The organism is Winogradskyella sp. Asnod2-B02-A (genome assembly GCF_045063645.1).
Taxonomy (GTDB): domain Bacteria; phylum Bacteroidota; class Bacteroidia; order Flavobacteriales; family Flavobacteriaceae; genus Winogradskyella.
The window spans coordinates 2,364,536-2,422,206 of sequence record NZ_JBEFOG010000027.1; the positions used below are offsets into that span (position 1 = coordinate 2,364,536).

47 protein-coding genes (2 of these 47 running past the window's edge) are annotated in these 57,671 nt (G+C 32.6%); 23 read left to right on the forward strand and 24 right to left on the reverse strand.

Going from position 1 to position 57,671, the window contains the following annotated elements; all coding sequences use genetic code 11:
- The 6 genes from ccoG to ACJJVO_RS18150 form a co-directional block, all read right to left on the reverse strand.
- Positions 1–952, reverse strand: partial view of a cytochrome c oxidase accessory protein CcoG gene (gene ccoG, locus ACJJVO_RS18125; protein WP_405576689.1) — the 5' portion only. 473 nt of this gene lie to the left of the window's left edge; 952 of the gene's 1,425 nt are visible here — the first part of the coding sequence; it begins with the start codon at positions 950–952; its stop codon lies beyond the left edge, outside the window.
- A gap of 18 nt (positions 953–970) precedes the next feature.
- Positions 971–1,945, reverse strand: a complete 975-nt coding sequence (locus ACJJVO_RS18130; protein ID WP_405576691.1) for a cbb3-type cytochrome c oxidase N-terminal domain-containing protein — start codon at positions 1,943–1,945, stop codon at positions 971–973.
- Positions 1,942–2,127 (reverse strand): CcoQ/FixQ family Cbb3-type cytochrome c oxidase assembly chaperone, encoded by a 186-nt coding sequence (locus ACJJVO_RS18135; RefSeq protein ID WP_405576693.1) that lies wholly within the window; start codon positions 2,125–2,127, stop codon positions 1,942–1,944. Before ACJJVO_RS18135 ends, ACJJVO_RS18130 begins: the two co-directional genes overlap by 4 nt.
- A gap of 6 nt (positions 2,128–2,133) precedes the next feature.
- Entirely contained in the window at positions 2,134–4,341 is a 2,208-nt protein-coding gene (gene ccoN / locus ACJJVO_RS18140) for a cytochrome-c oxidase, cbb3-type subunit I (protein ID WP_405576695.1), read from the reverse strand.
- A gap of 10 nt (positions 4,342–4,351) precedes the next feature.
- Positions 4,352–4,537: a cbb3-type cytochrome oxidase assembly protein CcoS gene (gene ccoS / locus ACJJVO_RS18145; RefSeq protein ID WP_405576697.1), complete on the reverse strand. Its 186-nt coding sequence runs from the start codon at positions 4,535–4,537 to the stop codon at positions 4,352–4,354.
- Positions 4,538–4,704: 167 nt separating this feature from the next.
- Positions 4,705–7,080 carry a heavy metal translocating P-type ATPase gene (locus ACJJVO_RS18150; RefSeq protein ID WP_405576699.1) on the reverse strand — a complete coding sequence of 792 codons (2,376 nt, stop codon included), beginning with the start codon at positions 7,078–7,080 and terminating at the stop codon, positions 4,705–4,707.
- A 106-nt stretch (positions 7,081–7,186) separates the two neighbouring features.
- Between ACJJVO_RS18150 and ACJJVO_RS18155 the strand changes: the two genes are divergently transcribed.
- From ACJJVO_RS18155 to ACJJVO_RS18165, 3 genes are all read left to right on the forward strand, one after another.
- Positions 7,187–7,864 carry a Crp/Fnr family transcriptional regulator gene (locus ACJJVO_RS18155; RefSeq protein ID WP_405576983.1) on the forward strand — a complete coding sequence of 226 codons (678 nt, stop codon included), beginning with the start codon at positions 7,187–7,189 and terminating at the stop codon, positions 7,862–7,864.
- Between the two features lie 326 nt (positions 7,865–8,190).
- A complete protein-coding gene (locus ACJJVO_RS18160; protein WP_405576701.1) occupies positions 8,191–9,321 on the forward strand; it encodes a vWA domain-containing protein in 1,131 nt (376 codons plus the stop codon).
- A gap of 83 nt (positions 9,322–9,404) precedes the next feature.
- Positions 9,405–10,862 (forward strand): magnesium chelatase, encoded by a 1,458-nt coding sequence (locus ACJJVO_RS18165; RefSeq protein ID WP_405576703.1) that lies wholly within the window; start codon positions 9,405–9,407, stop codon positions 10,860–10,862.
- A gap of 1 nt (position 10,863) precedes the next feature.
- Here the strand turns inward: ACJJVO_RS18165 and ACJJVO_RS18170 are convergent, their stop codons facing one another.
- From ACJJVO_RS18170 to ACJJVO_RS18195, 6 genes are all read right to left on the reverse strand, one after another.
- Positions 10,864–11,436 (reverse strand): YdeI family protein, encoded by a 573-nt coding sequence (locus ACJJVO_RS18170; protein ID WP_405576705.1) that lies wholly within the window; start codon positions 11,434–11,436, stop codon positions 10,864–10,866.
- A gap of 3 nt (positions 11,437–11,439) precedes the next feature.
- Positions 11,440–13,071 (reverse strand): M1 family metallopeptidase, encoded by a 1,632-nt coding sequence (locus tag ACJJVO_RS18175; RefSeq protein WP_405576707.1) that lies wholly within the window; start codon positions 13,069–13,071, stop codon positions 11,440–11,442.
- 2 nt (positions 13,072–13,073) lie between these two features.
- Positions 13,074–13,418: a hypothetical protein gene (locus ACJJVO_RS18180; protein ID WP_405576709.1), complete on the reverse strand. Its 345-nt coding sequence runs from the start codon at positions 13,416–13,418 to the stop codon at positions 13,074–13,076.
- A gap of 12 nt (positions 13,419–13,430) precedes the next feature.
- Entirely contained in the window at positions 13,431–14,777 is a 1,347-nt protein-coding gene (locus ACJJVO_RS18185) for a M28 family peptidase (protein WP_405576711.1), read from the reverse strand.
- 5 nt (positions 14,778–14,782) lie between these two features.
- The gene (locus ACJJVO_RS18190) at positions 14,783–15,931 is read right to left on the reverse strand and encodes a DUF6265 family protein (protein WP_405576713.1); all 1,149 of its coding nucleotides are present in this window, start codon (positions 15,929–15,931) and stop codon (positions 14,783–14,785) included.
- A 340-nt stretch (positions 15,932–16,271) separates the two neighbouring features.
- The gene (locus tag ACJJVO_RS18195) at positions 16,272–17,870 is read right to left on the reverse strand and encodes a nuclear transport factor 2 family protein (RefSeq protein ID WP_405576715.1); all 1,599 of its coding nucleotides are present in this window, start codon (positions 17,868–17,870) and stop codon (positions 16,272–16,274) included.
- Between the two features lie 90 nt (positions 17,871–17,960).
- Between ACJJVO_RS18195 and ACJJVO_RS18200 the strand changes: the two genes are divergently transcribed.
- A complete protein-coding gene (locus ACJJVO_RS18200; RefSeq protein WP_405576717.1) occupies positions 17,961–18,347 on the forward strand; it encodes a BlaI/MecI/CopY family transcriptional regulator in 387 nt (128 codons plus the stop codon).
- Positions 18,340–19,779: an N-acetylmuramoyl-L-alanine amidase gene (locus ACJJVO_RS18205; RefSeq protein ID WP_405576719.1), complete on the forward strand. Its 1,440-nt coding sequence runs from the start codon at positions 18,340–18,342 to the stop codon at positions 19,777–19,779. Before ACJJVO_RS18200 ends, ACJJVO_RS18205 begins: the two co-directional genes overlap by 8 nt.
- 88 nt (positions 19,780–19,867) lie before the next feature.
- Here the strand turns inward: ACJJVO_RS18205 and ACJJVO_RS18210 are convergent, their stop codons facing one another.
- The 7 genes from ACJJVO_RS18210 to ACJJVO_RS18240 all read right to left on the reverse strand — a co-directional run bounded on the left by ACJJVO_RS18210 (position 19,868) and on the right by ACJJVO_RS18240 (position 28,616).
- Positions 19,868–21,676: an acyl-CoA dehydrogenase family protein gene (locus ACJJVO_RS18210; protein ID WP_405576720.1), complete on the reverse strand. Its 1,809-nt coding sequence runs from the start codon at positions 21,674–21,676 to the stop codon at positions 19,868–19,870.
- Positions 21,677–21,712: 36 nt separating this feature from the next.
- Complete coding sequence (locus tag ACJJVO_RS18215) at positions 21,713–22,069, reverse strand: four helix bundle protein (RefSeq protein ID WP_405576722.1); 357 nt, start codon at positions 22,067–22,069, stop codon at positions 21,713–21,715.
- Between the two features lie 42 nt (positions 22,070–22,111).
- A complete protein-coding gene (locus tag ACJJVO_RS18220; RefSeq protein WP_405576724.1) occupies positions 22,112–23,302 on the reverse strand; it encodes an acetyl-CoA C-acyltransferase in 1,191 nt (396 codons plus the stop codon).
- A 5-nt stretch (positions 23,303–23,307) separates the two neighbouring features.
- Positions 23,308–25,716, reverse strand: a complete 2,409-nt coding sequence (locus ACJJVO_RS18225) for a 3-hydroxyacyl-CoA dehydrogenase NAD-binding domain-containing protein (protein ID WP_405576725.1) — start codon at positions 25,714–25,716, stop codon at positions 23,308–23,310.
- 1 nt (position 25,717) lies between these two features.
- Positions 25,718–26,173, reverse strand: a complete 456-nt coding sequence (locus ACJJVO_RS18230; protein ID WP_115818333.1) for a MarR family winged helix-turn-helix transcriptional regulator — start codon at positions 26,171–26,173, stop codon at positions 25,718–25,720.
- A gap of 137 nt (positions 26,174–26,310) precedes the next feature.
- Complete coding sequence (locus tag ACJJVO_RS18235) at positions 26,311–26,703, reverse strand: hypothetical protein (protein ID WP_405576727.1); 393 nt, start codon at positions 26,701–26,703, stop codon at positions 26,311–26,313.
- A gap of 140 nt (positions 26,704–26,843) precedes the next feature.
- Positions 26,844–28,616, reverse strand: a complete 1,773-nt coding sequence (locus ACJJVO_RS18240; RefSeq protein WP_405576729.1) for an AMP-dependent synthetase/ligase — start codon at positions 28,614–28,616, stop codon at positions 26,844–26,846.
- A gap of 250 nt (positions 28,617–28,866) precedes the next feature.
- On the opposite strand from ACJJVO_RS18240, the gene ACJJVO_RS18245 reads away from it, so the two are divergent.
- Entirely contained in the window at positions 28,867–31,497 is a 2,631-nt protein-coding gene (locus ACJJVO_RS18245) for a chondroitinase-B domain-containing protein (RefSeq protein ID WP_405576731.1), read from the forward strand.
- 55 nt (positions 31,498–31,552) lie between these two features.
- Here the strand turns inward: ACJJVO_RS18245 and purL are convergent, their stop codons facing one another.
- From purL to ACJJVO_RS18270, 5 genes are all read right to left on the reverse strand, one after another.
- A complete protein-coding gene (gene purL / locus ACJJVO_RS18250) occupies positions 31,553–35,224 on the reverse strand; it encodes a phosphoribosylformylglycinamidine synthase (protein ID WP_405576733.1) in 3,672 nt (1,223 codons plus the stop codon).
- Between the two features lie 164 nt (positions 35,225–35,388).
- Entirely contained in the window at positions 35,389–36,477 is a 1,089-nt protein-coding gene (locus ACJJVO_RS18255; RefSeq protein WP_405576735.1) for an endonuclease, read from the reverse strand.
- A gap of 205 nt (positions 36,478–36,682) precedes the next feature.
- The gene (locus tag ACJJVO_RS18260) at positions 36,683–38,509 is read right to left on the reverse strand and encodes an endonuclease (RefSeq protein ID WP_405576737.1); all 1,827 of its coding nucleotides are present in this window, start codon (positions 38,507–38,509) and stop codon (positions 36,683–36,685) included.
- 235 nt (positions 38,510–38,744) lie between these two features.
- A complete protein-coding gene (locus ACJJVO_RS18265; RefSeq protein ID WP_405576739.1) occupies positions 38,745–40,523 on the reverse strand; it encodes an endonuclease in 1,779 nt (592 codons plus the stop codon).
- Positions 40,524–40,595: 72 nt separating this feature from the next.
- Entirely contained in the window at positions 40,596–41,807 is a 1,212-nt protein-coding gene (locus ACJJVO_RS18270; RefSeq protein ID WP_405576741.1) for an RsmB/NOP family class I SAM-dependent RNA methyltransferase, read from the reverse strand.
- A gap of 179 nt (positions 41,808–41,986) precedes the next feature.
- On the opposite strand from ACJJVO_RS18270, the gene ACJJVO_RS18275 reads away from it, so the two are divergent.
- The 17 genes from ACJJVO_RS18275 to ACJJVO_RS18355 all read left to right on the forward strand — a co-directional run.
- Complete coding sequence (locus ACJJVO_RS18275) at positions 41,987–42,565, forward strand: RNA polymerase sigma factor (protein WP_405576743.1); 579 nt, start codon at positions 41,987–41,989, stop codon at positions 42,563–42,565.
- Between the two features lie 39 nt (positions 42,566–42,604).
- On the forward strand, positions 42,605–42,919 hold the full coding sequence (locus ACJJVO_RS18280) for a hypothetical protein (protein WP_405576745.1): 315 nt from the start codon (positions 42,605–42,607) through the stop codon (positions 42,917–42,919).
- Between the two features lie 2 nt (positions 42,920–42,921).
- On the forward strand, positions 42,922–43,458 hold the full coding sequence (locus ACJJVO_RS18285; protein WP_405576747.1) for a proline-rich domain-containing protein: 537 nt from the start codon (positions 42,922–42,924) through the stop codon (positions 43,456–43,458).
- 123 nt (positions 43,459–43,581) lie between these two features.
- Complete coding sequence (locus tag ACJJVO_RS18290) at positions 43,582–43,908, forward strand: EF-hand domain-containing protein (RefSeq protein ID WP_405576749.1); 327 nt, start codon at positions 43,582–43,584, stop codon at positions 43,906–43,908.
- Positions 43,909–43,920: 12 nt separating this feature from the next.
- The gene (locus ACJJVO_RS18295) at positions 43,921–45,510 is read left to right on the forward strand and encodes a carbohydrate-binding domain-containing protein (RefSeq protein WP_405576751.1); all 1,590 of its coding nucleotides are present in this window, start codon (positions 43,921–43,923) and stop codon (positions 45,508–45,510) included.
- Positions 45,511–45,843: 333 nt separating this feature from the next.
- Positions 45,844–46,140 (forward strand): EF-hand domain-containing protein, encoded by a 297-nt coding sequence (locus ACJJVO_RS18300; protein ID WP_405576753.1) that lies wholly within the window; start codon positions 45,844–45,846, stop codon positions 46,138–46,140.
- Positions 46,141–46,236: 96 nt separating this feature from the next.
- Positions 46,237–46,989 carry a hypothetical protein gene (locus ACJJVO_RS18305; protein ID WP_405576755.1) on the forward strand — a complete coding sequence of 251 codons (753 nt, stop codon included), beginning with the start codon at positions 46,237–46,239 and terminating at the stop codon, positions 46,987–46,989.
- Between the two features lie 171 nt (positions 46,990–47,160).
- On the forward strand, positions 47,161–49,932 hold the full coding sequence (locus ACJJVO_RS18310; RefSeq protein ID WP_405576757.1) for a CotH kinase family protein: 2,772 nt from the start codon (positions 47,161–47,163) through the stop codon (positions 49,930–49,932).
- 131 nt (positions 49,933–50,063) lie between these two features.
- Positions 50,064–50,600: an EF-hand domain-containing protein gene (locus ACJJVO_RS18315; RefSeq protein WP_405576759.1), complete on the forward strand. Its 537-nt coding sequence runs from the start codon at positions 50,064–50,066 to the stop codon at positions 50,598–50,600.
- Between the two features lie 40 nt (positions 50,601–50,640).
- Entirely contained in the window at positions 50,641–51,840 is a 1,200-nt protein-coding gene (locus tag ACJJVO_RS18320) for a YHYH protein (RefSeq protein ID WP_405576760.1), read from the forward strand.
- A gap of 55 nt (positions 51,841–51,895) precedes the next feature.
- The gene (locus tag ACJJVO_RS18325) at positions 51,896–52,633 is read left to right on the forward strand and encodes an MbnP family protein (RefSeq protein WP_405576762.1); all 738 of its coding nucleotides are present in this window, start codon (positions 51,896–51,898) and stop codon (positions 52,631–52,633) included.
- Positions 52,626–53,651, forward strand: a complete 1,026-nt coding sequence (locus tag ACJJVO_RS18330) for a cytochrome-c peroxidase (RefSeq protein WP_405576764.1) — start codon at positions 52,626–52,628, stop codon at positions 53,649–53,651. Before ACJJVO_RS18325 ends, ACJJVO_RS18330 begins: the two co-directional genes overlap by 8 nt.
- Positions 53,652–53,673: 22 nt before the next feature.
- Positions 53,674–55,017 (forward strand): YHYH protein, encoded by a 1,344-nt coding sequence (locus tag ACJJVO_RS18335; RefSeq protein ID WP_405576766.1) that lies wholly within the window; start codon positions 53,674–53,676, stop codon positions 55,015–55,017.
- A gap of 167 nt (positions 55,018–55,184) precedes the next feature.
- Complete coding sequence (locus ACJJVO_RS18340) at positions 55,185–55,982, forward strand: YHYH protein (protein WP_405576768.1); 798 nt, start codon at positions 55,185–55,187, stop codon at positions 55,980–55,982.
- An 11-nt stretch (positions 55,983–55,993) separates the two neighbouring features.
- Positions 55,994–56,620, forward strand: a complete 627-nt coding sequence (locus ACJJVO_RS18345) for a toxin-antitoxin system YwqK family antitoxin (RefSeq protein ID WP_405576770.1) — start codon at positions 55,994–55,996, stop codon at positions 56,618–56,620.
- Positions 56,617–57,285 (forward strand): SCO family protein, encoded by a 669-nt coding sequence (locus ACJJVO_RS18350; protein WP_405576772.1) that lies wholly within the window; start codon positions 56,617–56,619, stop codon positions 57,283–57,285. The genes ACJJVO_RS18345 and ACJJVO_RS18350 overlap by 4 nt, the downstream gene beginning before the upstream one ends.
- 101 nt (positions 57,286–57,386) lie before the next feature.
- A protein-coding gene (locus tag ACJJVO_RS18355) for a WD40/YVTN/BNR-like repeat-containing protein (protein WP_405576774.1) crosses the window boundary here: on the forward strand, positions 57,387–57,671 show its start. 798 nt of this gene lie beyond the right edge of the window; the window shows 285 of its 1,083 coding nt (coding positions 1–285); it begins with the start codon at positions 57,387–57,389; its stop codon lies beyond the right edge, outside the window.

Sequence of the window (57,671 nt, forward strand, 5' to 3'; positions counted from 1 at the left end):
TTAAGCCTTTTGGAAGATTGATACTTTCCATTATGTGATCACATTCATCAATACATGCTGTACAGTTAACACATTCTAATTGTGTTCCGTTTCTAATGTCAATACCTGTAGGACAAACATTAACACATTGGTTACAATCTATACAATCTCCATTTCCTAAAGCTTCACGATCTTCATTTTTTCTGAATTTTTTTCGACCATTTTCTGCTTCTCCACGTTTATAGTCGTATGCAACAACGATAGATTTATTATCTAAAAGAACACCTTGTAAACGGCCATAAGGACATGCTATGATACATACTTGTTCTCTAAACCATGCAAATACAAAATAAAAGACAGCTGTAAATATGAGCAATGGAATAAGTGTGCCAGTATGTTCAAAAGGGCCTTCTGTAATATATTTAATGAGTTTATCACCTCCTATTAAATAGGCTAAAAAAACATTGGCAATTAAAAAAGATATGACTAAAAATATAAACCATTTAAGTACTCTTTTTCTAATTTTCTCTGCATCCCATTTCTGGCGTGCTAAACGCATTTGTTTGTTACGGTCACCATCTATCCAATATTCAATCCGTCTAAAGACCATTTCTAAAAAGATAGTCTGAGGACAAATCCAACCACAAAAAACACGTCCAAAACCTACTGTAAACAAGGTAATGAAAACAACACCTATCAGCATTGAAATTACAAAGAGATAGAAGTCTTGTGGCCAAAAAGGAAAGCCAAAAATATTGAAACGCCTTTCTAGTATATTGAATAATAGAAATTGATTACCATTGATTTTTATAAAAGGCGCAGCAAGTAAAAAGGCTAATAAAAAATAGCTTACTATTTTACGCTTCTCATATAAAGGTCCTGAAGGTTTTTTAGGAAATACCCATTTACGTTTACCTTCTTCATCGATGGTACCTATTGAATCTCTAAAAACCTCATTGTCTGGCGTTTCCATTTTTTTTGTAACTTCTAATTAATTATTAGATACTACATTTTCAATAACTTCAGTTACTTCTTCTGTAGTTGCATCGCTATTATCTTCTGTAGCTTCTGTGTTAGTATCAATAGCACCTTCTTCTACCCAAATATCACCTTCTGCAGCTTTTGGTTCTGCTGGTGTTGTGCCTTGAAAACTTAAAACATAACTAGCAACCTGAGCCATTTGTAAAGGCTTTAATTCAGATTTCCATGATACCATACCTTTTCCGTCACGTCCACCTTCAGAAATTGTTTTGAAAACGTTTTTAATGCCTCCACCTAAAATCCAGTGATTATCAGTAAGGTTTGGTCCAATTCCACCTCCACCATCAGCTTTGTGACAAGCAATACAGTTGGCTTCAAAAACCTTTTTACCAGCATTTAAATCTGCTGTTTCAGTTAGGAGCTCTACCGTATTAAAATCTACTAAGCCTTTTGCTGTTTTTTTGTATTCTTCAATGGCTGCATTAGCTTCTGCGTATTCAATTTCATATTCTACAAATTGATCATCTGCATTAAACACATGATAGCGTAGCATATAAATGACTGCAAAAACTATAGAGATATAAAAACTGTAAACCCACCATGGTGGTAAATTATTATCTAATTCTTTAATACCATCGTAATTATGATCTAGTATAATCTCACTTTCTTCTTCAATAGGTTTTTGTTTACCTACTAATTTTGAATAAAGCGCATTAATCTTTTTAAATTGAGGGGCTTTAGTTCTAGATGCTATATAGCGTTCTTTACCTTCTGCATCTAAACTTTGAAAGAGAATGTTATCCATTGAGCTAACAATACCTTCTATTCCAATAAGTACTAATAGTACAAGAACTAAGAATAGTAAAATAATAGGTTGCTCAATAAATGCAGGTTGATCACCTGAATCTACAAAGTATTCTATGAGTCCGGCAATCGCAAAAAAGATAACAGGTACTCTGATGTATGATGGAATTAAATGTCTCATATTTCGGTGTCGTTTTGGTTGTCTAATGGTATATTACTAACGGTTGTTATATATTCTTTTTTAGCTGTAATTACCCAATAGAATAACACAACGAAGAATATGAAAAAGATAAGAAGCGATATCATTGGATATATTTCAATACCAGCAATGCTTTCTAAATGGCCTTTTATAAATTTGAACATAATAAATTAGTTTTGAGCAGTTTCGTCTATAATATCTTTTACTTTAATATCGGTTCCAAGACGCTGTAAGTAAGCAATCATGGCAACGATTTCTCTGTTGCGCATTTCTATGAATTCTTCACCTGAAGCCGCTTTGTCTGCTTCGTATGATGCTACAAAATCTGGATCATTGTATAGACTTTTTTCAATTTTTGTCCCTTGCTCTAACATTGAAGCTTGAGCATTTGCTATATCTTCTTCAGTATATGGAACACCTAAAGTAACCATAACTTCCATTTTCTTTTCAATAGTAGATTTATCTAGTTTTGCACCTTCACCTACAATAAGCCATTTATAAGAAGGCATTATAGATCCGCTTGAGGTACTTTGAGGATCATACATGTGATTAAAGTGCCAGTTGTCTGAATATTTTCCTCCAACTCTGTGTAAATCTGGTCCTGTACGTTTACTTCCCCAAAGGAATGGGTGATCGTAAACAAATTCTCCAGCTTTAGAATACTCTCCGTAACGTTCTACTTCAGATCTAAATGGACGAACCATTTGAGAGTGACAACCCACACAACCTTCTCTGATGTAAAGGTCTCTTCCTTCTAATTCTAAAGGAGTGTATGGTTTAACACTACTAATAGTTGGTATGTTAGATTTTACAACGATTGTTGGAATTATTTGAACAATACCACCAATTAAAATAGCAATTGTAGCGTATATAGTTAAAAGCACAGGCTTACGCTCTAACCAAGTGTGCCATCCTTCACCTGCAACACGACTCTTAGATACGCGTTTTAATGCTGGTGCTTCTGCTAATTCATCAGTTACTTTATGTTCAGATTTTACAATCGTCATAATCACATTAAATACTAGAATAAGCATACCTGAAAGATAAAGTGTACCACCAATAGCACGCATCCAATACATAGGCATAATTTCGGTTACGGTTTCTAAGAAGTTACCGTAAACTAAAGTACCATCTGGATTAAATTGTTTCCACATACTTGCTTGTGCAAAACCTGCAACATATAGAGGTAAAGCATATAGCATAATACCTAAAGTACCTATCCAGAAATGAACATTTGCAAGACCAATAGAATGTAATTTAGTTTTAAATAATCGTGGAATCAACCAGTAGATCATACCAAAGGCTAAGAAACCATTCCATGCTAACGCACCAACGTGAACGTGAGCAATAATCCAATCGGTAAAGTGAGCAATAGCATTTACGTTTTTAAGCGATAGCATTGGACCTTCAAAAGTTGCCATACCATAACCAGTAATAGCTACAACCATGAATTTTAAAACAGGATCAGTACGTACTTTATCCCATGCTCCACGCAAGGTTAAAAGTCCGTTTATCATACCTCCCCAAGAAGGCATTAATAACATTATAGAGAATGCAACACCTAAATGCTGTGCCCATTCTGGTAATGCTGTATATAAAAGGTGGTGAGGTCCAGCCCAAATGTAAATAAAGATCAATGACCAAAAGTGCACAATAGAAAGCCTGTATGAGTAAACAGGTCTGTTAGCTGCTTTAGGTACAAAGTAGTACATTAAACCTAAAAATGGTGTAGTTAAGAAAAATGCAACCGCATTGTGTCCGTACCACCATTGCACTAAGGCATCTTGAACACCTGCGTAAACCGAATAACTTTTCATACCTGTAAAACTCACAGGGATTTCCAAACTATTAAAAATATGAAGTACAGCTACGGTAACAAACGTAGCTATATAAAACCAAATGGCTACATATAAATGGCGTTGACGACGTTTAAGCATGGTACCAATAAGGTTAATACCAAAAGTTACCCAAATTACAGCAATCGCAATATCAAAAGGCCACTCTAATTCTGCGTACTCTTTTGATGTTGAATACCCTAAAGGCAGTGTAATTGCGGCACCAACAATAATAGCTTGCCAACCCCAAAAATTAATATTACTTAATAGGTCGCTAAACATTCTAGCTTTTAAGAGACGCTGTGTAGAGTAGTAAACTCCTGCAAAAATCGCATTACCTACAAAGGCAAAGATGACTGCATTGGTGTGTAATGGTCTCAATCGACCAAAACTCAACCAAGAGATACCATCGGTCATGTTTGGGAATAAAAACATAAAGGCCAGAAGAAGACCTACAAGCATCCCAACCACACCAAATACTATTGTGGCATAGAGGAATTTTTTAACGATTTTATTATCGTAATAGAATTGTTGCATTTCCATATTAAAATTATTAGTCGGTTTTAGTTTGTTTTATTGTTTTGGTTTTTTCTTTTACTAATTCATCTTCAAAAAGCATGCGCACAGATGGCGTATAATCGTCATCGTATTGACCAGACCTTACAGCCATTATAAAAATGACAAAAAAAGTCACACCTACAGCTACGCTAACTGATAATAAAATATAAATAACACTCATACCTAGTGAAGTTACGGCCCAAAAATAATATTGAACCTATTATTAAAACATGATTTTTATCATGTTAATGATTTTTTTTAACTATTTGTTAACTTTTACGTTTTATTTTTTCTAATTGTAATTATACGGTGCTTATAATTAGTTGTTTATGTGTTTTGTCAATTTAACTAAATTATTTTTCTACCTAAAATATTAGTAGAAATAGTTGTAAAAATAACAATGCTAATAGAGCTTAAAGGCATCAAAATAGCAGCAACGACTGGTTCAAGCTGTCCGGTTACGGCAAAGTATAATCCAATAATATTATAAAAAAATGACAAAACAAAGCTCCATTTAATAATTTTAATCGCCGATTTAGAGGCTTTTATAAATGTAAATAATTGTTCAAATTTTGAAGCATCTAAAATAGCATCACATGCAGGCGAAAACACGTTAACATCTTCAGAAATAGCGATGCCTACATTACTTTGTGCTAATGCTCCTGCATCATTTAAACCATCTCCTATCATTAATACTTTTGCTCCTTCAGACTGGTGATATTTTATAAAATCGAGTTTATCTTCTGGTTTTTGATTAAAAATTAATTTGGTTTTTGCAGGTAATAATTTTTTTAAGTTTTCACGCTCCCCTTCATTATCACCAGATAAGATAACTAAATCGAATTGTTGTTTTAGTTGATTAAATAATTTTGAAACTCCTTTTCTATAACTATTATAGAATGTAAATTTTCCTTTATAAATATTATTACTGCTTACATGAACTGTGGTGTTTAAAACCGTTTTTTCATTAGAGTTGCCAACAAAACTTGCAGACCCAATTTTCATGTTTACAGCATTATGTTTTGCTTCTATACCTTTCCCTATATGTTCTTCAAAGGTATCGAGTGTAATAATGTTGTTTTCCTCTAAAATATGGTATAAAGTTCTGCTTAATGGGTGGTTAGATCCTCTGAGAGAATTTTTTAAAACGATGTTTTCAGAATCAGATAGTGATGCTCCGTCATACTCTGCATTACTATTTTTATTAGAGGTTATTGTTCCGGTTTTATCAAAAATAATGGTATTTATTTGTGCTAATTGTTCAATAACACTGGCGTTTTTAACGTAAAACTTTTGTTTCCCAAAGATTCTTAATAAGTTACCAAATGTAAAAGGAGCGGAAAGAGCAATAGCACAAGGACATGCAATAATTAAAACCGCAGTAAAAACATTCATTGCCTTGCTAGAATCTGCAAATAGCCAATACGTTGTTGCAAGAATTGAAATAGTTAAAATAGCAATGGTAAAACGTTTACTAATAGTATTGGTAATGTTGGTAAAACCTTCTTCTTTGTTTTTATTGAAAACATCGTTGCTCCATAATTGTGTAAGGTAACTTTGCTCAACGGATTTTAAAGCTTCCATTTCAATAACACCATTGGTTTGCTTACCACCAGCAAATAGTTTATCTCCAGATTGTTTTGAAATGGTTTGCGATTCGCCAGTAACAAAACTATAATCAATTTTTGCGTTGCCGTTAATGAGAATACCATCAATAGGAATTAATTCTTCATTCCTAATTAAAATACGATCGCCTTTTTCTATATCATATACTTGAATGGTTTCTTCAAAACCATCCTTATTAATTTTAGTTATTGCAATTGGAAAGTAAGATTTATAGTCGCGCTCAAAAGATAAGAATTCATATGTTTTTTGCTGAAAGAATTTTCCAATTAAGAGGAAGAATATTAAACCAGCAAGACTATCGAAAAAACCAGAACCTAAATCAAATATAATTTCAATGGTACTTCTTATAAATAGTACAGAAACACCTAAAGCAATTGGAACATCAATATTTAAAATCTTTGCTTTTAAACCTTTGTAAGCAGAAATAAAATAATCTTGAGCAGAGTAAAATACAATTGGTAACGACAAGGCAAACATTAACCAACGGAATAACGGTTTGTATTGTTCTAACCAATATTCGTTGACTTCAAAATATTCAGGAAAAGACAAAAACATAATATTACCAAACCCAAAAGCAGCGACTCCAAGTTTGTAGATTAAGGTTCTGTTAACTTGTTTTTTACCTGAGTTAAAATCGTCTAAACTAATATAAGGTTCGTAACCAATTGAGCTTAATAATAAGACAACGGATTTTAAATCTGTAGCCTCAGAATTGTAAGTAACTCTAACTGTTTTCTTGCCAAAATTAACTTGAGAATTTGAAATATTAGGATTGAGTTTGTTTAGGTTTTCTAAAATCCAAATACAAGAACTACAGTGAATATGAGGAATGTAAAGTGTAGCAATTTCAATAGAATCGCCTCTAAATTCCGTTAGTTTTTCAATAATATTTTCTTGAGTTAGAAAATCGTATTTACCTTCAATTTCCTTTGGGATTGCTCCAGGAGAATTTTGTAAATCATAATAACATGTAAGATCGTTTTCGTTAAAAATCTCGAAAACAGTTTTACAGCCATTACAGCAGAATGATTTGTCTTGAAATGTAATTGGATGATTCCCACAGTCATCACCACAATGAAAACAAGGTTTGTTTTCCATTATAAAATTTGCTCAATTATACCTATTGCAAAAGTCACAAAACTAGTGATTATAATCTATGATATTTGTCATGTTTTGATTAACTTTGAAATTATTAGATTTTGGAATGAGTAAATGTGAACAATGTATAATTAAGCAGTTTAATTCGTTAAGGTCATTAGGAAAAGATGATTTAATCCGAATTTCGGGATGTAAGACTTCAAAGTTTGTTAAAAAAGGAGAAATCCTTTTTAGAGAAGGCGAGAGCATTAATGGTGTTTATTGTGTAAAAGATGGTGTTTGCAAATTATCTAAATTAAGTGCTAATGGTAAAGACCAAATTGTAAAATTGGTAGTTAGAGGTGATTTAATTGGGCAACGTTCTTTGGTTACAGACGAAAAATCTAATCTTACTGCTATTGCTTTAAATGAAATGGAAGTTTGCTTTATACCAAAAAATGAGATTATTAATGATCTAGCCAATAATGCTAATTTTTCTTTAGACATGCTTCAAGAAATGGCAAAAGAGCTAAGAATAGCAGATAATATTATTGTAGATATGGCTCAAAAATCGGTAAAGCAACGTTTAGCCGATGTGTTAATTTACTTGTATGAAACTTTTAATACTGACGAGAATGGGTTTTTAGGCGTTGTCTTATCTAGAGAAGATTATGCTAGTTTAGTAGGTACAGCCACAGAGTCAGCCATTAGAATTTTATCTCAATTTAAAAAAGAAGGTCTAATTTCTACCACAGGGAAACATGTAAAGATCGAAGATTTAGATGGCTTAAGGCGTGTAGAATAATCTAAATCTTACATTTTTTTTTGGTTTACTTTGTTTGTTATAAATTTTAAACAATAACGTCATCCTAGTAAGAACTGCTCCAATAAAAATTTCAACTTCAAAAAAAATGATATTCCGTATATTGTAACGATTTGTTTTTTAGTATCTTAATATGTTTGTTTCTAATTTCTAATCAATTGTATTAGATTAATATTTAGGTTTTATTATAGTATTTTAAATTTGTAACTCTTCATAGTTTAAAACATTGCCCAATCTAAAAACTCATTTCTAAAAGAGATGTTAATGCTTATTGAAGCGCGTGTAAAAAGCATTATTTTTACATAGCTATGAAACAAAAACTAAATAAATCGGGCTTTGTATTTAAAACTTACGAAGCACCACATCAATCTCCCTTCGAAAAGCTTTTCGAGATTTTTAAAGAATTGATTACACATACTTCTGGTGATTTTGATGAAGCTATAGATTGGTTAAGGGAACTTGATAAAGAATACAAGTTAACCACTCCAGAGTACACCATTGATGATTTCATTGAAGATTTAAAGAATAAAGGTTATATACGAGAAGAACTAGATCCAAACGGAACAGGTGAAGGTGGTATGACAATTACTGCAAAAACGGAACGCGCTATTCGTCAGCAAGCTTTAGATCAAATTTTTGGAAAGATAAAACGGAGCGGTTCAGGTAATCATAAAAGTAAAGGTGTTGGTTTAGGAGATGAACATACGGGCGATTTAAGAGCCTATCAATTTGGTGATGGTTTAGATAAAGTCTCTATGACAGAGAGTCTGAAAAACGCTCAAATCAATAACGGTATAGGTGATTTTAGTTTAACTGAAGACGATTTAGTGGTTGAAGAAACACTTCACAAAAGCCAAATGAGTACAGTGCTTATGATTGATATAAGTCACAGTATGATTTTATATGGTGAAGACCGGATTACTCCTGCTAAAAAAGTAGCTATGGCATTAGCAGAGTTAATTACCACACGCTATCCAAAAGACACTTTAGAAATATTAGTCTTCGGAAACGATGCTTGGCCAATTAAAATCAAAGAATTACCCTATTTAAAAGTGGGTCCATATCACACAAATACGGTTGCCGGATTACAATTAGGGATGGATATGTTACGAAGAAAACGAAACACCAATAAACAAATTTTTATGATAACCGACGGTAAACCAAGTTGTTTGCGTATGCCAGACGGACAATATTATAAAAACAGTAATGGCTTAGATCCCTATATCACTAATAAGTGTTATGCCATGGCACAGCAGGCAAGACGATTACATATTCCTATTACAACTTTTATGATTGCTCAAGATCCTTATTTAATGCAATTCATTAGAGAATTTACGCAAGCCAATAGAGGTAAAGCATTCTACACAGGATTAAAAGGTTTGGGTGAAATGATTTTTGAAGATTACGAAAACAACAGAAAAAAAAGAATTAAAGGATAAAACCAGCTTTTAGCTCTTAGATATTAGCCTTTAGCTCAAATGAGCTCGCTAATAGCTAAATGCTAATAGCCAAAAGCTATAAAATGAAAGATATAAAAACACTAGGAGAATTAAAAAAAGCAGGCTATCAATCAAAATCTATTAAAGATGAATTGAGAGATAATCTCATTGGAAATATAAAGAATAAGAAAACCACGTTTGAAGGTATTCACGGTTATGAAAATACGGTAATTCCAGAATTAGAACGTGCTATTTTGTCTAGACACAATATTAATTTATTAGGATTAAGAGGACAAGCCAAAACACGTTTAGCAAGAATGATGGTGGATCTGTTGGATGAATATATTCCAGTCGTAGAAGGTTCAGAGATTAATGATGATCCTTTAGCACCAATTTCAAGATTTGCTGTAGAATTGATTGCAGAAAAAGGGGATGATACTCCGATAACTTGGTTGCATAGAAGTGATCGTTTTGCGGAGAAATTAGCCACACCAGATGTAACTGTTGCAGATATTATTGGTGATGTAGATCCGATAAAAGCAGCCAATTTAAAATTGAGTTATGCCGATGACCGTGTCATTCATTACGGGATGATTCCACGAGCTAACCGTTGCATTTTTGTAATTAACGAGTTGCCAGATCTACAAGCACGTATTCAAGTGGCTTTATTTAATATTTTACAAGAAGGTGATATACAAATTAGAGGCTTTAAGTTAAGATTACCGTTAGATATGCAGTTTGTTTTTACTGCAAATCCTGAGGATTATACCAATAGAGGAAGTATTGTAACTCCTTTAAAAGATAGAATTGGTTCTCAAATTTTAACGCATTATCCTGAAGATGTAGAAACGGCAAGAACAATTACAGCACAAGAGGCGAAGTTAGATTCTAGACAATCGGAATCTGTTTATGTTCCTGAATTAGCGAAAGACCTTTTAGAGCAAATCAGTTTTGAAGCCAGAGAAAGTGAATACGTAGATGTGAAAAGTGGAGTGAGTGCACGTATGAGTATTACGGCTTTTGAGAATTTACTAAGCACCGCAGAACGTAGAGCTTTAATTGCAGGTGATGATTCAACCGCAGTGCGCTTATCTGATTTTACAGGAGTTATTCCTGCAATTACAGGGAAAGTTGAATTAGTGTATGAAGGAGAACAAGAAGGTGCTGATTTTGTTGCCAATGCTTTAATGGAAGCAGCAGTGAAAACGTTATTTCCTAAATATTTCCCTAAAGTTGAGAAGTTAGAAAAACAAGGTGAAGAAACACCTTATGACGATTTAATTTCGTGGTTTTTTAATGGTAGTGGATTTGAATTGTTAGATGATTTTGATGATGCTACGTATAAAGCTAAATTAGATGAAGTAAAACCTTTAGATGCTTTAATTGCAGATTATCAGCCAGAAATAGATCCTAAAGACGTGTATTTTGAAAAGGAATTTATTCTTTGGGGTTTAACACAGTTTAAAAAATTAAGTAAGTACCGTTATTCTGAAGGCATGCAGTTTAAAGACCCTTATGGAAGTTATATCAGTGGTTTGTAATCTACCGAACATCACGACTTTTAATATTAGCATCGCAGAGTTGAATTATCTCTGCGATTCTTTTTTGTTGCGTAGTTTCTCTTTTTGCTTGATTTAACCAATACAAATAACTTTTTCTATAGCTAGGAGCAAAGTTGAGGTAGTTCTTAAAAGCATTTTTGTTGACATCAAAAGCGTGTTGAAGATTGTTAGGAATAACTCCGTTTTCTACATCATCTAATGTTGTCCAACTGCCATTATCTTTCGCTATTTTAATAGAAATATGACCGCTTTTGTGGATTAAGTTTTCTTTATGTAATTCAATAATATAATTTTTGTTAACTGCACTCCAAACACTTTTAGGTTTTCTTGGACAAAAATATTGTCGCCGTTTTCCATCTCCTAAACTTTTTACGGTAGAATCTATCCAACCAAAACAAAGCGCCACTTTTACGGCTTCTTCCCAACGCATAGAGTCTTTTTTATGATCTACTTTATAGAAAATTAAATGAACGCCTTTTACTGAATCATGATAGTTTAGTAACCATTCGCGCCATTCCGTATCTGTTTTAAAATATAATTCTGGTAATTCCAAAAGTTATAATTTTTTAGAATTCACGTAGAAATCTCTATCTATTTTAAAGTCTTCTGAATTGATTTTTTTAGATTGCCATACTGCTTTTGGAAACAGCCATTCAGATTTGCCGTTAATTTCAACTTGAATAGGCATATCAAAATCCTCAACAATCTCTGTCCAATGATACTTTAGTTCTCCTTTTTTTATTTCATATTCCAATGTCGGAATTTTAGTGGTTCTTAAATATTGATCAAAAAACGCCGTTAAATCAATTTCTGTTTGTTCACTTAAGTAATCTTCAATCTGTTTTGTAGTCACCGTTTGATGGTAAAACTCAGAATTTAAACCACGAAGAATCTGTCTCCATTTTTCATCGTCTTCAATTAACTGACGCAAGGTGTGTAGCATATTAGCACCTTTATAATACATATCACTTGAGCCTTCATTATTTACATTATAGACGCCAATTAACGGTTTGTCATTTTGGATGTTTTTACGTGTACCAATCACATAATCCGCAGAAGCTTCTTTGCCGTAATAATAGTCTAAAAATAAATTTTCTGAATATGATGTAAACCCTTCGTGAATCCACATGTCAGCAATATCTTTATTGGTAATGTTATTGGCAAACCATTCGTGACCAGCTTCGTGGATAATGATAAAATCGAATTTTAAACCCCAACCTGTTCCAGATAGATCGCTTCCTAAATAGCCTTGTTTGTATTGGTTGCCATAGGTTACAGAACTTTGGTGTTCCATGCCTAAATAAGGGACTTCAACGAGTTTAAAACTATCTTCGTAAAACGGATAAGGCCCAAACCAATGTTCAAAGGCTTTCATCATTTTGGGCGCATCCTTAAAATGTTTTTTGGCTATTTCTAGATTATCTTTAAGTACCCAATAATCCATATCTAAATCCCCTTTTTCGCCTTTAAAAACTTCAGAGAAATTGACATAATCTCCAATATTCACATTAACTCCATAATTATTAATTGGGTTGCTAACGAACCAATGCGAAGTGACGGTGTTATTATCATTTTTGACTAATTCTCGAAGTTTTCCGTTAGACACATTTGTTAAACCTTTAGGATTGGTAACACTAATCAGCATACTATCTACTTCGTCGTACATATGATCTTTGTTTGGCCACCAAACACTAGCACCTAAACCTTGACAAGAGGTTGCTATAAAATGCTTTCCATTTTTGTCTTTCTTCCAAGAAAATCCACCGTCCCAAGGAGCACGTTTAGCTTCTCTTGGATGTCCTTTATAATAGACTTCAATAGAATTGATATCTCCAATATTTTGATTTTCAGATAGCGTTATAAAATGTGCGTTCTCTTCATGTTTTACCTCTAGTTCTTTTCCTTCTTGAAGAACCTTTGTTATTTCCATAGGTTGTTGCAAATCAATTTGCATCACCTGATTGTTTTTTAGTACTTTATATTGAATGGTATTTTTACCTGAAATAAATTTGTCTTCAGGTTTTACTTCAATATCTAAATGATAATAGGTTAAATCCCACCATTCACGTTCCGGAGTAATGCTTCCTCTAAGTGTATCTTGTTTAGTGAATTCTCCCTTATCTTGAAGCAATTGGCCTTGTATGGTAGAAAATGTCAATACAAATAATACGAGTAACTTAGTTTTCAATTTTAATTTGTTTTTAATTTCAAGTATTTATAAAACATAAATCCTGCCAAGAATAAATTTAATCCAAGGTACAAGGAACCAAAAATGATAAGGTTGTTATAATTTTGATTAGCAACTTCAAATTCTGATAATTCAGAAATTAATGCTATAACCAGAAATAAATTCAAAGCAATAAAGACAACTGAAATAACTAATCCTAAGGTTTCTTTTTTGCTTATAACAAGATAAATAAGAATAGCTAATAAACCAATAGCGAACGGATTTAAAAGGTTAGAAGTTAAAATCCAATAATAGATAACCGAAACAATTAAAAATAATTCAGGTATTAAGGGTTTGAGTTTAGTCATATTTATTGGTGTTTATCTCATAATTTTATTAGGAAAAACAACAACACTTTCATGTCCATCTACGCTTACAGCTACCACTCCAAAAAAGAAATTATCAATAACAATACCTTCTAAAGTAAACTCGGTTACATCTTCTACATAACGGCTGTGATCCCAAGTTGGCGAAGTGGTATCTCTCCAATAGATTTTATAACCTTTAGCACCTTCAACTTTATTCCATTGTAATTTTGCAGATGCTTCAACAATACCTCCAATACCAACTTCGGTTGGAGATGGTGGAGCAGAAGCAAGGCTAGCCATTGTGATGGCATTGACTGCAGTTAATTTTTTGCAATACGGAAAGTTAACATGCTCAAAAGTATCTCCGTAATTAATTCCGCTTTCTGTTCTAATATCTTGATGTTGTTGAGTATAATTTTCGTGAGCTTCCATAATTCTGATACCAGCAATACCAGCATCATTAAAAGGTCTGTGATGACCACCACGACCAAAACGATCTAAACGATAAACCAGCATTGGATTCATTTCTGGCATATAGGTCTTCGTTGTATTATAAGTATAGCGTGCTAATTGTCGGGATATACCATCAACTTCACCTCCGTAAAATCGTCTAGCTCTAGCTTGACTTGCTAATGCTTCTGGATCTGTTTCTGAGGTGGTAATTGGTTCTGAGAAAATTCGGAAGGTTCTATTATCAATCACTCCGTCTACACCAGAGATATTGCCAATCATGTCATTATTTAGAACTCCAATAATATCCCAATTATTTTCTTTGGCATATTTGGCTAATCCTTTTCCGCCAAACAAGCCTTGTTCTTCACCTGAAAGTCCTACATAGATAATACTATTCTCAAATTTATATTGAGACAACACTCTAGCAGCTTCTAGGGCTCCTGCCATACCTGTGGCATTGTCATTAGCACCTGGTGCATCAGATGTGAAATCATTTGGATCTGAGACTCTCGAATCGATGTCTCCACTCATTATAATAAAACGGTTTGGATATTTGGTTCCCTTTTGAATAGCAACAACATTTACGACATTGACATCGTTTACAATACGTTGATTTTCACCTTTTTTAACAAGGTTAGTTTGATAGAAAACCTCTAAACAATCGTTGCAATTTTTTGAAATAGTTTCAAATTCTGACTTTATCCAACGTCGTGCAGCTCCAATGCCTCTTGTTTTAGAAATAGTATCACTAAGTGTATGTCTTGTTCCAAAATTAACAAGCGTTTGTACATCTTTACGTAAATTATCTTCAGAAATGTTCTCTATTATATCATAGATTTTTTGGTCGGTTTGAGCATAGATTACTGAGGAAAAAAGAATAATAAAAGGCAAAAATAGATATCTCATAATTTTTAAAAACTTAGTCTTAAAGTTCCGAAAATATTTGCATCTATCCAACCGCGATTTTTATCTACACCTTCTACAAAGACAGAACCAATAAAATTTTCTCTCGTTTTACTAGTATCATTATCGCAATAGGCTAAAGCGAATCCCATAACTTTACCAATTTCTAATTTTAATGGTGTATTCTCGGCATCGTCTTTATAAGTGTCATTGAATAACGAAATTTTAACTTCCCAAAGTGTTGTGTTCCCTTTTGTAATATGTTTCGATTCTATATGGGAATTGTACAATTTCCCTGTTTTTTCAGTAGACATATCAACCACATTGCCATCTAAAGCAATATGATAGGCAAACGCATTATGATTAAATTGGTGTTTTCCACCACTATTATCTTCATCTATAAAAACCTCCAAACAATCATCGTCCCACCATGCGACTAATGGATCTGGATTATTGTCAATAAGTATATCATCTTTAATTTCAGCTAAGAGATATAGACCATCCTCTGCCCAAGATAATTTATAACGACCAGAATAGTCTTCTTTAGTGTAAGGGTTTCCAAGCCATAATTCATTTAATGGTAGCCAAATAGTGTGAGACCAAATGTCATCATCAGCTTTTCCATCTATAATTGGTTTGGTTTTCGCTCGTTTAACGTGGATGAACTGATTTATTTGCTTGGGTTTTACAATTGTTTTTTTGTAGTTGAAAGTCACGGTTTCTGTTTTGCCTTTGTCTTTAATATCTACATAGACATTCATTTCAGTAGCACTAACTTTTTCAAAAGACATACCATCAAAAACAACTTTATTTTCCGTGATTTCTTTTAAAGGAAAGTCGATAGTTTCGTCTTTCGTTTCCCAACCTTTAAGGTCTGAACCGAAATGTTTTAATTGAAGTATTAGGGAATTTTCGACTTCACGGATTACTTCTATTTCGTAGAAAGTTACTTTTCCGTCGTTAATTAATTTAAATGTTGCCATCATGGATCCACCAGAAGGTTCGCTCCATATTTCTTCAGTGATGCCACCAAAGGCTTCACCATGCCAGGTGCCAGCAATCCATGCAATGTTTTCTAGTTTGGGCTCAAGAACTTTACTTGTTTGTGCTTTACTAGTTAAGGTAAAAGTAATTAGAAAGATCAGTAAGAGTTTCATCGAGTTTGTTTTAATATTATCAAGTAAATATAAAAATTACATGGTACAAACCGGTTATAAATAAAATAATAAGTCCAAGTGCCAATAGGCTCATAGCACGTTTAACAATTTTAAATTTTCAATCGGATATTTTTGAAATGATAAAAAAACATGGCCAATGTAGGTCTAAAACCATCGGAGACTCTCGTCTAGCGATTCAGCTTTTCCTTTTTGATTTTTAAATTCACTTTATTGTATTAAAACCCAAAATAGTCTATTGCGGTTAGTTTCAGAAAGTAAAGACGTATAGGTAGTATTTGGTTGTGTAACTATTTGTCTATAAAAGTATTAAGATGTTACATTATTGTATAAAAGTAACTCTAGAAATTAATCCGTTTTGAATTTCATAAATAGCAATAGCATAAATTGTTTTTCCATTAACTAGTACCTTTTCTTTATCAATCACTTTATTACCTATTACAATTCTATTAACGATTTCTGCATTAAGATCAGGAGTGCTCTTAAAAAAAGCAGCATATTGGTTTTTTAAAGCTTCATGTCCTTCTGTATTTAACGTGTAAGGAAATGTAAATAGCATAACATCATCAGCATAAGTTTTTACAAAGCCATTAATATCTCTGTTGTTATAAACTTCTAGTTGCTCGTCTACAATATATTCAGGGTTAGCATCTGTTTTAGAGTTGCTAATAAAGGTCATTATTTTAATATTATCAGCATCAGTTTCATAAATAGTAACCTGTCTACTAGTGGTATTATCTATAGTTACCAATTCTTCATCAATCACCATATTTTTATGTGTCATTCTATTGATAACCTTAACGTGTGATTTTTTATTTTTTTTGAAAAATAAGCGGTAATGCTCTCTTAACATATTACGGCCAGAATACATTTTTGCTCTAGGAAATCTATTAACAAGTATATTGGAGTCAAAAGTGTACACAAATTCATCTAATTGTCTATTGTTAAATGGTTCAATGTGTTTTTGAACAATTTTTATAGCATTTTCTTCCATTGCAATTCTGGTAGCATCAGAATTATCTACAATGGTTTCCTCAGCAATTTCAGTAGCAGTTGTATCAACAATAATATCTCCTGTTAAAAGTAGTTTTGTTCCAGAAGCATTAGTGGCTAAACGAGTGATTTTTGTAACTCCGAAAGTGGATAGATCTGCTATTTTTTTCCAATTATTATCTTTTTGAAGTCTTAATTTATAAAGTATATTGTCTTTTCCTAGAAGGAGTGTTTTACTATTTAACCAACAAATATCTTCAACACCCTTAAGTGTGTTGGCAATAATTTTGACTTTACCGGTCTTTGGATTTAAAGATTTAATTTGCCATTGGTTTTTATTTGTTTTTGAAATAAAACTTACTAAATCAGAATCTGGAATTTTGTGAAATGAACGCCCAACATTTGACGTTATTTTTTTGTTTGTACCTGTGGTTAGATTTGATACATATAAGTTAAGTTGGTCATTTTCTATCACTGCAGAAACAATGGTGTTCTCGTCAAACCAAGTATAATATGCTACGACTAAATCTTTAATAAGTTCAGAAGATTTGCCATTGCTTAAGCTATAAGCATATAAACGCTGTTTGCCATCTTTATCTAATCTTACTGCCGAAAACTCGTGCTTGTTAGGGATTTTTAAAGGTGAATATTCGCTTCCTTCAGAAAAATTAATCCAAATTTTACCGTTATATCTCGTATCGTACTTGGCAATATCTGTTTGTTCATTTCTAGTTGAAGGAAACACAACATAGCGATCATCTAAAAATGAAGGTTGACTATCGTAGCCTATGTTATTAGAAATGTTCATGCCGTTTTTAACTGAAATTGTTGTGCTTGTAGCTTCTATATCAAATAAAAATATTTCGGTATCAGTTTGTGAGATAGCGATTAATGGTAATAAAAGTAAGGATATGAATAAATAGCGCATTGTAAAATAGTTTGTTTAAAGATAGAAATTTTATGAGTCATTTGCATATTAATTTTTTATTACTACATTTGTAGTATTAAAACTATAATTGTGGATATAAAACAACTAAATAAATCTGAACTTCAAATTATGAAGTATCTATGGATGCTTGAAAAAGGATTTATGAAAGATATTGTAGAGAAATTTCCTGAGCCAAGACCAGCTTATACAACTATTTCTACGTTGTTAAAACGTATGACAGATAAAGATTATATTGGTTTTGAACGTTTAGGTAGAGACAAACAATATTTTCCTATTCTTAAAAAGAACGATTATTTTACGAAACAAGTTAATGGAATGATTCAGCATTTTTTTAATGATTCTAAAGCACAATTTGCGTCGTTTTTTACTAAAAATGCGGATTTATCTATGCAAGAGTTAGAAGAACTTCAGGTTTTATTAAAACAGAAAATGGATCAAAAGAAAGCCAATGATTAGTTATTTCGTTTATACCATTATTAGTTTAGGCTGTTCTTACGCGGTATATTTCTTATTACTTAGAAGACAAAAAACATTTCAGTTTAATCGGTTTTTTCTTTTAAGCGCTTTGGTGCTATGTTTTGTAGCTCCATTTTTAGAATTTGAACTATTTAAAGCCGTTCCAAGCATTACACAAATTCAGTTAGATAAATTTACTGAGACAAACGTTATAATAGATACTGTAGATAATGTCACAATAGGAGAGGAGGTAATTGTTAATCCTTATCGTGCCAATCCAGTTAAGATTATTTATGGCCTAATTTCTTTTTTATTCATCATTCGATTTTCAAGGAATCTACTTCAGATATACAAACTTACTAGATTGGAATATGAAACAATAGGCCATCTTAAACTAATAAAAATTCAGGACTCTAATATGGTGTCTAGTTTTTTCAATTATATGTTTATTCCTAAATATCACGCACTATCTATAGGTGATTACGAAAGTATTATTGCACATGAAACTGTACATAGTGAAGAATTACATACGATAGATATTATACTATTAGAATTATTGAGTTGTGTGTTTTGGTTTAATCCATTTATCTGGTTGTATAAGAAAGCAGTCTTACAAAATCACGAATTTATCGCTGATGAAAAGTCCGTCTTATCAGGCATTGATATTGAAAATTATTCTAATACCATTATCAATTTAGGACAAAAGGAAAACCGTGTTCCTCTAACTAGCGGATTTAATTTCATTCAAATCAAAAATCGAATTATTATGTTACATCAATCAAAATCGTCAGTATTCAATCGTACTTTAAAAATTACCTCAGTCATTTTTCTTTTTACAGGTATTTTTGCACTTAGTTCTTGTAAAGATATAGATGATACATTATCTAGTGAGCCATTAGTGGTTGTTATAGACGCAGGACATGGAGGAAAAGATTCAGGGCATTTAAGCGAACATGAAGTTGAAAAGACAATTATTCTTCAGATTACAAATTTATTAGCCTCCCTTAGCGATGACAAGGTTGAAATTGTATTAACTCGGAATAATGATGAGTTTTTGGAGTTAAGTGAGCGAGCAGATTTTATAAACAATATAAAACCAAACTTGTTTTTAAGTTTACATTGTAATGCGCATAGTGATGTGTCTATCCGCGGAACAGAAGCTTATTTCAATCCTAAACATCAAGATGCTGAAACTAGTTTTAAATATGCAGATGTTTTAATTGAGCACCAACTAGATAATTTTTCTAGTAGAGGTGTTAAAGAAGCATCAGGATTTTATCTTTTAAAGAATACAACAGTTCCTGGAGTATATCTAGAGTTAGGTTTTCTTACCAATGAAAGAGATAGGGTAGTGCTTACCGATAAAAGTGAACAATTAAAAATTGCAAAATCTATATACGAAGGGTTATTAGAAATTAGAAATAGTAACTAAACTAAAAAAGCCAATTCAATCCAACTATTACATTGGAAGAATTGGCTTTATAATTAGAATTATTTGAGTTAGTCTAATTATTGTAATATTAGAAGCAGTATTTGTTTTCTGCTTTTACTTTTTCTGCAATTTCTATACGTAAATCTACAATATCTGGATAGTTAGCATATTTTGTGAAACGTTTAAGTCCCATTAACATCATACGTTGTTCATCGCCTTCAGCAAAAGAAATAATACTTTCCTTTCCTTTTTCTTCTACGATATCTACAGCGTGATATAAATATAATTTAGCCATTGCGATTTGAGCAGATTGCTCTTTTTCGCTAGTACGTTTCACGTTTTTCTCTGTTCTTAAAATTGCAGATTCTGCCATGTAGATTTCAATTAAGATATCTGCTGCAGCAATTAATAATTGTTGGTGCTCTTCTAGTTGAGGTCCAAATTTTTGAACAGCTCCACCAGCAACCATTAAGAATGTTTTCTTAAGTTTTGCAATCATTTGCTTTTCTTCAGAAAATAATTCAGAATAATCAGGAGTTTCAAATGAAGGAATACCCATTAATTCTTCTTGTACTTTTGAAGCAGGACCTAATAAATCAACATGACCTTTCATTGCTTTTTTAACTAACATGCCTACAGCTAACATTCTGTTGATTTCGTTAGTACCTTCATAAATACGAGCAATACGTGCATCTCTCCAAGCAGCTTCCATTGGTGTTTCTTCAGAGAATCCCATACCACCAAAAATTTGGATACCTTCATCTGCAGCATTTTGTACATCTTCAGAGACTGCAACTTTTAAGATAGAACACTCAATAGCGTATTCTTCAACACCTTTAAGTTCTGCTTCTTGATGCGAATTACCTGCAGCTTCACGCATAGCGATTCTGTCTTCAATATTTTTAGCAGCTCTATAAGTTGCAGATTCACCAGCATAAGCACTTGCAGCCATTTCGGCTAACTTTACTTTAATAGCTCCAAAATCTGCAATAGGTGTTTTAAATTGTTTACGTTCTTTAGCATAATTTACAGCCGTAGTTAAAATACGACGCTGAGAATCTAAACAAGCAGCAGCTAATTTAATACGACCAACATTAAGAGCATTCATCGCAATTTTAAATCCTTCACCACGACCAGCTAACATGTTTTCTACTGGTACTACAGTATCGTTAAAAAATACTTGACGTGTAGAAGAGGCACGAATACCTAATTTATGTTCTTCTTCACCTAAAGTAATTCCATTTGGATTTTCCCCATCATACTCAACGATGAATCCTGTGATATTTTTATCATCTTCAATACGAGCAAAAACAATCATTAAACTACAGAAACCTGCATTTGAAATCCACATTTTTTGACCGTTAATTTTATAAGATTTTCCGTCATCTGAAAGTGTAGCTATTGTTTTACCAGAATTAGCATCAGATCCAGCACCTGGTTCTGTTAAACAGTAAGCGCCAAACCACTCACCTGAAGCTAATTTTGGTACGTATTTTTGTTTTTGCTCTTCTGTTCCGTACAAAGTAATTGGCATGGTACCAATACCTGTATGCGCACCAAAAGCGGTACTAAAAGAACCTGTTCCGCTTGAAATATAGTCACAGGTTAATACTGTAGATACAAATCCCATTCCCATTCCACCATAAGCTTCAGGAACAGCAACACTTAAAAAGCCCATATCACCAGCTTTGCGCATTACTTCTTCAGTTAAAGCATAGTCTTTAGCTTCAAATCTTGGTTTGTGTGCAATAATTTCACGATCGTTGAATTCCATTACGGATTCTTTCATCATGGTTTGCTCTTCTGAAAAATCTTCAGGAGTAAACACATCTTCACAATTTGTTTCTTTTACTAAGAATTGACCACCTCTTAAGATGTCTTTTTCTAAATCTGCCATTTTTTTATTAGATTTTAAGATTTCTAGAACCAAGAATCAAGACAGCTTAAGTCCGGATTTGAAGCTTGAAATCATTTTTTGTATTTGTTTTATTTTGTCTTCTAATTCTTTAAATTTTTCTTCTGAAATATAACTTTCATTAAAAGCGATATTCAGTTGTGTTTCCCATTCAAAAGCAGAATTTAAACTATGCTCTAAATAATTAGCAAATTGTTTATCTGAACTTTTACTTGTTCCTTCAGATATATTTGAAGGAATAGACACAGCACATCTATTCATTTGATTGATTATGCCATACGTTTCAAACTTTGGAAAACTTCTAGTGATTTTATAAGATTCTGAAACTAATGCCATGCTTTCATTCCAAATTTTTAGCTTATTGAAATTATGCATGGTTTCTAGTTTTCTTAATCTCGTTTCTAAGCGTCTTGATTCTTAATTAAGGAATTCAAATATTCCACAAGCACCTTGACCTGTACCAACACACATGGTTACTGCTCCGTATTTTCCTTTCATGTTTTGCTTACGCATTTCATCAAAAAGTTGTACAGATAGTTTTGCACCTGTACATCCTAATGGATGACCCAATGCAATGGCACCACCATTTACGTTAATAATATCTGGGTTAAGACCTAATTCTCTAATTACTGCTAAAGATTGAGAAGCAAAAGCCTCATTCAACTCAATTAAAGATAAATCGTCTTGTTTTAAACCTGCTTGTTTTAATGCTTTTGGAATTGCTTTTACTGGTCCAATACCCATAATACGAGGCTCAACACCTGCAGCTGCATAGTTTACCATTCTTGCAATTGGTTCTAAACCTAGTTCTTTTACCATGTCTTCACTCATTACCATTACAAAAGCAGCTCCATCACTCATTTGTGACGAGTTACCAGCTGTAACACTTCCACCAGCAGCAAATACGGCTCTTAATTTTGCTAAAGCTTCTTTGCTAGTTCCTGCACGAGGTCCTTCATCTTTCGTTACGGTATAAGATTTTGTAGCTTTCTTTCCGTTTGCATCAATGTAAGTTTGTTCTACTTCAATGGGTACAATTTGATCTTGAAAACGATTTTCAGCTTGTGCTCTTAAGGCTTTCATATGCGAATTATATGCAAACTCATCTTGGTCTTCACGAGATACTTTAAACTGTTTTGCAACAGCTTCTGCAGTATTTCCCATTCCCCAATAATAATCTTCATGACCAGATTTTACGATATCGTAGTTTAATTCTGGTTTAAAACCTGTCATTGGTACGCTACTCATACTTTCTGCTCCACCAGCAATAATACAATCTGCCATTCCGGCTTGTATTTTTGCCGTAGCCATCCCAATTGTTTCTACTCCAGAAGAGCAAAAACGGTTGACCGTTACACCAGGAACATCCACAATATCTAATCCCATTAATGAGATTAAACGTGCCATATTTAATCCTTGAGAACCTTCTGGCATTGCATTACCAACAATAACATCGTCAATACGCTTAGGGTCTAAACCTGGCAATTCCTTCATCATATATTTGATGGTTTCGGCTGCCAATTCATCTGTTCTTTTAAAACGGAACACGCCTTTTGGTGCTTTACCAACTGCGGTTCTATATGCTTTTACTATATATGCTGTTTTCATTTTTCTTAGTTTCTTAACGGTTTCCCTTTGGTTAACATGTGCTGAATACGTTCTAAAGTTTTACGTTCTGTACATAAACTTAAAAAAGCTTCACGCTCTAAATCCAATAAATATTGTTCTGTTACGCGTGTTGGTTCAGATAAATCTCCACCAGCCATTACGTAAGCTAATTTATTAGCGATTTTCATATCGTGTTCAGAAATGTAGTTAGAGTCTTCCATAGAGTCTGTTCCTACTAAAAACATACCTAATGCTTGCTTACCAAGAACTAAAACGTCATCTCTTTTTACGGGTTGTGTGTACCCTGAATTAGCCATTAACAAAGCATGTTGTTTTGCAACTGCTATTTGACGGTCTTTGTTTACAACCACAACATCTTTTCCTTTTTGTAATAAGTTTAAGTCGAAAGCTTCGTAAGCAGAAGTAGATACTTTTGCCATACCAATCGTTAAGAAATGTTCTTGTAAAACGTTTAATTGTACATCACCTTTATGGAAAAGATCTTGTGCTCTTAAAGCCATTTCTTTAGAACCACCACCACCAGGAATAACACCAACACCAAACTCTACAAGTCCCATGTATGTTTCTGTTGCTGCAACTACTTTATCTGCGTGTAATGATAATTCACAACCACCACCTAAAGCCATGCCGTGAGGCGCAGAGATAGTTGGGATAGAAGAATAACGCATACGCATCATTGAATCTTGGAAGTATTTAATAGCCATGTTAAGCTCATCATATTCTTGTTCTGCAGCCATCATAAAAATCATTCCGATGTTTGCACCAACAGAGAAGTTTGCTGCTTGGTTACCAACTACTAATCCGGCGAAATCTTTTTCGGCTAAATCAATAGCTTTATTCAATCCAGCTAAAACATCTCCACCAATAGTGTTCATTTTAGATTGGAATTCTAGGTTAAGGATGCCGTCACCTATATCTTCGATAACAACACCAGAGTTTTTAAACACTTCGTTTGTTTTTCTGATATTATCAAGGATGATGAAACTGTCTTGACCAGGTATTTTAGTTTGTTTTTTAGAAGCGATATCATAAAAATAAGAAGCGCCTTCTTTTACAGAATAGAAAGATGTGTTACCAGAAGCAATCATCTCATTAACCCAAGCAGCAGGTTCTAAACCTTCAGCTTTCATTAATTCTATACCTTTTTCTACACCAATAGCATCCCAAATTTGAAAAGGTCCGTGTTCCCAACCAAAACCAGCTTTCATAGCATCATCAATCTTGTAAAGCTCATCTGAAATTTCTGGAATACGATTAGATACGTAAGCAAATAATGCTGTGAAGCTTTTTCTGTAAAACTCACCAGCTTTATCTTTTCCTTTTACTAATACTTTAAAACGGTCTACAACTTTATCAATCGTTTTCGTTAATTCTAAAGTTGCAAATTTTGCGCGTTTAGCAGAACGGTATTCTAATGTGTTTAAGTCAAGAGAAAGAATTTCTTTTTTCCCTTCAGCTGAAACTGTTTTTTTATAAAAACCTTGTCCTGTTTTGCTTCCTAACCATTTGTTTTCCATCATAGTATTGATGAAATCTGGTAATTCAAATAACTCTAAACGTTCGTCGTTAGGACAGTTTTCTCTAATACCATTGGCTACGTGAACCAAAGTATCTAAACCTACAACATCAACTGTACGGAAGGTTGCCGATTTTGGACGACCAATAACTGGACCAGATAATTTGTCTACTTCCTCAATCGTTAAATCTAAATCTTTAACCGTATGAAATAAACTTTGTATGCTGAAAATACCAACTCTGTTTCCGATGAAAGCAGGTGTGTCTTTAGCAACAACAGATGTTTTTCCTAAGAATTTTTCTCCATATTCATTTAAAAACTCAAGAACAGACGCATCAGTTTTTGGTCCAGGAATAATTTCGAATAATTTTAAGTAACGTGCTGGATTAAAGAAGTGCGTTCCGCAGAAATGCTTCTGGAAATCTTCACTACGACCTTCACTCATAAATTTTATTGGAATACCAGATGTGTTAGAAGTAATTAACGTTCCTGGCTTACGGTATTTCTCTAAGTTTTCAAACACCATTTTTTTGATGTCTAATCTTTCCACTACAACTTCCATTATCCAATCGACATCTCCAACTTTAGCAATGTCATCCTCTAAATTACCTGTAGTGATTCGACTTGCAAAAGATTGACTGTAAATAGGAGAGGGTTTCGATTTTAAAGAGGCTGTTAAGGCGTCATTTACTAATCTATTCCTTACAACTTTGTCCTCTAAGGTTAAACCCTTAGCTTTTTCTTTGTCGTTTAGTTCTCTAGGAACAATATCTAATAGTAATACGTCTACACCAATATTGGCGAAGTGACACGCGATACCAGATCCCATAATTCCGGAACCAATAATCGCAACTTTTTTAATTCTACGTTTGCTCATATTATTTTAAAATGTGTTCTTTTTTATTATATATCTGTTTATTTGAAATCATATTATTAATAACTTCAGCTACTTTCTGAAAATTGGCTAACTCTTCTGCAGAAACATTTGCTTTAATAGTTTCATTAAAAGTCAATACTTTTTCTTTAGAATAGTTTCTTTTTTTTCTTCCAAATTCGGTTAAAAAGATTAAAACACCTCTACCATCCTCTGGATTAGGTTTGCGTTCTATTAACCCTTTTTCCTCCATAGTTTTTAAGGTTCTAGAAAGACTAGTTGCTTCCATTCCCATTTTTGGTCCTAAAGATGTTGAAGGGGTTCCTTTTTCTGGATCTATACTTAATAATGCAAATCCAGTAGCCATTGTAGTTCCAAATTGTGAAGCTTCTTCGTTATACATTTTGTTAACTGCTAACCATGTGGTTCTCAGTATATAATCTATTGTTTTATCTTTCATGCAATGTGATTGGTTACCAAAGATAGTAAAAAATACTATGCACGCATAATAAATTAAGAAAATATTATATTGATGATACTTCAATAATTGTATCGAATAATTTTTAGAAGTCTATTTTTAAGGCATTTATTTTGCGATTATCGTACTTTGTTGTTAATGAAGCCAATTATTCCTCCTGTAATTGCTGTAATACAAATTGACACAGCAATATCTAACGTAAATAGTTCGGTTGTAATAGATGTGTCCATTGCCATTTTTGTAAAACCAGAAGTTAATGCTATAAATAAACCAAAGAAACCACCTGCTTTTGCTCCTGTAGAAATGGTAGAAATTTGCGCCCAACGATTATAAAAATAAGACAAGAAAAATCCTAGAGCTAAGCAACCTAAAAATAAATAAATGAACGCTCGCTTACTTTCATTTGGTTGTGCGAAGTAATCTGCTAGGATAATTCCATAACTCAACGAGCTAAGTAGCCAATTGGTGATGCCTCCACAAATGCCAGCAACGATAAATGTCTTGGTTTTCATAATCTTAGGATTTAGCGGTTGATTTACTCTAAGATATGAAATTTAATGTAAAGTGTTTTATATCAACGATTAAGCGTTTTTAATTCTCGATTAATCCTAATATTTCAGATGATTTTACTCCAAGTTTTAACTTCAAAATATTACGAACGGTAGATTTTGTCGTAAAGATCTTGATAAATGTCTTTTATGATGGCGCGTTTCATTTTCATAGTAGGAGTAAGGTGTCCACCATCAATAGACCAAACATCTGGTGTGAGTTCAAAACGTTTAATTTGTTCCCATTTACCAAAATGTTTATTGTATTTATCAATTTCTTGTTGAATACGCTTAATTACAATATCTGAATTTGCAATTTCAGCATCTGTTTTACCAACATTGTGTTTTTTTAAATCTATCCAATCTCGAATAAAATCAAAATTTGGTTGAATTAAAGCTGCAGGCATTTTTTCACCTTCTCCAATCACCATAATTTGTTCTATGAAAAGAGACTGCTTCATATCGTTCTCTAAGAGTGGTGGAATCACATATTTTCCACCAGAGGTTTTAAACATTTCCTTTTTTCTACCTGTAATTTTTAAGAAGCCTTCTGCATCAATAATACCTTTATCTCCTGTATGAAAATAATCTCCAGACATTACGCTAGCCGTTTTTTCTGGGTCTTTATAATAGCCTAACATTACGTTTGGTCCCTTTATTAAGATTTCTCCATCGTCTGCAATTTTAACTTCAACATTATCAATAGGTTTACCAACTGTAGCGACTTTGTATCCATGATTTTTATACATTCCAACTGCCACAACTGGTGATGTTTCAGTTAAACCATATCCTTCCATAACTTGCATTTTGGCAGCTCCAAAAATTCTTGCTAATCTTGGTTGTAAAGCAGCACTACCAGAAACCATTGTGCCTAATTCTCCACCAAGCGCTTCACGCCACTTGGTAAATATTAGTTTATTGGCTATTTTTAATTGAAATTCGTACCAACCACCATTTGCACCATAAGGTTCCCAACGTTCAGCTAATCTTACTGCCCAAAAGAATAATCCTTTTTTGATACCAGATAATTCTTCTCCTTTAAACATTATTTTATCAAAAACTTTTTCAAGTAATCGAGGAACAACACTCATTAGGTTAGGTTTAATTTCTTTGGCATTGTCACCAATTTTATCAATGCCTTCAGCAAAGTAAATAGATGTGCCAGCATATTGATAAACGTAAATTAATAGACGTTCAAAAATGTGGCAAATAGGTAAAAAACTTAATATGCGTGTTTCACCTTCTTTTAATGGTACTCTAGGCGAACTGTCTAAAGCGTTACTGGTAATATTCCAATGCGATAGCATCACTCCTTTTGGTCTTCCTGTTGTTCCTGAAGTATAAATTATTGTTGCTAAATCTTCAGGTTTTACGGCATCTTTTCGTGCTTCAACTTCTGGTTGATTACTTTGGTCTTTACCAAGTTCTAATAATTCAGAATAATGCTTACAACCTTCAATATGATTAAAAGAATATACCTCTTTAATTTTTGTGTTAGCTTGTACTTTTCTAACTTTTTCTAAAACATCTTTATCAGAAACAAAGCAATATATAGATTCACTATGGTTTAAAACATACTCATAGTCTTCTGCAGAAATAGTTGGATATATAGGAATATTTTGAGCTCCAAGTTGGAGTATTCCAATATCCATTATATTCCATTCTGTTCTATTTGTAGTAGAAATAACTGCAATTTTATCATTTTTTTGAATACCAAGCCTTAATAAAGCTCTACTAATAGCATTCGATTTATCAATGTATTCTTGCGTGGAAGTTGCTTCCCATTTTCCATCGTATTTGGTAACCAATGCTTTAGCGTTTGGTTTATGTTCTAATTGGTAATATGGAAAGTCAAAAAGTCTAGTTACTTGTGTCATTTATGTAAAGCTATTATAACATTGCAAATTATGAAAATAAAAGGGATTTTCAAATATGGCAACTAAAAAGAAGTAACTTATTAAAAAAAGCCTTTGTTTTTTGCTAAATCTTCAATAAGCGCGTTAAAATAATTTAATTATTAAGTTTTTTTTTCTACTTTTAAATCATTCTAACTGGTTAACCAGATTGGTAATCCAATTTTTTTAATCATATACTAAATTAAATAAAAACTAAATAACTTTAATGCTTATGAAAACTTTTTACAATCTTAAGTCCCAATGTATTTTTACGTTTATAGTTTTAATGTTGTCTACGATTGGTTTGTATTCGCAAACCACATATAACGTAGCTAATCTTGATGATATAGACGCTCTCGAAGATTTGTTTGATACACTTGCTGCTGGTGATACTGTTATTTTAGCAGATGGAGTTTATTCTACAGATGAAAGAATTAAATTTTCGCCAACAACTGGTACTGCAGCCATGCCAATTACATTTAGAGCACAAACTCCAGGAGGTGTTAAATTTACAGGTGGTTTAAATATGAGTATTGGTGGAGATCATGTTATTATTGATGGTTTTCATTGGCAAGGAGGTTATGGATCTAGTAAAGTGGTTGAATTTAGAGATGGTGAAGACTATGCTAATTATAGTATAATGCAAAATTGTGCTATGGATGGTTTAGGAATTGATCCAGATGATATGGAAACAGGTACAAGCGTTAAACATAATTGGGTAATGCTTTATGGAACATACAATACCGTAATTAACTGTTCATTTATGAATAAAATTAGTTCTGGTAATATGGTTTTAGTAGAATTGGCTTACAATGCTTATCCTCCAGTAGACGATGGTGAGCCTGAGGTTAATACGAGTTGTGACATCGTAGGACATACAATTAGTAATAATTATTTTTATAATTATGAAAAAATTGATGCGTCGTTAACCAATGCTGGAGATAGTGAGACTATACGTATTGGTACAAGTTCTTATCAAAATGTGGATAGTAGTACTATGGTTAGTAACAACTATTTTGTAGAAGCTGATGGTGAAAATGAAATTATTACCAATAAAAGTAAAAACAATTCTTACATTAATAACACTTTTAGAAGATGTAGAGGTTCTTTGGTGTTAAGACACGGTTCTAACGCTACAGTTGATGGAAATTATTTTTTAGGTGAAGATGTTGATGGCACTGGAGGCATTAGGATTGTAGACAGTGAACATACCATAACTAATAATTATATTCAAGATTGTATTACAGTTATTGATCAGGCTAAGTGGAATAATGGAATAACGTTTTTAGGTGGAAGTGCTAATAATTCAGTGCCTTGTACTTCTGATAATAATTCTAGTGATTATCAAAAAGTTGAAAATATCAATCTTTCTAATAATACTATTATAAATACAAATGCTCCTTTATTTTATAATACGGATAAAGGATCAACAGATCCTACAGGAACAGTTGCTAATAACTTAATCTACTTTACAACAGGTAATGCTAATATATCAGATGTTATTTCTGGTGATACAGCATCATCGTATGCTGATCTTGGTACAACTTTAGCATATTCAGGAAACGTTTATACAGGAAGCGCTTTAGGAGAATCTAATGGAGGTTTCTCAGAAGAAACAGGAATTGCAGCAACTGCAGATGGAGAAATATTTACTTTTTCGGGTGCAGGAGCAACAGGTAAAGGAGCAGATATGGGAGTTTACGAACCTACAACAGATGATATGGTAGGCTACGGAATTGGTGCTTGTTTTTTAAATAATTTAGGAGGTAATATTACTGATGGAGATTGTACTATAGAAATACCTGAGTCTTTAACGATTGGTAGTTTACCAACACTTGCTCCTGATGCAAACAGTTATGATATTTCTATTTATGCAAATGTGAGTTGGACGGCAATGTCTAACGATAGTTGGATATCTATTGATGTTAGTTCTGGTAATGGTGATGCAACAGTTTCTATTACTGTAACTGAAAATACAGATACTACTAGTAGAACTGGTTCAGTAACTTTTACACAAGATTCTGGTGGTAGTGATATTGTAAGACAGTTAAATGTAACACAAGATGGAGCAGATTTAACAGATTTGTATGATCTTATTAATACAGGCGTTGAGGGTGAAGATCCTGTTTTTGTTCATTCTTTTTCAAAAGAAGAAGTAAACGGTGTTGACAAATTTAATTACGCAACAAATACTTTAGACAAAGATAATAGCTCTGTTTGGGCTGCCGACGATGGCGAGGTTTTATCTGGAGATTATAAAGGTGATGGTGAGTATATTATTTATGATTTGGCTAGTATTTATGCTCTTAATTTAATTCAATTTACTACTACTAATAAATCCGATGCGTTTGGTTTTCAAGTTTTGGTATCTACTACAGGAACTGATGAGTCAGATTTTTCTATTGTACTGCCAGTAACAGGTGATTTATTATTAACAGCTACTAATACTACAGATTTTAACTTATATGAAGTAGATGATAATGCACGTTATGTGAAATTATTAGGTTATGGAAGATTTAATAGTGCAGGTGATTCTAGAGCAAGTCCATGGAATGCAGTTGGAGAAATTGAGTTTTTTGGTTCTGAAGTTTTATCTGTAGATGACGCTGATTTACAAAATAATGTAACCATATATCCTAATCCTGTTCGAGATAATGTAAATGTAAAAGTTCATAATTCTACTAATATTCAGTCTTATAAATTGTATAATCTAGATGGCAGACTAATAATGGAATCGAAGTTAGACGTTGATCATTCTACATTTAATATTGATGTATCAAAAGTAGTGAGTGGTACTTATATCTTAAATTTATCTAGCGACAATGGTAGAACTGTCTCCAAAAGAATAATAGTTTCTAATTAAAACAGTAATAGTTGATTTTAAAAAAAAAGGCTTCTCAATTAGAGAAGCCTTTTTTTTAGTTGTTTTTATCAATCCATTGTTTAGCATTCACAAAAGCTTCAAGCCATGGTGATACGTCATCTTTTCGTCCTGCTGGGTAATTAGCCCAGTTCCATTGAAAAATAGAACGTTCAATATGTGGCATAGTTACTAAATGTCTTCCGGTTTTATCCGTTAGCATAGCCGTATTAAAATCTGAACCATTAGGATTAGCAGGATATTCTGCATAACCATACTTGGCAACAATATTGTATTGGTCTTCAGCATATGGTAAATTGAATTTTCCTTCTCCATGAGAAATCCAAACTCCTAATGTCGCACCTTCTAAAGAAGAAAGCATTACCGAATTATTCTTTTGAATCTTTACAGAGGTAAAGCCACTTTCATGTTTGTGAGAATCATTATAAGTCATTTTTCCGTGAACCTCGTGTTCTGGATTTACTAAATCGAGTTCCATCATTAATTGACAGCCATTGCAAATACCAACTGAAAGTGTGTCTTCTCGCTTAAAGAAATCGTTAATTACTTTATTCGCTTTGTCGTTATATTTAATAGCTCCAGCCCAACCTTTAGCAGAGCCTAAAACATCTGAGTTGCTAAAACCACCAACAGCTCCTAAAAATTGAATATCTTCAAGTGTTTCACGGCCAGAAATTAAATCCGTCATATGAACATCCTTTACATCAAAACCAGCTAAATACATTGCATTTGCCATTTCACGTTCAGAATTAGATCCTTTTTCTCTAAGTATGGCAGCCTTTGGCCTTGTGCTGTTTGTGCTAAGTGCATCTTTTAGTTTTCCCGTAAAATGACTAGGAAACGTAAAGTCTAATGCTTGATGTTTATAATTATCAAATCGGTTTTTAGCCAATCCATTTGCCGTTTGTTTTTGGTCGAGTAGGTAAGAGGTTTTAAACCACATGTCTCGTAATCTTGAGACTGTCATTGTAAAGACTTGATTGCCGTTTATAATGCCTAAAACATCACTTTCAGTCACTTTTCCTAATTTATGAAATTCAATATCTGCATTAGATAAAGTCGTTTCAATAATTTCATCACTTTCAGCTTGAATTACAATACCAGCATTTTCAGCAAAAAGCACTTTAAAAGCATCTTTTTCGTTTAAGCTAGTAATATCTAATTCAGCTCCTAAATTAGTATCTGCAAAACACAATTCTAATAAGGTTGTAATCAATCCACCAGAAGCCACATCATGACCTGCAACAATTTGATTGTCTTTTATTAAGTTTTGAATGGTATTAAAGACCGTTTTTAAGTAAGCTGCGCTTTTAATATTAGGAGTAGTATTTCCTATTTTATTATTGATTTGCGCGAATGAACTTCCACCTAATTCAAAAGAGTCCTGTGATATATTGATATAATAAATAGAGCCTTTTCCTTTCTGAAAAACTGGCTCTACAACTTTTGTAATGTCGTTACAATTTCCTGCAGCAGAAATAATCACGGTTCCTGGAGAAATTACATCACCATCAGGATATTTTTGTTTCATGGATAATGAATCCTTTCCTGTTGGTACGTTAATGCCTAGGTCAATTGAAAATTCTGAAATTGCTTTTACAGCCTCATACAAACGTGCATCTTCACCTTCATTTTTACAAGGCCACATCCAGTTTGCCGATAATGATATACTTTTAAGTCCATCTTTTAAAGGTGCCCACATAATGTTAGTCAACGCTTCAGCTATAGAATTACGACTTCCAGCTTCCGGATTAATTAATCCTGAAATAGGAGAGTGCCCAATCGATGTTGCAATTCCTTCTTTACCTTTAAAATCGAGTGCCATAACACCAACGTTATTTAATGGGATTTGCAAAGGGCCAACACATTGTTGTTTTGCTACTTTACCACCAACACAACGGTCTACTTTATTTGTTAACCAATCTTTAGAGGCTACTGCTTCTAATTGTAAAACTTGATCTAAATAATCGTAGAATTTGTTGGTGTCATAAGAAATACCACCATAATTTTTTTCAACGGTTATGTCGTTCATTATGGTTTTAGGAGAACTTCCAAACATATCCTCTAAGGCTAAATCCATTGGTTTTTCACCAGTCGTTTTAGACTCAAATGTAAATCGGTGTTTTCCTGTAACTTCACCAACATCGTAAATTGGTGAACGTTCTCTGTCTGCTATTTTATGAAGTATTTCTAAATGTTTATCTGCAATAACTAATCCCATACGTTCTTGAGATTCGTTACCAATAATTTCTTTTGCAGATAATGTTGGGTCACCAACGGGCAATTTGTCTAAATCTATTTTTCCACCTGTATCTTCAACAAGTTCAGATAAACAGTTAAGGTGTCCACCAGCTCCATGATCGTGAATAGAGACAATAAAATTCTCATCACTTTCAACCATTCCTCTAACAGCATTAGCCGCACGTTTTTGCATTTCTGGGTTAGAACGTTGTACCGCATTTAATTCAATGCCTGAAGCCAAAGCACCAGTATCAGCAGAAGAAACCGCAGCTCCTCCCATTCCAATTCTATAATTATCACCACCAAGAATAACAATCTTGTCTCCTTCTTGCGGAATGTCTTTTAATGCCTGATCTGCTTTTCCATATCCAATACCACCAGCTTGCATAATGACTTTATCGTAACCAATCTTACCATTGTTATCACTATGTTCAAAAGTTAAAACAGATCCACAAATTAGTGGTTGTCCAAATTTGTTTCCAAAATCAGAGGCTCCATTACTGGCTTTTATTAAAATGTCCATTGGTGTTTGGTACAACCATTTACGCTCAGGGAATGCTTTTTCCCAAGGACGCTCATCATTTAATCTTGAATATGAGGTCATGTAAACCGCTGTTCCGGCTAATGGTAAAGAACCTTTTCCACCAGCTAATCGATCTCTAATCTCACCACCAGAACCTGTTGCTGCACCATTAAATGGTTCAACTGTAGTTGGAAAATTATGCGTTTCAGCTTTTAATGAAATTACAGATTCGTAATCTTTAGTCGTATAATAATCTGGAATATCAGCACGTTTTGGTGCAAATTGCTCAACAATTGGGCCTTTTATAAAAGCCACATTATCTTTATAAGCCGAAACAATATCGTTTGGATGTTGCTTAGATGTTTCTTTGATAAGTTTGAATAAAGAGGTCTCTTTTTCTTCTCCATCAATCACAAATGTGCCGTTGAAAATTTTATGACGACAGTGCTCAGAGTTGACTTGTGAAAATCCAAATACTTCAGAATCTGTTAATGGTCTCCCTATTTTTTTTGAAACACTTTCTAAATAGTCAACTTCTTCGTCGCTAAGTGATAAACCTTCCTGTTGGTTATATTCAGAAATGTTTTCAATATTTAGAATGGCTTTTGGTTGAATATCAATTTTGAAAATATCTTGATTCAAATCTTGGTATTTCTCAGAAATCATAGGATCGAAATCTTTGAAATCCTTAATAACAGAAGTAAATTCTTCAATTCTTATGATATTAGAAATTCCCATGTTTTGAGTAATCTCCACAGCATTTGTACTCCAAGGAGTAATCATTGCCGCTCTAGGTCCAACAAAAAAAGCATCGAGAGATGCTTGTTCTATTTTTGGTTGGTCGCCAAATAACCATGTCAGTTTTGAAATGGTTTCTGTTGATAATTCTTTTGTGGCTTGAACAGCAAATACCTTACTGTTTTGGTTTCCGAAGAAATGAATCATTTATGTTTTGTGTTTGAGTTGTGTTTAGTAAAAAGCAAATTTACTTTTTTTATACGTTATTTAACTCATAATCTAGTATTGAAAATTGGGAGTTGTTCACGATGTTTTAAACATAAAAAAAAGCGACTCATGGAGCCGCTTAGTTTAATATGTGTAATTATAAATTATTGTTTAATCAATCTTCTGGTTTGAGTACCGTTTTCAGAATTTAACTTTACGATATAAACACCTTTAGTTAATTCAGAAATATTTAATTTAGATTGGTTTGACGTAATGTTTTGAACCGTGACTTTTTTACCTAAAATATTATAGACTTCTGCAATAATGGATTGATTAGATAAGATGGTAACTTCATTTCCATTTGCAGGATTAGGAAATAGTTTAATAGAATCTTGTTGAACATCTGTAATAGAAAGAGTTTCCCATCTGTTTTGAGCTTCAGGTCCTCCCCAAATTACAGTAGCTAAATAAGGGTTGTCTATAAAGGGGTTTCTGTTGCCTTGGGCATATTCGTTACTTGAATTTCCGTGATATGCATTTCTAACATCTTCCAATCCACCTTCAACAACAGGGTCTTCAGCGTTCCATTGTAAAAACAGATCAATCATATCATCAGTTGTAGAAGCACTACTACCAAAACCAACAACTGTTGGTAAACAGCGATCACCATAACGCAAGTACATGTACATAATAATTCTGGCACAGTCACCTTTCCATTCATCTCCAGGATACCAGCCACCATTAGTTTCTCCAGATTCACCGTTAGTAAATTCACCAGTGTTTTTATCTGCAAATCGTAAACTCCCACGCTGACCATTTCTTTGAACATCGCTAGGTCTTAACATTTGTGCATCAGAACCAGGACCAGAAGTGCCTAAATTTGGGTTACCTAAAGATTTAGGGTAAACATGTTCTCTGTTCCAGTCTCCAACACTACCACCGTTTTCAAATTTCCCTCTAGTTCTGTCAGTTGTTATGCTGCCATCAGTATCGTTATATCCATATATTAAAAGTACATTGTTAGAATTGTTTGGATCTAAATCAGTAATCCTAGAAGCGTCCCAAACATCGCTGTAACTCAAAAAGTTAGTGTGTTTATCTGTGGTAACGTCAATTAAATCATTTTTCAAGGTACTACCAGTAGAACTGAAATTGACAGTAGTGTAATAAGCACTTAATTCAGCTGGCGGAACTAACTGTGCAAACGCAATTGTAGTTGTAAATATTAATAATAGCGTGTAAAAGTGTTTCATTAATTCTTGATTTTTTTAATAGAGACAAATGAAGTCTGTAGAAAGTAGGTTTATATTTGGTCTAATGCAAAGGTATAATTTTTTATAGATTATAATTTTTTTTAACACCTTTAGAGAATGAGAAGCCTAATATTTTGAATCGCTACTATGGATAATAAAAAAAGCAGCTATTAAAGCTGCTTTTCAATATTTATAATTGGTGTGTTTACTGTTTTACTAATTTTTTAGTAATTGTGTGATCACCTTGTGTAACTTTCACTATATAAATTCCAGTTTTTAACGCTTGAAGATTTATGTTACTTGTTTTAGATATGTTGTTTTTAAGAACGCGTTTTCCTAGAATGTTAAAAATTTCAATAGTTGTATTAATGTTAGTTTTTAAATCTACGGTTAAACTATTTTTAACTGGATTTGGATGAATCTTAACACTAGAAATATCAAATTTTTCAACATTTAAAGCTGTATAACAAGTGTAAGATAAATTATCAAATACAACTCTGTTACCAGATCCACTATTGCCATTTATTACAATAGAAACACTGTTTTCTATATTAATGTTAGGTATTGTAATGGTTTGCTCATCGCCACTGTAAGCAATTGTACCCACTAAAGTTCCGTTAACGTTCACATTAAATGTTCCGTCAGAACCACTAAAGACACGTTTCGTTGTTACGGTAAGCGATCCAATTCCTCCGGAAGTTGTTGGTAATGTTAATATTCCATCTCTAACCGTAATTGCAGCAGATGTAGTTGTGTTAATTACTTGATCTGTTCTGGCATCAGTAGCAGTCCATGTTCCACCTTCGTCACCAGTCCAGCTAACACTAGAATACGAACCAATTGATGTGTCTAAATTATCAAATGATTCCGTTAAACAATCTGATCCACCAACGGTACCGTTGTTAGTAGTAGTTTCGCAATCTTGATTACTAAATCCTGATTCGTTATTAGCAGCATCTTTTGCTTTAACAGTAAAACAATAATTAGTTGCAGCAGTTAAACCTGTAGCAGTAGCAGTTGTATTACCAGAGTTAAAGACAAATGTTCCGTCAATATAAATATCATAAGATATCACACCAATATTATCGCTAGAAGCTGTCCATGATAAAGTAATACTATTGTCAGTTGGGTTAGAAGCTACTAAATTAGTTGGGTTTGATGGAGCTTCAGTATCTGGAGTAGGATTCCAAATCATATCTGCGTATTCAGGATGATCTACAAAAGGATTAGCATTGCCTTGAAAATTATACGCAGCATTATTTCTATCACGTTCTCTTTGGTCTACAGGATCTACATTATTATGCCAATCTAGTAAAACATCAATTGCCCAAGGAAAAAATACTTGATCTTCCGTACCGTTAAACATATCAAAACTTGTGTAACCATCAACAGTACTTTCGTAACGCGTAGCAAAATAAAGTAAGGCTCTTGCGATATCACCTTTAAATTCATCAATAGGTTCAAAAACAATACCTGAATAACCAGCCATTCCGCTTGTTCCGCGTTTAGATCCATTTTGAGATGTAAGATCTACAGATCCTACATTACCAAAAGGATATGAGCTTCTATAATTATTCACACGACAATCTGTTGGGATAACGTGGTGTATATCACTCTGCATTGGATATGAGCTTCCAAATGATGATTGAGGAATTAAATGCTCTCTATTATAGCAATCTCCTTCCGAGTTTTGATTACCTCCTTCGTCTACGTTGTGTGTAAAATTGTATGGGTCTGTGCCTGTAGGATTTTCAGAGTAGAAATCTAAAACTGTTCCATCGTTTTCATAAATATTACCAGAAGAAACAGGAACATCTGAATGTGTGTCTACATAACCATTAGAACCAGAAATTCCAGATCCATCATAAAGTTGATCGTAGGTTCTCGCTGTATGACCATTTGATGTAATGCTTTTTAATTGCGTTTTTAAGTCAAAACCAGATAAGCCATTGGCGCTATCATAGTAATTAGATGGGATTTGAGCAAACCCAATACTTGTAATGAATAAGAAAAATAGGTAAAAGTATTTCATGTATTATAGTATTTAGAGCGTATTTATTATTAACAAAGGTAGAATATTTTTTAATAATAATTTTTGAACAAAATTCTCATACAAAGAGTAAAATAAATTAGAAATTTAGCGTTAATAATAACTCTTTTTGTATGTTGATTATAAATATAAATTAATCTACAAGATGTTTGTTTTTAGAGGTTAAGCAAACAAAAGCAACTTGAAACAGCTGCTTTTTTTTCTAGTTTTGTTACGATTATCGTTTTATAAGTTTTTTTGTAATCGTTGCGTTATTTTGAGTCATTTTGATCATATATACTCCAGTATTTAAACCATGAAGATTAAGAGAAGTTGTCTTATCAATGATAGCATTAAAAACTCGTTTTCCCAAAATATTAAAAATTTCTATAGTAGTAGGTATTTGGTTTTTTAGAGTAATTATGAGTTGATTATTAACGGGATTTGGATATATTTTTATGTGATCAATATTAAAATCATCAATCCCTAAAGCAGAATAACAAGTGTAATTTAGGTCATCAATTTTTACACTGTTTGTGGCAGTACTATTACCATCAATAATAATAGATACGTTATTCTCTATATTAATATTAGGTATAGTAAAAGTTTGTTCTAAGTCACTGTAAGGAATTGTGCCTACCATATTTCCGTTTACTTTTAAATTAAATGTTCCGCTAGTTCCAGAAAGGATAAGTTTAGTTGTGATTGTTAAAGAACCAATACCGCCAAAAGTAGTAGGTAATGTTAATGCTCCGTTTCTAATAGTGATGGCTTTTGTATTTAATGTTTGGTCATTTCTAGCATCTGTAGCAATCCAATTTCCTCCGTCGCTTCCATTCCAACTTATGGTTTTATAAGTTGCTGAAGACACTCCTATATTTTCAAAATTTTCGATTAAGCAATTTGTATTACCTATACCAGTATTTGTTGTGGTATTACAAACTTGATCACTGAAATTTGATTGATTGTTAGCTGCATCTTTTGCTTTTATTGTAAAGCAGTAATTTGTAGCTGGTGTTAATCCATTTATTGTTGTAGTTGTGTTGGCTGTGGTAAAGGCATAAATCGAATCGATGTAAATATCATAACCAATAACTGCTATATTATCCGTAGATGGTAGCCATGTTAAATCTATAGAATTATCTGTTGGATTAGAAGCTGTTAAATTTATAGGATTTGTTGGAGCTTGGGTATCTATCCAAATCATATTTGCATATTCAGGATGATCAACAAAAGGATTAGCATTACCTTGATAGTTATATGCAGCGATATTTCTATCTATTTCTCTTTGGTCAACAGGATCAATATTATAATGCCAATCTAATAACATCGTTAAAGACCAATTAGATAAAGCTTGGTTTTCTGTACCATTGAACATTGGAAAACTAGTATATCCATCTACGGTATCTTCGTATCTGGTCACAAAATAGAGAATCGCTCTTGCTATATCTCCTTTAAATTCATCAATTGGTTCAAATACAATTCCAGTATATCCTGATGTTGCACTTATTCCACGTTTAGTACCGTTTAAAGAAGTCCAATTTGCGTTACCAACAACACCAAAAGGTAAGTCACCTCTTTTTTCATTTACAAACCCATCACTTGGTGTGATATGATGTATATCACTTTTCATTGGAAAAGCAGAACTAAATGCGGCTTGTGGAACTAAGCTTTCATGATTGTAACAAGATCCTTCGTCAACATAACTACCACATTGGTTAGGAGATCCATGATTATAAGTATAAGAGTCGATACCATTTGGGTTTTCTGAGTAATACAATAGAATGGTATCATCATTTTCGTAACCTGCTTCTATAATATTATCAGAGTGGGTTAATACGTAACCAGTAAACAGCGTATTGTAACCTTGATCAATATGACTATTCGTTATTATATTTTTTAGTTCTGTTTTTAAAGTGAAACCAGATAGTCCGTTTGCACTATCATAATAACTTGAAGGAATTTGAGAAAAACCAATGCTATAAAAGCATAGGAATACAATGTAAAGGTATTTCATAGTTAGTAGGTTAAAATATTATTAAGGAATAATACTTGAGGCAGAATGGTGTTTGGGGGAAACTGCTTTTTATTATTTTTTTTCTAATAGTGCCATGTAAAATCCGTCAAAATTAGATTTGTAAGATAGTATTTTTTTATCTTTCAATAAAGTGAAATCTTTTCCAGCTTCTGTTGTTAAGAATTTCTCAACTTGTTTTTGATTTTCTGAAGGCAAAACAGAACATGTTGCGTAGACCATTTTTCCACCAGATTTTACCATTTTAGAGTATTGATCTAAAACTTCTAATTGTGTCTTTTTTATGTTTTCTATAAACTCAGGTTGCAATTTCCATTTCGCATCTGGATTTCTACGTAAAACTCCTAAACCAGAACATGGTGCATCAATAAGTAAACGATCTGCCTTACCATGTAATTTTTTAATTGGTTTGGTAGAATCAATGACTTTCATCTCAATGTTATGCACTCCATTTCTACGTGCTCTTACTTTGAGTTTTTTCAATTTACTTTCGTAAATATCCATAGCAATAAGCTGACCTTTATTTTCCATTAAAGAAGCCAAATGCAATGTTTTTCCACCAGCACCAGCACAAACATCTACTACTTTCATTCCTGGTTTCACATCTAGATAGTCTGCCACTAGTTGAGAAGATGCATCTTGAACTTCAAACCAGCCATTTTTAAAGGCTTCAGTTTTAAATACATTAGCACGTTCTACTAATTTTAATGCCGACGGATGATTTGGTAAAAACTCAGTTTCAATATCTTCAGACTGTAACTTAAGTTGTAAATCTTTTTTATTAGTTTTTAAAGTATTTACTCTAAGAATAACTTCGGCTTGCTCATTTTGCATAGCAATTTCCTTAGTCCATTCTGCCTCACCTAATTCGGTAACACCTAATTCGTCAATCCAATTTGGAATAGACTCTCTATATTTTCTAATTTTAGATAATTCGTCAAAGCGTCCTTTAATTTTTCTAGTAGGAGTATCTGTGAAATATTTCCAATCAGGTAATTTTATACCTTTAAGAGTTGCCCAAACAGCAAACATTCTCCATAGATCATCTCTATGGTAAGGTGCTTTTACATTAGCAATTTCGGCATATAATCTTTGGTAACGTACAATAGTATAAACGGTTTCTGCAACAAATCCTCTATCTCTGCTTCCCCAACGTTTATCACGCTTTAGTAATTGTTGTATTACTTTATCTGCATATTCACCTTCGTTAAAAATAAGGTGTAATCCATCAATTACTGCAAAGCATAAATTTCTATGTAATCTCATAACTAATCTTTAATTTTCAATATGCAAAATGTGTTCTGCAAAAATAACGTGCAAAGGTAAGCTAAAAGATTAAAATTGTGAGACTTTATTCAAAAGTGTTATTTTTAAAAATAATTAGAATTAGCACAAGTTTTTATTTCTAAATGCATCTAAATTAAATTAAGCAATACAAATAATTTTTGACAGAAACTGAATTTATAAGAGAATTAAAATCAAAAAGCACTGTAGCTTACAGTAAGCTTGTTGATGATTTTCAGCAAAAAGTATTTGCTACATGTATTTCTTTTGTGCCTAATAAAGAGGATGCAGAGGATATTGCGCAAGAGGTTTTTGTTGAGGTTTACAATTCTATCCATAAATTTAAAGGTGATTCAAAATTATCCACTTGGATCTATAGAATTACAACTAATAAGTGTTTAGAATTTATTAGAAAGAAGAGTACTAAAAAGCGTTTTGCTTTTTTACAGTCTATAACAGGCAATGCAATTCCGATGGATAAGACGGATTATTTTACAGAAATGAATCATCCGGGAATTTTGTTAGAAAATAAAGAACTCAACGCTACTTTGTTTAAAGCAATTAATGGTTTGCCCAAAAGTCAGTCAGTTATTTTTACGCTTCATAAAATTGATGGTAAAAGTTACCAAGAGGTTGCTGAGATTACAAATAAAAGTCTGTCTTCTGTAGAGTCATTAATGTTTAGAGCCAAGAAGAATTTACAAAGTATTTTAGAAAATTATTATAAAAATGAACATTAGCACAAGTTTTTTTAATCTTATGCATCTAAATATATAATTATGAAAACAAATGTTGAAATGAATAAAAAAGTGAACGCTACTTTTGATTCGTTAGAGTCAATTAGCGAAGTTAAAGTGTCTCCGTTTTTTAAAGAGAAAGTAATGCATAAAATTCGTAATGCATCAGAAGATATTCAAGAAGCAACCTACTCATGGTTTACACCAAAATTACAATTAGCTACTTTAGTTTGTGTCGTAGTTTTAAATATTATAGCATTTAATAATTTAAAAGAAACGACTTATGATGAGAATGTGAGCAGTTTTGCTGAGTCTTATGGCTTAACTACAACTACAGAATCTACCTTATTAAAATAATCATGAAGAAAAATACAATATTATATATTTTAGTGGCTTTTCTAATTGTAGTTAATGGATTTTTTCTGTTTAATTACATGAGTAAGAGCAATGATAATGCAATAAAAGGACCTCAAGATAATAAAGATTTTATTGTAAAAGAATTAGGTTTTAATAAAACGCAATTAGCAGAGTTTAAACAAAGGAGTGAAGGGCATTTTAAAACTATGATGAGCTTGTCTGATGATATTAAAGAACTTAAGGATAATTTATTTGGTACTTTGTCTAATGAAGCGGTAAATGAAACAGCTATTGATTCTATTTCAGCATTAATTTGTGAAAAAGAAACAAAAAAGGAAAAGGAAATTTATTATCATTTTAGAATGATTCGGGAAATCGCTAACGACAAGCAAAAGGAAAAATTTGAAAGCATATTATTAGATGCATTACGTCAAGGTGATCAAGGAAACAGGCCACCACCTCCCAATGGTGAAGAAGGTCATAGACCACCACCTCGAGGTGGTTCAGAAGGACAAAGACCTCCTCCAAGATCAGAATAAGCAAAACGTAAAAAGACTTTCAAGAAATTGAAAGTCTTTTTTTTATGCTTTTTTTAACAATGTCATACACAAGTTTAATGGAAGTAGTGCATCTAAAAGTGTATAACATTAAAAAATAAAATTATGACACGAAATACATTAAAAATTGCAGTAACAATGTTAAGCATTGTTTTATTCGCCTCTTGTAAATCTACTTCAGATTCAGAAAGCAATGACGGTACATCAAAAAAAAGACAAGGAGGTCAACCTAGTGTAACACAATTATTATCAGAAATGGATTCCAACAAAGATGGTAAGCTTTCTAAAGATGAAGTTAAAGGGCCTTTAGCTAATGATTTTTCAAAAATAGATACAGATAAAGATGGATTTCTGTCTGAAGAAGAATTGAAAAATGCACCTAAGCCAGATAGACAAGGTGGTGGAGGTCAAGGAAGACCACAAAGAAATTAAAATAAAATAATTATGAAAAATAGATTTTTTAAAACAACAAGTTTATTTGCAATACTAATCTTGGTTTTTATTTCATGTAGCAGTGATGATGATAGCGACGAAATTATATCTAATTCAGAAGATATTGCAATAACAGACACAAACATATCTGGTACAGCCGAAGGTGATACCAATAATACAGGATACGATGAAGATGATTTAGTAGAGAACGCTACTTTTGAAAACACCATACAAATTGTATTTTCTAATACATCGGCAACAATTACAAACCCTGTTCCTAGTGATGTGGTAATTACACAAGACGGAGCAGATGTAATCATTAATTCCACTATTTCTGCAGTGGCTTATGAAGTTTCGGGAACAACAGCCGATGGTATGTTGAAAATCTATAGCGATAAAAAATTCAAATTAGCGTTAAATGATTTAAGTATCACAAATGCTGATGGTCCTGCTATAAATATCCAATCCTCAAAAACAAGTTTTGTGGTATTAGAAGGTACAAACAACTTGACCGACGCATCAACCTACAGCAATATTCCTGATGATGAAGATGCCAAAGCAGCATTTTTTAGTGAAGGGCAATTGGTTTTCAGTGGTTCAGGTGCTCTTAACGTTGCTGGATTCTACAAACACGGCATAGCAAGTGATGATTATGTGAGGGTTATTAGTGGAACAATTACGGTTACCCAAGCAGCATCCGATGGTATTCACACCAACGATTATATTATTGTAGATGGAGGTACACTCAACTTAACAGTAGATAGCGATGGTTTAGATTGTGAGGAAGGTTATATTATTATTAATGACGGAACATTTATAATAAATGCTGCTGATGATGGTATTGCTGCCTCTTACGATATTGATGATGAGGAAGAACCAGATGATACCATTACGCCTTATGTAACCATTAATGGAGGCGATTTTACTATAAATACATCTGAAGGTGAGGGTATTGAATCAAAAGGTGTAATGACCATTAATGATGGAAGCATAAATATCAATTCTTATGATGATGGCCTTAATTCTGGTGGAAATTTATATATCAACGGAGGAAATATCTATGTGTACACTACACTTAATGACGCTATTGATAGTAATTCTGGTATTACAATTACAGGTGGAACCACTATTGCTATAGCAGTTAGGGTTGATGAGCCAGATGGTAGTTTTGATTGCGATGACGATATATTTAAAATTACAGGAGGAACAATATTGGGATTAGGATTGAATACCTCATTTCCAACAGAAAGCGAGAGTACTCAAAATTCAGTGATTTTTGATGGAATAAATGCATACCAGATACTAAATATTCAATCAGAAGATGGTACTGAAGCCCTTACTTATGAAGTGCCAAATAGTGTAATAACCATAATTTATTCCAATGCTAAATTAGAAACAGGAGAAACATATAAAATCTATACAGGAGGAACCGTAAGCAATGGAACCGAAGTTAATGGATTATACACTTCCGGCACCTACAGCGGAGGAACAGATTCAGGTGATTCATTTACTATAAACAGCACAGTGACACAAATTGGGGGAGAAATGGGACCAACCGGAGAACCTGGTACTGGTGGTCCTGGTGGTCCTGGCGGAAATTAATTACTTGAAGATATTAAAAACAAAGTAAATAAATGAAAGAGAAAGCTGTTTTTGTAGGCCTAAAAAAGAGAATTATTTAAGAGGGCATACAATGGCAATAATAATATTAAAGATTTGAGTTAATTGTTTTTAGATTGTTAAAAAGCTTCGTGAGAAATTGCGAAGCTTTTTTTGGTGTATAAATTTATCAAAAGCGTATATACATACTAATAATGATTAGTTGAATTACAAGTTGTTTTCTAATGTTTCTTTTTATGCTTTTTTTAACAATAACGAACACAAGTTTAAAAAAAGAAAGACATCTAAAAGTATATAACATTAAAACTTAAGAAGATGAAAAGTAACACATTAAAGTCATTAATATTAGTATTCGGAATAGCATTATTTATGTCTTCAAGTGCATTTGCACAATCTAAAGATAGGCCAGAAAGAAAAGAGCCACCAACATATGCTCAACTTTTAAAAGAGATGGATGCTAACGAAGATGGTAAATTAGCAAAAGATGAATTAAAAGGACCTTTAAAAGATGATTTTACTAAAATCGATACTGACGAAGATGGTTTTATTTCAGAGGAAGAATTTAAAAACGCACCTAAACCAGAACGTAAAGAAAGAAGCAGAAATAAATAGATTGTTTAGATTGATTGGTTGTAAGGGCTTCGTGAGAAATTGCGAAGCTTTTATTTTATAAGTAAAAGCAAAAGCACTTAATAGGAAGAATTTGGTATGAGGCTATTTAGAAAAATAAGAAAAAACTTATTGATTTCAGGGAAATTGAGAAGTTACATCGTTTATGCAATAGGAGAAATCTTGTTGATTGTAATTGGTGTTTTAATTGCTTGGAAGATTAATAATTTAAATGAATTAAGAAAAAATAGGATTGTAGAATTAAAAATTTACCAATCTCTAAATGAAGAGTTAAATGCAAATATGATTCTGTTAGATGCCTCAATTGCTAGTTATTCTAAAAATAGAATAACCATTGAAAACACTATCGATATTATAATGGCAGAACAACAAGAGGATTTAGAAATAAATGAAAAGTTAGATCTTATTGATGTAGATTATAAACCAACAAAATTACATAATGGTGCTATAAATTCAGTTAATACCACTAACAAATTCGAGTTTATAGAAAGTGTCTTACTTAAAGATTTAATTGCAGCATATCCTAATGAACTAGACAATTTTGAAAATCAAGAAACAAAAATTGAAAATATAATCGTTAATAGACTTCAACCTGCAATAGAAAAGTATATTTCCTTAATTGATATTCTTACAAAACGGGAATTTAAAATTAATAGAATTGAAACTTTTTCTGTTGAATCTAATTATGATAAGTTGTTAAAAAGTAGAGAATATCAAAACTGTTTAGTAGATCGATTATTGCAAACAGAGATTCAATTAACAAATGCCATAAGTTTAAGAGATAAAACCCAGACTATTGCTCTTAATCTAAATAAGGAATTAAAAAATTAGCAATGATGTTGTTTTTATAAATAATACATTAATTAAATACTGATTCAGTTGTTTGACTATTAGTGTTTTACATGTGGTTTTGATTTTTTTGAAATTATTTAATATTTAGCGCAAGTTTTTTATTGTTTAAGCATCTAAAAGTGTATCACATCAATAAATTAAACTTAACAAATGAAAAAAACAATTACTATTCTATTGATATTCTTATTATCAATGAATGCATTTTCGCAAGATTTGTATGATATTAATTCTATTCAGACCATAGAAATCCAATTCGCTCAAAGCAATTGGGACGCACTATTAGATGCAGAGAAAGCTGGAGACAACAATTATACAGAAGCTACTTCAGTAACTATAAACGGAACCGTTTATAATCAAGTGGGAGTAAAATATAAGGGCAATAGTTCTTATAGTGCTAACCAAACAAAGAATCCGTTTCATATAGAATTAGATACGTACGTAGATCAAGATCACCAAGGGTATACAGATATTAAATTGGCCAACGTTATGTTTGATCCTTCTTTTGTAAGAGAGACTGTGGCTTACAATATTGTAAACCAATACATGGATGCACCACAAGCCAATTATGCCAATGTATATGTGAATGGCACATTAATAGGTTTGTACACAAACACGGAGTCTGTTTCTAAGAAATTTGTAAACAAGCATTTTAATTCTAATGATAATGCTTTCTTTAGTTGTAGTCCACCAGACGGAGCCAGTCCACAAACAACCACACTACCTAATTTACAGTATTTAGGTACAAGTTATACGAGTTATGACGATGCCTATGAAATTAAATCCGATGATGATGAAGATCCTTCTGTTGCTTTAGCACATTGGGATGATTTAATAGATTTAACCTACACTTTAAATTACGATATTACTAATATTGAATCTGTTTTAGATGTTGATATGGCAATATGGATGTTGGCATTTGATAATGTTTTGGTAAATTTAGATAGTTATATTGGTCAGTTTAAACAAAATTATTATTTATACAAAGACAACAATGGGCAGTTTAAGCCTGTAGTTTGGGATTTAAATATGTCTTTTGGTACTTTCGCAATGACAGGTGAAAGTAGTGGAGGAGGTGGCCCTGGAGGTGGCGGAAGTGGTTCTTTAAATTCAACCACTCAAAAAGCGCAATTAGACCATTTGTTACATGATACGAGTTCTGATTTTCCTTTAATTTCTAAATTATTGGCAGTGCCTAAATACAAAAGAATGTATTTAGCACATTTTAAAACCATCTTAACTGAGAATATTAGTAATTCAAACTATCTAACTTTAGCAAATGACTATCAGGCTATAATCTCTGCTGCTGTTGCTGCTGATACTAATAAGTTTTATACAAACGCTCAATTTTCTGGTAATATTAATACAGATTATAATGTAGGGCAATTAACGGCATCAGGTTTAACAAACTTAATGAGTGCTCGTAGTTCATATTTGTTATCGCAATCAGATTTTACTAATACACAGCCAACAATAAGTAATGTAACACCATCAGAAACAGATCCTCTAATTGGTGATACGGTTTCAATTACCGCTAATGTTACGGATACTAATGATGTGTATTTAGGGTATAGAACTGATGAAACAGTGCCATTTACAAAAGTTATTATGTACGATGATGGTGCACATAACGATGGAGCTGCTAATGATAATGTTTATGGAGTAGACGTTGTAATAGACACAGCTAATATGCAATATTATATCTATGCAGAAAATTCAAATATTGGAGCGTTTTCACCTACCAATGCTGAATATGAATTTTATTCAATAGAAGGGACATACACTACTATTACGGTTGGTGATTTAGTTATTAATGAAATTATGGCATCTAATGTCACAACAGCAACAGATCAAGATGGTGAATATGATGATTGGTTAGAGCTTTATAATAACAGTTCAGAGACATTGAGTTTGGATAATTTATATTTATCTGATGATCAAGATGATTTATTGGTATGGCAATTTCCTTCTGGTTTAACTATTGAGCCAGATAGTTATTTAATTGTTTGGTGTGATAAAGATGATGAGCAAGATGGTTTACATGCAGATGTAAAATTTTCTTCAGGTGGTGAAAGTGCAATTTTATCTTATGCTAACGGAACTGTAATAGAAAATATAACTTTTGGTGCTCAAACAGATGATATGGGTTATGCCAGAAATCCTAACGGAACTGGAGATTTTGTAATACAAGAGCCAACGTTCAACGCCAACAATGAGAATATTGATGATTATGATGTTTTAAATGTTGGGGATTTAGTAATAAATGAAATCTTAGCGTCTAATGATACAGGTGAAACTGATGAAGCAGGAGAATATGAAGATTGGATAGAATTGTATAATACAACCGATGAAACTATTAGCTTAGATAACTTGTATTTATCTGATGATGCAGAAGATCCTTTAATCTATCAATTTCCAACAGGGACAACTTTAGCTCCAGATAGTTATTTAATAGTTTGGTGTGATAAAGATACTGATCAAGGAGATTTTCACGCAGATTTTAAATTCTCTTCAGATGGTGAAACAGCAATTTTATCTTATCCTAATGGTACAGTTTTACAGAACATTACTTTTGGAGCACAAACAACAGATATGGCCTATGCTAGAAATCCAAATGGTACAGGTGACTTTGTGATTCAAGCACCAACTTTTGGATTTAATAATGAAGAAACACTTTCTGTAGATGAGGTGCTTTTTAATGATGGTTTAAATTATTACCCAAATCCAACGATAAATTACCTTGAGTTAGAGAATGCAAATTATAATATAGAAACTGTAGAAATTTATAATTTACAAGGGCAGCAGTTGTACACAGATAAGTTTTTAAATAAAAATTCTATTCACTTAGATTTTACTTCTTTTTCTAAAGGATTATATCTGGTTGTGGTAAATAAAACTGCAGTATTAAAAATTGCAAAAAATTAATAGAATAAAGCAATATTTTATTGATAGAGACCTAAAAAAGCTTTATGAATTTTTCATAAAGCTTTTTTTAATATCATTTACACAAGTTTTATTAGAGTTGCATATCTAAAATAATAACGAAAACAATTAAAATGAAAAATAGAAGAATAACATTTGTAATCACAGTATTTTCAATGCTACTATGTTTAACAACTTTTGCACAAGGACCTCCAGGAGGAGGACAAGGTGGTAGAGGTGGAAGACAAGGTGGTGGGCCACAAAAAGGAGAAAAACCAGATGCTTCAGAAATATTAAAATTGTTAGATGCTAACAATGATGATCTTATAGATAAAGATGAAGCTTCAAAAGATAAAAGAGGAAAAATTTCTGAAGACTTTGATACTATAGATGCTAACGAAGACGGGTTTATAGATTTAGAAGAATTAGAAGCGTCTTTAGATAGTAAAAAGCCAAAAAAAGTATCAGTAGATAAGCTTTTAAAAGAAGTAGATCAAGATGAAGATGGCTTGTTAAATGAGTTAGAAGTGGCTGCAAAAGACAAGCGAGATTTGATGGCTAATTTTTCTGAGATTGATGTAAATGGTGATAGTCAATTAGATGTTGAAGAATTAAAGGCTTTTTATTCAAAAGACGATAAGAAAAAGAAAAATAGAAAAGAGAAGAATTAATAGTTTAACTTTAATTGAAACATTTTAAATCAATTTACTTATGAAGTATTCTAAAATCTTAAAATCAACATTATTATTTATGTTTACCATAGTATTCTTGTGCTGCAAGCCAGGTACAAAATCTAACGATGAACATGCTGCTAATCCAGATGAAGGTCAAGCACCTAGTGTAAGTGATTTAATAAATCAGATGGATGCAAATAAAGATGGAAAATTATCAAAGTCAGAAGTGCAAGGCCCTTTATCAAATGATTTTTCTAAAATAGATACTAATAATAATGGTTTTCTCTCAAAAGATGAATTAGAAAGTGCACCGAGACCAGAGAGAAGAGAACCAAGAGAGACTAGCTCTAACAACAGTGTTCAGAAAGATTTCGAAGTCACTATAAATGTGGATCCTTCATTGTTTATAAAGGAAAGTTTATTAAAAGAAATTACAACAGAAGAACGGACGCTATCTAATGGCACAAAAGCTCTATGTTATGTTATAACAACAGCTTCTCAACCTCAAGAACACAAAATGGGACCTTGGTGTCCAACGCATATTAATGACGGCAAAGATAAAGGTGGCATTTGGTTTAAAGATGATAAAGTCTATGATGTCGACGGCCATTTTATTGCTAACCTTAAGGAATTTTATTCTGATGAAGAATGGGCGTTATTTAGAGAAGATGGTTCAGTTAAAGTTACAAGCACTCAAGAAGAATGTGAAGCTGCAGCAAGACCAGATGTTGATGAAAAATATCATAATTATTGTGTAGAATGTTTACCAGATTACTATAGAGAGAAAGTATCAACTTACATTATTCCTGTTAAACCTATGTATTTAGAAGATTCAGATGCATTAGGAAGAAACGGTATTGGTGTTGCGTTTAATGGTGTTAATTTTGATGCTCCAGCACCAACACACGCTATTCTTTCAGCACATACTTTAGCTCCTTTAGATGATGCTGGTGGTCATGTTAATCCACATGCAGGTTATCATTATCATGCCGTTACAGGTAAGACAAAAGAGATTGCGCAAAATGATATTCATGCACCAATGATTGGTTATGCTATGGATGGTTTTGGAATCTATGCGCACAAGGACCAAAACGGTAATGAATACAGTGATTTAGATGATTGTGGCGGACATTATGACGATGTTAGAGGATATCATTACCACGCAGGAGATGCTGGTAGCAATCAAGTTTTAGGATGTTTACATGGAGTAAGCGGATCAGTGTCTGTAAAAGGTTAACTAAATATTAAAACTTTTTAAGACCTATTGAGTCTAAAGACGAATTAAGCTAATAATGATAATAGTTAATATGAATAATAAGCAGCGTAAATTTAAGAGACAATATGTATTGTTGTTTTTATTTTTATGTGCAATGCTTTCAAGTTTTTCACAAGAACGTATTACAGATTTAAAAATTAGCATTGAGACTACTTTTAACGGAGAAGCACTTAAAAAAGAGCAGTGGTATGTTACAAAGACTAAGGATTCAATTCAGCTATCTAAGCTAAAATTCTATCTAACCGATTTTGTAATTCAAACTGAAAACAAAATAAAGGATTCTATAGCTAATAGCAATTTTCTTATTGATGCGTTCGACGGTGACACAACCGTAATAAAGCTTACTGATGTTAATTTTAATGAAGAAGATAAACTATTGATAAGTATTGGTGTTAACGAAAATTTGAATACGTCTGGAGCCAATTCAGGAGATTTAGATCCTTCTAAAGGCATGTTTTGGTCTTGGCAAAGTGGATACATAAATTTTAAAGTTGAAGGGATAAGTCCTAGTTGTAAGACACGAAAAAATAAATTTCAATTTCATATAGGCGGTTTTCAAACACCTTATGAAACTATAAGACCCTTGATTTTTAAGTTAGATACTGTGAAAAATGGGATACTAAAAATTAATTTGGATGTAGCTCAATTTTTCGATTCAATACAATTAAATTCAGAAAACCAGATTATGATTCCTGGTCAAGAAGCTAGTAATACAGCGGATAAGCTTCCTAAACTGTTTTCAACACATGAATAAATTCGCTAAATATATTTTAGGAGGTCTAGGTCTATTTTTGTGTTGTGGATTTATAGCTGTAAAACATAAAGATTTATTATTTAGTTATCCTGAATATTGGCCTAAACCACAGTATGATTTTTCAAAATTGACCATGTCGGAAGATCAGTTTCAATTAGGAAGACAACTGTTTTATGATCCCATTTTGTCTAGAGATAATACTATTTCTTGTGCGTCGTGCCATTTGCAAGCCACAGGTTTTACACATGTAGATCACGATTTAAGTCATGGAATAGAAGGGAGAATTGGTACACGAAACTCTATGACGATTATGAATTTAGCTTGGAATACCTCATTTATGTGGGATGGAGGAGTAAATCATATAGAGATACAAGCTTTGGCACCTATTTCTAGTGAAAATGAAATGGATGAATCACTAGAACATGTGGTTGAAAAACTCAATAATTCAGAAAAATATAAAACTCTTTTTTATAACGTTCATAAGGATAGCGTGGTTACAGGTCAGAGAACATTATTAGCATTAACACAATTTGTAGTGATGCTTACAACTTACAATTCAAAATACGACAAATACATAAGAGAAGAAGTAGAATTTACCGAACAAGAAAAAAGCGGGTTAAATGTATTTAGAACGCATTGTGCGTCTTGCCATACAGAACCACTTTTTACAAATAATAAATTTATAAATAATGGACTAGAGGTAGATACAACTTTAAATGATTTTGGACGTATGATAATTACTCAAAACCCTCAAGATTCTTTAAAGTTTAAAGTGCCAACATTGCGAAATATTCAGTTTACAAAACCTTATATGCACGATGGTCGTTTTGAAACTTTGCAGGAAGTTATTAACCATTATACATCAGACATTCAAGATAGTAATACCTTATCTGAAACACTAAAAAGCAATATAGAATTAACACATAAAGAAAAAGTAGATCTACTCGTATTTTTAAGAACACTTACAGATCAAGAGTTTTTATTTAATAAACGCTTTGCTTTTCCTTATAATCAATAACAAGAATTTGAACCTTTTAATTATGAAAAAACATATACTAAATTTTATTACTTTTTTTGCTTTTGTAAGCGCATCGTTAGCACAAACAAATCCGAGTATTACACAATGGATTCAAAATAATGATGGGACTACGGGTCGTCATTATGTTGCTGGAAATTCAACACCAATTGATGATTCAATTTTGGCTAATGTACAATCGGTAGATTATTCAGCGGATTGGGTTTATGTAACAGCAACAGGTGTTCCTTCGTATATTACTGGGCCATTTCAAGATGGAAACCCATCATTAGCAACGGATCAAAATGCGATCTATAAAATTTCATTAAATCCAGTACAAAACACAGGAACATCAACAAGTACCTCAGGTGGAAATATTGGTATTTTTATTAATGGAGTCTCATTATTCGATTGGAGAGATGGTGTTGCTTGGAATAACAATACAAATGCACTTTGTGGAGGACCAGGAAATCCAACTTGCCCTGGAGGTCCAAATGCAACCCAAGATTGGAATAGAGACGCAATACCAGCAGAGATGGATGGTTTTGATTGTGCAAAAGCGCATCCTGCAAATGGTAATTATCATCATCACCAAAACCCAAGTGCTTTTAATTTAGATTTGTTGGTCGTATCTGATGTTTGTGATACGTATCCTGCAGATGGTTTATATGTTATCAATACAAGTGAACATTCACCTTTAATCGGTTTTGCTTATGATGGTTTTCCTATTTATGGAGCTTATGCTTATGCCAATACTAATGGTACAGGAGGTATTGTAAGAATGCAATCTAGTTATGAACTAACAGGAGCAACAACAAGAGCAAATGGTCCTGATGTTAGTACAACCTATTTCGAAGGTTATTTTAGAGAAGATTATCAATATGTTGCTCATACAGAAGCATACTATTTAGACGAACACAATGGTCGCTTTGCAATTACTCCAGAATATCCATCAGGCACTTATGCTTATTATGCCACTGTGGATTCAAATCATAATTCTGCTTATCCTTACGTTGTAGGTCCTACTTATTATGGAACTGTAACGGGTTCTAATGTTAGTTCAATAAATGAAGCAACCACAAATTATGATGCTACTTTAAGCGTCAGTGATGTTGATGAAAATAACTTTAGTTTAAAGGTTTATCCTAATCCTGCCCAAGACTTTATAGCAATTCAGTCTAATTTGTTAAGCCAAAATTTAAAATTAAAATTGGTGAATGAATTAGGACAGGTGGTTATGCAAAGTGAAATATTACAAGGAAGTACATTAAGCATTATGGAAACGCATACGCTATATAATGGTATTTACTTTTTAAAAGTATCTGGTAACGATTCTGCTAAGAGTTATAAAATTATAATTAATAAATAGTTGGACTTAAATATTTTTTAATCTAGAATTTTTAGTGATTTAATAATGAAAGCTTTGTGGATATTCCATGAGGCTTTTTTGTTAAATAAATATTAAAAAGAAAAGCCTGCGCAAGTTTATTTCTGTTAACTCATCTAAATATTAAATAACCTTAAAACACTAACTCTATGAGAATCGATTTTAAACCTTTTACCTACATTACAATTTTTGCTTTTGCACTATTTGCTTGTAGTAGTGATGATTCGTTAAGCGATGATAGCAATGATAGTGGTGTTAATGATGATGACGATATAGCAGTAACAGAATTACATGCTGCTTTTTCTGCGTTTAATTCAGATGCGGTTACCGTTATTTTATCTGATGATGGAACTGAAGTTTATATTGAAACCACAGGATTTCCCGACCATAGCTCAATTTATTGGGAAACAGATAATGCGCTTTATATGGATGAGGCAGGTGTTACTAAAACAACTCAAGATACATATATTGGTGGAGGACAAGGTGAAGCAGCAAGTTTCACAGTTGATGCCACACCAAACTTAACAGGCAGTACTGTTAGCACAGAATTAAACACTATTGGTATAGCAGTTAGTGGAGCATCTATATTTAATGACCAAGAAGGTGCGGGAGATTTAGATCAAGCAGCAGGAAGCTTAGATTGGGCAGGCGCTCATAAAGGTCCTGGTGTGTATCACTATCACTTAGAACCTACACCAATTACTAGCGATGATGACAATTTAGTAGGCATATTACTCGATGGTGTATTTATCTATGGAAGACAGTGTAATTCAACAGGAACGAACCCTACAGATTTAGATGCTTCAGGAGGTCACACATCTACAACACAATATACAAATGGAGTAGAAGAGTATCATTATCATATTATTAATGAAGAATATCCTGCAGGTAATTATGCCTATGATCCAGCGTATATTCTTTTTGCCGGACCGTTTCAAGGCTACTAAAAGATAAAACTATGAGACCAATTTATTTTTTAATACTTATTGTACTTTCAATAACTAGTTGTAAGGAAATTTCATCTAATAAAAGTGAAATTGCTGTTACAGTTGAAGAGCAACCTATCCTTATAGATAATGTAGAAGTATTAAAAAGTGAATTGGTTCTTAATGGAAATAAAGGTAAATGGTATTACAAAGATAAACCTTACAATGGTTATTCTTTAAAGTATCACCCAAATGGTGTTTTAGAAGAAAAATGGGGATTTATAAATGGTAAAAGAGAAGGTATTGCTAGGCGTTGGACAAAAAATGAAACCCTTCAATTAGAGTCTTATTATAAAAATAATCGGTTAGTAGGTGTTTATAAAACATGGTGGGAAAATGGCATTTTATCTGGTGAAACTAATTACGAAAACGGAGTTAAGCAAGGTGTAGAAAGAAAGTGGTATTCCGATGGGCAATTATTTAAATTAAGACATTTTGTTGATGGAAAAGAACATGGTTTTCAAAAAGCTTGGTTAGCTAATGGTAAATTATATGTTAATTATGAAGCAAAGAATGGACGTATTTTTGGTATGAGAAGAGCAAATTCATGTGTGAGATTAGAAGATGAAGTCGTGATTAGAAAAAAAATAATTTTATGAGATACCTCTGTATTATAATATTAGTTGTTTTTACAAGCTGTAAGGAGGACGTGAAAAAAGAAACTATTAAAGTTGTAGAAAACAGCCGAGTAGATTATTTGCCGTATTACAACGATGACTCATTTACTCCACATTGGTTAACACCACATACAGAAGAAGAAAAAGCGTTTCATAAAATACCAGATTTTTCATTAACAAATCAACTCGGAGAAGCAGTTACTCAAAATACGTTTGAAAATAAAATATATGTAACGGATTTCTTTTTTACAACCTGTCCAGGCATTTGTCCTAAAATGACTGGTAATATGTCTAAAGTTCAAGAAGAATTTAAAAACGACAAGGATGTCTTATTGTTATCACATTCGGTAATGCCAAGCACAGATTCGGTTGCTGTTTTAAAGGCTTATGCAACTAAAAATGATGTCATAGATAATAAATGGCATTTAGTAACAGGAGAAAGAAGTGAAATTTATAATCTTGGTAGAGACCATTATTTTGTAGAGAGTGATTTAGGGGAAGTAAAAAGTATTGATGACTTTTTACATACCGAAAACTTTCTACTAATTGATAAAAACAAACACATAAGAGGCATCTATAACGGATTAAACAGAGCTTCAATAGCACAATTAATTGTAGATATTAAAGCATTAAAAAAAGAAAGCTAGAGTGATGATCTAGTTTTTATTTGATTGATTGATTATTGATGATTTGAAAAGCTTTGCGGTTATATCGTAAAGCTTTTCTATTTTTAGGGAAAATATTATATATGAGATTATTTGTTGTTGTACTTTGTTTTATAATGTTTAATTCTTGTAAAGAAGAATATAAAAGATCAATAAACGTAACTAAAGTTAATATTGAACCTATTTTTGTCGATTCTACATTAAGTGTTAGAGCTATAGACTTTAATGATGAATATTTGTATTATGGGAGTTCCGATCATATTGGAAAGCGAGGATTAAATAAGGAGTTTAAAATTAATCTCAGCGAGTTAAATGTTAATAGCAATAAAAATCACTTTAAACACATACTTAACTACGAAGAAAAGCCA

What these genes read in the sequence shown, in the direction of transcription:
- ACJJVO_RS18160 (WP_405576701.1), top strand. Translation starts at nt 8,191, where the DNA reads ATGAAACAAAAACTAAATAAATCGGGCTTTGTATTTAAAACTTACGAA.
- ACJJVO_RS18180 (WP_405576709.1), bottom strand. Translation starts at nt 13,418, where the DNA reads ATGACTAAACTCAAACCCTTAATACCTGAATTATTTTTAATTGTTTCG.
- ACJJVO_RS18225 (WP_405576725.1), bottom strand. Translation starts at nt 25,716, where the DNA reads ATGAGCAAACGTAGAATTAAAAAAGTTGCGATTATTGGTTCCGGAATT.
- ACJJVO_RS18230 (WP_115818333.1), bottom strand. Translation starts at nt 26,173, where the DNA reads ATGAAAGATAAAACAATAGATTATATACTGAGAACCACATGGTTAGCA.
- ACJJVO_RS18295 (WP_405576751.1), top strand. Translation starts at nt 43,921, where the DNA reads ATGAAAAATAGATTTTTTAAAACAACAAGTTTATTTGCAATACTAATC.
- ACJJVO_RS18345 (WP_405576770.1), top strand. Translation starts at nt 55,994, where the DNA reads ATGAGACCAATTTATTTTTTAATACTTATTGTACTTTCAATAACTAGT.
- ACJJVO_RS18190 (WP_405576713.1), bottom strand. Translation starts at nt 15,931, where the DNA reads ATGAAACTCTTACTGATCTTTCTAATTACTTTTACCTTAACTAGTAAA.
- ACJJVO_RS18210 (WP_405576720.1), bottom strand. Translation starts at nt 21,676, where the DNA reads ATGGCAGATTTAGAAAAAGACATCTTAAGAGGTGGTCAATTCTTAGTA.
- ACJJVO_RS18260 (WP_405576737.1), bottom strand. Translation starts at nt 38,509, where the DNA reads ATGAAATACTTTTACCTATTTTTCTTATTCATTACAAGTATTGGGTTT.
- ACJJVO_RS18265 (WP_405576739.1), bottom strand. Translation starts at nt 40,523, where the DNA reads ATGAAATACCTTTACATTGTATTCCTATGCTTTTATAGCATTGGTTTT.
- ACJJVO_RS18285 (WP_405576747.1), top strand. Translation starts at nt 42,922, where the DNA reads ATGAAGAAAAATACAATATTATATATTTTAGTGGCTTTTCTAATTGTA.
- ACJJVO_RS18330 (WP_405576764.1), top strand. Translation starts at nt 52,626, where the DNA reads ATGAATAAATTCGCTAAATATATTTTAGGAGGTCTAGGTCTATTTTTG.
- ACJJVO_RS18135 (WP_405576693.1), bottom strand. Translation starts at nt 2,127, where the DNA reads ATGTTCAAATTTATAAAAGGCCATTTAGAAAGCATTGCTGGTATTGAA.
- ACJJVO_RS18130 (WP_405576691.1), bottom strand. Translation starts at nt 1,945, where the DNA reads ATGAGACATTTAATTCCATCATACATCAGAGTACCTGTTATCTTTTTT.
- ACJJVO_RS18240 (WP_405576729.1), bottom strand. Translation starts at nt 28,616, where the DNA reads ATGACACAAGTAACTAGACTTTTTGACTTTCCATATTACCAATTAGAA.
- ACJJVO_RS18215 (WP_405576722.1), bottom strand. Translation starts at nt 22,069, where the DNA reads ATGCATAATTTCAATAAGCTAAAAATTTGGAATGAAAGCATGGCATTA.
- ccoN (WP_405576695.1), bottom strand. Translation starts at nt 4,341, where the DNA reads ATGGAAATGCAACAATTCTATTACGATAATAAAATCGTTAAAAAATTC.
- ACJJVO_RS18325 (WP_405576762.1), top strand. Translation starts at nt 51,896, where the DNA reads ATGATAATAGTTAATATGAATAATAAGCAGCGTAAATTTAAGAGACAA.
- ACJJVO_RS18350 (WP_405576772.1), top strand. Translation starts at nt 56,617, where the DNA reads ATGAGATACCTCTGTATTATAATATTAGTTGTTTTTACAAGCTGTAAG.
- ACJJVO_RS18300 (WP_405576753.1), top strand. Translation starts at nt 45,844, where the DNA reads ATGAAAAGTAACACATTAAAGTCATTAATATTAGTATTCGGAATAGCA.
- ACJJVO_RS18185 (WP_405576711.1), bottom strand. Translation starts at nt 14,777, where the DNA reads ATGAGATATCTATTTTTGCCTTTTATTATTCTTTTTTCCTCAGTAATC.
- ACJJVO_RS18165 (WP_405576703.1), top strand. Translation starts at nt 9,405, where the DNA reads ATGAAAGATATAAAAACACTAGGAGAATTAAAAAAAGCAGGCTATCAA.
- purL (WP_405576733.1), bottom strand. Translation starts at nt 35,224, where the DNA reads ATGATTCATTTCTTCGGAAACCAAAACAGTAAGGTATTTGCTGTTCAA.
- ACJJVO_RS18155 (WP_405576983.1), top strand. Translation starts at nt 7,187, where the DNA reads ATGAGTAAATGTGAACAATGTATAATTAAGCAGTTTAATTCGTTAAGG.
- ACJJVO_RS18235 (WP_405576727.1), bottom strand. Translation starts at nt 26,703, where the DNA reads ATGAAAACCAAGACATTTATCGTTGCTGGCATTTGTGGAGGCATCACC.
- ccoS (WP_405576697.1), bottom strand. Translation starts at nt 4,537, where the DNA reads ATGAGTGTTATTTATATTTTATTATCAGTTAGCGTAGCTGTAGGTGTG.
- ACJJVO_RS18270 (WP_405576741.1), bottom strand. Translation starts at nt 41,807, where the DNA reads ATGAGATTACATAGAAATTTATGCTTTGCAGTAATTGATGGATTACAC.
- ACJJVO_RS18310 (WP_405576757.1), top strand. Translation starts at nt 47,161, where the DNA reads ATGAAAAAAACAATTACTATTCTATTGATATTCTTATTATCAATGAAT.
- ACJJVO_RS18335 (WP_405576766.1), top strand. Translation starts at nt 53,674, where the DNA reads ATGAAAAAACATATACTAAATTTTATTACTTTTTTTGCTTTTGTAAGC.
- ACJJVO_RS18320 (WP_405576760.1), top strand. Translation starts at nt 50,641, where the DNA reads ATGAAGTATTCTAAAATCTTAAAATCAACATTATTATTTATGTTTACC.
- ACJJVO_RS18315 (WP_405576759.1), top strand. Translation starts at nt 50,064, where the DNA reads ATGAAAAATAGAAGAATAACATTTGTAATCACAGTATTTTCAATGCTA.
- ACJJVO_RS18255 (WP_405576735.1), bottom strand. Translation starts at nt 36,477, where the DNA reads ATGAAACACTTTTACACGCTATTATTAATATTTACAACTACAATTGCG.
- ACJJVO_RS18220 (WP_405576724.1), bottom strand. Translation starts at nt 23,302, where the DNA reads ATGAAAACAGCATATATAGTAAAAGCATATAGAACCGCAGTTGGTAAA.
- ACJJVO_RS18205 (WP_405576719.1), top strand. Translation starts at nt 18,340, where the DNA reads ATGATTAGTTATTTCGTTTATACCATTATTAGTTTAGGCTGTTCTTAC.
- ACJJVO_RS18340 (WP_405576768.1), top strand. Translation starts at nt 55,185, where the DNA reads ATGAGAATCGATTTTAAACCTTTTACCTACATTACAATTTTTGCTTTT.
- ACJJVO_RS18150 (WP_405576699.1), bottom strand. Translation starts at nt 7,080, where the DNA reads ATGGAAAACAAACCTTGTTTTCATTGTGGTGATGACTGTGGGAATCAT.
- ACJJVO_RS18195 (WP_405576715.1), bottom strand. Translation starts at nt 17,870, where the DNA reads ATGCGCTATTTATTCATATCCTTACTTTTATTACCATTAATCGCTATC.
- ACJJVO_RS18305 (WP_405576755.1), top strand. Translation starts at nt 46,237, where the DNA reads ATGAGGCTATTTAGAAAAATAAGAAAAAACTTATTGATTTCAGGGAAA.
- ACJJVO_RS18280 (WP_405576745.1), top strand. Translation starts at nt 42,605, where the DNA reads ATGAAAACAAATGTTGAAATGAATAAAAAAGTGAACGCTACTTTTGAT.
- ACJJVO_RS18290 (WP_405576749.1), top strand. Translation starts at nt 43,582, where the DNA reads ATGACACGAAATACATTAAAAATTGCAGTAACAATGTTAAGCATTGTT.
- ACJJVO_RS18245 (WP_405576731.1), top strand. Translation starts at nt 28,867, where the DNA reads ATGAAAACTTTTTACAATCTTAAGTCCCAATGTATTTTTACGTTTATA.